Consider the following 54,334-nt stretch of genomic DNA (forward strand, 5'->3'; position numbering starts at 1 on the left):
GGTGACGACGGTCTCGTCGTCCTCGTTGCGAATGACGGATTCGAAGCCGACGAGGGTCAGCAGCTTGTCCGCGGCCTGGTGGGCGAGGTCGCGCGGCTGGTGCTCCTCGTGCGGCTTCTGGCCGTAGTGGGTCTCCAGCGTGTCGATGGCTTCCAGCCGGATGCTGACGCGGCCGTCGGCCTTCGGCACGATCGGTTCGCAACCCGGTACGAGCTTCCAGTCGGCCACGTTGTCCGCGACGAACGGGAGCGTGTCGCCATCGGGCCTGGCGCGGTCCGTCATCTTGAACGAACCTCTGATCAGCAGCATGGACACGGCGGCTCCCACAGGCGAAGGGCGAGGTCGGTGTGCGATCGCTACTGTACGTGATTATCCGTCACTGTGGGTACGTGGGGGAGGGGTCAAGCAACAGACCGCCGTGCATCCGCAGTCGGAGGGGCGGTATCGACAACGCCCCCTCGTCCCGAGGCCCGCATTGGGCGTCGTGCCCCGCGGAGGCAACGGCGCCCGGCGCGTCCGCTGGTCAGGCCCTACTGGCAGAGGGAACTGCGGTCGGTTGAAGGATGACCCTTTGAATGCGCAACTTGCTGGTCCCCGGTAGGGGGAGGCGGTTGCTGGGCCTCGCCCGTCACCCCGGACAGCACGCCCCGCCCCTGCGCTCCCATGCACGTTCGCATTGCGTTTGCCCCTCGCTACGGGCGGTCGGAGACTGGTGATATGAGCGTGGCGCCCGCCGCTGGAAACGACTGGCCGGCGCCGACGTTCTCCCGCTACGGCCACGGCCACACTTAAAGGCCCTGCCGTTCGTCCCCGAGACCCTCGCGGAGGGCCGTGGCAACGCCGCGTCCTGCCGCGTCGAACGTCGCGAACCTCAGCGCGTCGACGCATGCTTGCCCGTGCTCCACTTTTCCAGGAGGTGTCCTATGAACAGGACCTCCCGACTCAACTGCATCATCCCCCCGCACCTTCTCAAGAAGCTTCTGGAGAGCGACGACAGCGAGGTGCGCCAAGCCGCCCTGGACACCATGCTGACCACCGCACGCCTGCGGGGCGAACGAGCGGTCCGGGCGTCCTTCGCCGGCCCGGCCGCAACCGCGACCGGTAACGGCCGGCGCACCGTCTTCGACTGCGACCAGGGAAGCTTCCTCGCATCCGCTGTCCTGGCCAGGTCGGAGGACGGACCGGAGTCCGCGGACGAGTCCGCAAACCGGGCATTCGGCGGACTCGGCCTGACTCGCGACTTCTACAAGGAGGTGTTCCAGCGTGACTCGATCGACGGTCACGGGATGCGCCTGGACGGGTACGTTCACTTCAGTGTGAAGTTCAACAACGCTTTCTGGGACGGACGGCAGATGGTCTTCGGCGACGGAGACGGAAAGATGCTGGGCGACCTCACCAGATCCCTCGACGTGATTGCCCACGAGCTGACGCACGGAGTCACCGAACACACCGCCGGACTGGCGTACCACAATCAGTCGGGGGCCCTGAACGAGTCGATCTCGGACGTCTTCGGGTCGCTGGTCAAGCAGTGGTCGCTGAAACAGTCGGCCGAGGAGGCGGACTGGCTGATCGGGGCTGACGTGTGGACCCCGGGAGTAGACGCCGACGCCCTGCGATCGATGAAGGCCCCGGGGCATGCCTACGACAACCCACTGTTCGGGAAGGACCCCCAGCCCGACCGTATGAGCAAATTCATTCACCTTCCCGACACCGAGGAAGGGGATTCCGGCGGGGTGCACTTCAACTCCGGCATTCCGAACAAGGCGTTCTTCCTGGCCGCGGTGGGCATCGGCGGATTCGCCTGGGAGGGTGCCGGGCCCATCTGGTACGAATCGCTCAAAGCATCCACTGCCGAGACCCAGTTCCAGGACTTCGCGGACACCACCTTCCAGAAGGCCGGTGAACTCTTCGGCGTCGGCAGCGCCGAGCAGTCGGCTGTGCTGGCGGCGTGGCACGGAGTGGAAATCCCCATCAGCGGCGTCCCGACCGGAGTCGCCCGGGCGCGCAGCCTCGCGGCCAACGGGAACGGCAGCATGAGCCGACAGGACGGCCTCGCAGCCCTGACCAGGCAGGTCGGTGAACTGAGCGCCAAGATGACGAGACTGGCGAAGGACGTGGCCGCACTGAGGGGGAACGGCTGACCCCAGAAATCGCCGCCGCCCGAACCCCGCCCTTGTAACGAGGTTGCGCGCAATGAAGCTGACCCTTGCGACACACGGTGGCCTGGCGGCGCCGGTCAACCTCCGCCTCCCGCCCAAGGTGCTGGACACGGACATGCTGCCCGAGGACGCCGCCGCGGAGTTGGCCCGGCTGGTGGCGGCGGCCGCCGCCGAGCCCGAGGCGGACCGGCCCAGCCGGGCCAGAGATGCGATGAGCTACACGATAACGGTGGAGGACGGGGGCCGTTCGACGGTCCTCAAGGGGTCGGACGCCGCCATGACCCCCGCGTTCGCGGCCTTGCTCACTCGGCTGCAGGGATACCTGGCGCAGCAGTGACGCGCGCCGGCCGGGGGCTCTCACTCCCGGCCGGGGGCTCTCACTCCCAGGGGTCGAACCGCCACTTCTGCGGGCTCGCGTGGCAGTTCTGCTGCACCACGGGTGCGCCGTTGCGACGGCTGCCGTCCGTCACCCCGAGACAATGCTCGCTCGCGATCAGGAAGAGGTTCCCGCTGCCGTACAGCATCCACTCCGTGCTCGCCTCCGGGTCCGAGCAGTCGGCCTGCACGACGTCCGTGTCCAGCTCGAACCGGTCCCCGGCCAGGGCGAGGCACCTGTCGCTGTGTTGGGCCCGGAGCTTGACGAAGAGCACGTGGTCGCCCTGCTTCCCGGCCGGCCGGTCCTCCAGCTTGCCGAAGGGCTGGTCCGCCACGTCGGTGACCCGCCAGCGCTGATCTGTGATCCCGAGACAATTCCACTGGACGATGTCCGCGCCGTTGCGCAGGGAGGAACCCGCGACGCTGAGGCACATGCCGACCGGGGAGCGGATTTCGTAATATTGCACGGCGGCATGGGCCGGTCCCGCCCCCAGGGCCAGGGGCTGGGCCACGAGAGTGGCCAGAACCGCGGCCGCGCGACCCACGGGACGCCAAGGTATGCCGGTCATACGTCCTCCTCTCCGGCGCACTGCACGGCCCGCACTCAGTCCGTGATGGGTTCGCCGTCGTACTTGCCGCCTATGCAAGTCCACAGTCCGGTGCCGGAGTCGTACACCACCTTCCCCTTGCCCGCCACGCAGGCCGGCCCGGTGGCCGTCGGTACGGCAGCCTGCGCAGCGGGAACCGTGGCCCCGAGAGCAGCCAGTACGAGGGCGCTGACGAATCCGAGAAGTCGTGTACGCATGGGAGCTCCTGCAAGGACGAGCGACATCAACACATCAACTCCAGACTCACCCTGCGCCGCGTCGAGCGCACCCTGGCGCGGAGGTGGCTCACGGAGCGCCCTCCGGGGGCGCCCCCTGCGGACAAGCCGCAGGCTGGAGTTATGGAGAACACCCCTGAGGTGACCGTCGGAGCCCCTGACGGCCTCGGTTTGCGGAAGGTCCTGATCGATGGCAAGCCCGTCGGCAGGGCTCGGTCCACGAGGGAGCTCCGAAGACTCCTGCGTCGTGCTGGTCTGCCGGTTGGGCACGATGTCCGTTGGCTCGGCGCAGGTGGCACTGTCTGGCCGGATCGAGCGTGGCGGCGACGAGCAAGTGGCGTCTTCATGGTCCTCGGCCTCCTGGTGACTGCATGCCCCCTCTTTCGGATCGGACTGTCGGACAGCGGTGACGCCCTGACCTACGGCGGGAGGATCGCAGGATTCACCGTCCTGGTTGCCGCCCTGGTGGAATTGATTGCGGCCGCGGCCGCTGTCGACTACTGGCGGAAGAGGCGATGGAGGTACTCGGGGGTGGCCGTTCTGGCGGGAGTCTTGATCGCTCTCCTCTGCAGCATTTCATTCCTCTTTTTGCAGATCGGCGAGAGTTTCACCGGCTACACCCTGATCGGGGCAGTCCTCGCGGTGTGGTCCTCGGTGGCCCTGTTCAGGCTCATCAAATGTCGGGCGTGGCAAGGGCTTCACAATCCTAAGAAGATCGCGATCGGGGTGGTCGTCTCCACCCTTCTCGCCGGTACCAACCTGGCATACACGCAACTCTATGTTCCCTACGTAATGCCCCCGGTGATACAGAGCGGGGCCGAGTTCAAGGAATCGATCCTGGCAAAGGGAGGGGCGCAGATGTACGTGACGGTCCACCTGTACGTGAAGAACGCCGGCCAGGTCCCCGTTTATATCCTCGACAGCATCTACTGGATCCACGGCGGTCCCGCGAGCCGCGTCTCCGATGTCAAGGCTGCCAGAGACGATCTGATCTACGACGGCGCGTTCGTCTCGCCGGTGGGTCGTGTGTTGAACCCGGGGGAGGAAGTCGCGCAGGATGCGGTGGTCGAGATCAACAACCCGCAGACACGCGATTATGAAGCGATCAAGGCTCAGACCGACGTGTATGTGATCAGGAAGGACAGAATGACGATGCCTTCTGATTATGAGCGTTCCAAGGTGGTGGGTGCGAGGATTAGCAGCGAGGCCGGGGGCGGGGATCCGCCTGATGCAGAATACAGATACCGATCCGAGATCTCGAACAGCAGTGAGATCCTCAACTTGACCCGCCGTCGGCAGCGCATATCAGTGTGGAGGGTGAACACTGGGGAGTGGCCTGCCATCGTGGTGGATGTCTCACCACCGGGTGACCGCATAGCCTTTGACCCCATAAGGCCCCTCAAGAACCAGAAGGTCATTGATCGGTACGGCCTCACGCGAGTCCGTGGCTCCACGGCGCAGATGCCCTATGCGGAGCTCCTGGAGAAGGCCCGCTCCCACTAGTCTTCTGAGTCTTTAGTTCTGTTCAGATGTGTAGGCTTGGTCTACGGCCCGGATGGGGCGGCCGAGGGGTGGGTGCGGCGTCGTTCCACGCCGCAGGCGTGGGCTTTGCGATGCCGCATCATCCTGGCCCGTGCCGAGGGCACCGCGAACAAGGACGGCGCTGCCCGTCTGGGATGGACGCCTCAGGCAGCCGGTCGGTGGCGGGCCCGTTTCGTGCAGTACCGGCTTGCCGTCCTGGGCGACATGCCTCGGTCCGGCGGACCCAGATTGGTGACGGACGAGCAGGTGGCCGCGGTGGTCACGAGGACGCCGGAGTCCACACCGAAGAACGCGACGCACGGTCGACGTGGTCGACGGCGAAGGAAATGGGCCTCTCCCGGTCCTCCCTCCCACGGATCTGGAGGGCATTCGGCCAGCAGCCGCACCGCTCGGAGACCTTCAAACTGTCGACCGATCCCTACTTCGTCGACAAGGTCCACGATGTCGTCGGCCTCTACCTCCACCCGCCCGAGCGGGCCCTGATGTTCTGCGTGGACGAGAAGTCCCGGATCCACCCCCTGGACCGGTCCTAGCCGGTGAGACGCTGAACATCCGTCCTGGCGCAAGGAGTGGGTGCCGATCTCCGCAGAGAGCGACGGCTTCTACGGGAAGTTCCTGAACACGCGCACCGGAGCCGTAGGATCCTGGACCGAGGGCTCACCCCCCGAAGACGGCGAATACCCGTCGTTGTCCGCCTTCTTCCAGGATGTAGCGGACCAGCTGGAAGGAGTTTCCCCAGGCGGCTGCAGGGGACCTGGCGGGGCTCGTCGGCTCGATCCTCGTCCGGAAGATGAGCCCGTACGCCTCTGGGCGCGTGCGAACGGCTACCTCGTTAGCGACCGCGGGCGTATCCCTGCAACCATCCGCGAGGCGTACGAAGAGTCCCTCTGAGCACAGGCTCTGGCCAAGCGGGCAATGATGCTCAGCTGCTGCTTCCCCGTGGTCACAGCCATTCCACAGCGGTCATTCCGGGGCTTGCACCGGGCTGATTTCAAAGGCCCCGCACAGCCGCAGGTGGGAGGGGATCTGCACGGCCTGGAAGCTGTTCGGCGGGTAGACCTTTACGTAGGTCGACATCGGCCGGCAACTGGGTACAACGGCCCGGCTATTGGTGCGGAAGGCGGCGGTCACGGTGTCGCCCGGGGGAATGGACACCGTGTTCACCGGCTCGCCGGTGCGGATCGCCGAGGTGCCGATCTGGTGATGCCGGACATCGACGACGCTGACGCCCGGGTATCCGCGCAACGTACACGTGTGGGTCGAGGTGTTGGTGAACAGGATCGGGTAGTAGAGCGACCCCGCGGCGCCCTCCGGCTCACCGAGGCGCAGGTTCAGGTCGGCCACATGGCAGGTGGGGGTACTTGGCAGGGCCGATGCCTGGGTGACGCCGACCGAGGTGCCGGCGGTTGCCAGGAGGGCTGCGGCAGCGATGGTCGTTGCCCGGGTCACGACGTGGCTCATGGCGCCAACTCCTCCATTGGTGAAGGGACTGCCCGCTTCCGGCGCGACGAAGGGGATGTGTCCAGCAGTCTGGTGGACGACCGACCGAGCGGTGAAATCCGCTGCTGCACACTGCGGGCCTGGTGGCATCATTCTACCGGTCCGGGGTCCTCGCGGCTTCTCCGGCGGGCTCCCGCCGGGCACCACGGCGATGCTTTGCAGAACAGGCACGTCGGTCACACGGACGCGGCATCGGGCACCGCACCGCCCGCAAGGGCATCGAGTCCTCTCAGTGGCTTGGCCGCCACCGCTGGACCATCGAACGCACCATGGCCTGGCTCGCCGGCTGCCGCCGTCCCCGCCGCCGCTACGAACGCAGAGCCGCGCACTACCTCGCTTTCACCATCACCGCCGCACCCTCATCTGGTAACCGCAGACTCCCCGGGCGAGATGACTTCTGAGGGGCTGTCCCGGCCTTGGTGTGGAGCCCGGGTGCCGGAAGAAGCTCGCTCGACTCATCATTCGGGACACGGTCCTGTTGACTCACTCATCGCAGTGACGAGGGTGGAGGAAATGTGGGCCAGGGCGGGGTCTGCAGCGATGAAGAACGTCTCGACTCCGGCCAGTTCGTGGTTCATGCGGGCCATCGGTATTTCGTAGTCCAGGTCGGGAACGCCGCGGATTCCGCGGATGACGACGTCGATTCCGCCTCGGCGGCAGTAGTCGACCAGCAGGCCGCCGGTGTGGGAGTCGACCCTGACGTTGCCCAGACCAGTTGCTGCCGCGCGCAGCCGGTCCAGCCGTTCGGTGAGGGGGAAGCGGCCGGTCTTGTTCGAATTGAACATCACGCAGACGACGACCTCGTCGAACAACAGGGCGGCGCGGCGGAGAACGTCCTGGTGCCCCTGAGTGACCGGGTCGAAGGATCCTGGGAAGAGGGCTCGCATGATCGAAAAGACTAACAAGCGGCCGACCCGGTGGTGAAGTGGCGGTTTGGCCGCCTGGCACCGGCACCTCACCTCGCAGCGTCGTCGGCGCCGGACTGCTCCAGGGGCCGGGCGTGCCTGCGCCTTGCGGTGCGCGGCACCAGACACCGCGGGCCCAACCGGGCCGCCCCGAAAGAGCCGACCTGGCCACCTCGGTCCACGAGTGAGCAGCGGCCCGGGACATTTGTACTGCCGGGGTCCGTACATGCGGATCTGCCGGGAGGGCCGCCCCGGCCCCTAGCGTGGTGATCATGACGCAGACGACGCAGACGACACTGACGAGCCGCACGACGCAGGCCACGAGGCCACCGAACAGCGAGTCCGCCGAGCCCGCCATCCGGTTCCGGCACGCCGCCAAGTCCTTCGGCCCCGTCCGCGCCGTCGGCGGCATCGACCTCGACATCCGGCGCGGCGAAACGGTCGCCCTGCTCGGCCGCAACGGCGCCGGCAAGTCCACCACCATCAGCCTGCTGCTCGGCCTGAACGAGCCCGACGCGGGCAGCGTGCGGCTCTTCGGCCAGGAGCCCGCGCAGGCCGTCCGGGCCGGCCGGGTGGGCGCCATGCTCCAGGAGGGGCGCGCCGTCCCGCGGATCACCGTCCGTGAGCTCATCGCCTTCGTGGCCCGGACCTACCCGGAGCCCATGCCCGTCGCCGAGGCGCTGGAACTCGCCGGGCTGACCGACCTGGCCGGCCGCCGCATCGACCGGCTCTCCGGGGGTCAGGCCCAGCGCGTCCGTTTCGCCGTCGCCCTCGCCGGCAACCCGGAGCTCATCGTGCTCGACGAGCCGACGGCCGCCCTCGACGTGGAGGCCCGCCGTGCGTTCTGGGAGTCCATGCGCGCCTTCGCCCGGCGCGGCAACACCGTCCTGTTCTCCACGCACTACCTTGAGGAGGCGGATGCCCACGCCGACCGGATCGTGGTCGTCGATGCCGGCCGGATCGTCGCCGACGGCACGGGGGAGCAGCTGCGCCGCGCCGCCGGCGGGTCGCTGGTCTCCGTCGACCTGGCCGGGCGTCCCACCGAGGGTCTCACGGACCTGCCGGGGGTGGTCTGCGTAGAGGTACGCGGAGACCGCGCGCGGCTGCGTACGGAGGACCCGGACGCGACGGTCGTCGCCCTCGCCGGGCTCGGCGCCGTCCGCGGGATCGAGGTCACGGCGCCCTCGCTCGACGACGCCTTCCTCGCCCTCACCGAGAACCACACCCACACCGCCGCCGGGAGCGCCCGATGATCACCGCCTACGTCGGCCTGGAAGTCCGCCGGACCCTGCGCGACACCTCCTTCGTCGTCTTCGGCATCGGCATGCCGGTGCTGATGTACCTGCTCTTCACCAACCTCGGCACCGACGCCGACGCCGGCGAGTGGAAGACGGCCTCCATGGTGGCCATGGCGGCCTACGGGGCTCTCGGCGCGGCCCTGTCGACCGGGAGCGGCGTCGCCGAGGACAAGGGCATCGGCTGGCTCCGCCAGCTGCGGGTCACCCCGATGACCCCGCGCCAGGTGGTGCTCGGCCGGGCCCTGACCGGTTCGGTGATCGTGCTGCCCGCCGTCCTCGCGGTGCTCGCGGCCGGCGCGTTCGTCAACGGTGTCCACTTGGCGGGCTGGGAGTGGGCCGCCGTGGCCCTCGTACTGTGGCTCGGCGCGCTCCCCTTCACCCTTCTCGGGATCGGCAACGGCTACCGGCTCACCGCCCAGACCACCGGCGTGGTCAACGTCGGGTGCAGCCTGGCGCTCTCCATCGTCGGCGGACTCTGGTTCCCGAGGGAGCTGTTCCCGGACTGGCTGCGCACCCTCTCCGGCTTCACCCCCACGCGCCGCTTCGCCGAGATCGGTGAGTCCCTCGCCGCCGGCGCCGCCCCCGCCCTGAGCGCGGTCGCCGTACTGGCCGCGTGGGCCCTGCTGTTCGGCTCGTACGCGGTGCTCTCGTACCGTCGTTCGGCGAGGACGGCATAGCGCATGGACCGGGCAACGGGAGCGAAGATGCACGACAAGCGGGGGACCGGGACCGGCGAGGACTGGAAGGGCGACTGGGCGGCCCGCAAGGCCGAATGGCTGGCGCGGCACAAGCGGCGCAAAGCGGGCGGCGAATCACCCGAGCGCGGCTGCGGCCCGATGGGCCCGAACAACCCCTTCGCGTTGCTGCCGTGGCTGCTGCTGGGCATGGGCGCCATCTCCAACGTCATCAAGGGGGAGACCCCCAACCCCTGGATCGGCGCCCTCGGCCTGCTCGTCTTCAACTCCCTCTACATCACCCTGGTGTTCCGCGCCTTCGACCGGCGGGCCCGGGAGGCCGCCAGCACCCGCTGGTGCCTCGTCGCCCTCGGTGCCGTCACCTGCGCCCTCGCCTTCGCCTACGGCGGCAACTGGCTGCTGTTCTTCCCGCTGTGGGGCCTGGCCACCGGCGCGGTGGTCCGGGGCCGGATGCTCGGCCCGGTGATGTTCGCCCTCACCGCCCTCGCCGCGGTGATCGCCGGCCGGGACGAAGGCTGGGACACCCTCGGCATCGCCTACGGGACGCTCCTGTCCGGCATGGTCACCGCCGCCATCCTCGCTCTGTCCGAGACCGTGAAGGAACTGCGCGAGACCCGGCAGGAACTGGCCCGGGCCGCCGTGGACCAGGAACGGCTGCGCTTCTCCCGCGATCTGCACGACCTGCTCGGCCACACCCTCTCGGTGATCGTGGTGAAGTCGGAGGCGGCCCGCCGGGTGGCTCCCCGGGACATGGACGCGGCGCTCGCCCAGGTCGCCGACATCGAGTCGGTCGGCCGCCAGGCGCTCATCGAGATCCGCGAGGCCGTCACCGGCTACCGTGAGGCCAGCCTCGCCACCGAGCTCGACCGGGCCCGCGGAGCACTGACCGCCGCGGGGATCGAGCCGGTCGTACGGCAGTCCGGGCCCCCGCTGCCCCCGCAGGCGGCGGCTCTGCTGGGCTGGGTGGTGCGCGAGGCCGCCACCAACGCCATCCGGCACAGTGACGCGACCACCTGCGAGATCGAGGTGAGGAGCTCCGCGGAACGGGTCCGCCTGGTGATCACCGACAACGGGAACGGCGTAGGCTCGACCCCGCCGGGCAGCGGACTGACCGGCCTGACCGAACGGCTCGCGGCGGCCGGTGGCACCCTGGTCGGCGGGCCGGCCCCGGGCCCGGGAGGCGGCTTCCGGGTCACTGCCGAACTCCCGGTGGAGCCAGCCGGACCGGAGGACCTGGCCGCACCGGTGCGCCCGGAGGACGAGGAGAATCGATGATCAAGGTCCTGCTCGCGGAGGACCAGGGCATGATGCGCGGCGCGCTGGCCCTGCTGCTCGGGCTGGAGGAGGACATCGAGGTCGTGGCACAGGTCGGTGCCGGGGACGAGATCGTGCCCGCCGCGATCGAGTCCCAGCCGGACGTGGCCCTGCTCGACATCGAACTCCCGGGCCGCAGCGGCCTGGACGCGGCCGCCGAGCTCCGCACGCGCTGCCCCGGCTGCCGGGTGCTGATCCTGACCACCTTCGGCCGCCCAGGCTACCTGCGCCGGGCGATGGAGGCGGGGGCCGCGGGCTTCCTGGTCAAGGACGGACCGGTGGAGGAACTGGCCGCAGCGGTACGCCGGGTGCTCGCCGGGGAGACCGTGATCGACCCCGCGCTCGCGGCCGCCGCGCTCAGTGCCGGCCCCAACCCGCTGACCGCGCGCGAGGCCGACGTACTGAACGCCGCGGTCGACGGGGCGACCGTGGCCGACATCGCGGCCCGGGTCCACCTGTCGGAGTCGACGGTACGGAACTACCTGTCCTCGGCCATCGGCAAGACGGGCACCCGCAACCGCATGGAGGCCGTCCGCGCGGCCCGCCGCCAGGGCTGGCTGTAGCCGCCGGTCCTGCGGGTCACACGTGGGTCACCGGCGAAGCCGGATCCGGAGACGGCTCGCCGGTCGCGTTCTACGCACGGGTTGTTCTTGCCCGGCAGCTGCCGCAGGACTGCCCACCGAGGGAGACGGTGTACCGGCACCCCACCGGGCGACACGACAACGGCACCGTGGCTTCGCCCCGCCAGGACGGCCCCGGCGTGGTCGTCCGGTAGAAGCGACTGGGGCGGGGTGGGAAACGCAGATGCTGCCGATACCCGCCGGATGGGAGCGCCGACGCCGTGGCTTCGTGTCCGGCGCCGGCAGCCGGCGCTCACCTACGCGGCAATGGCCCAGCGCATGAACCGCACTTCACCGCTTCCCTGCTGTCCTGTGCGGCCGACGGGAAGACCGTGCCCACTTGGTCGGTCGCGGGGGCTTTCACCCGCCTGTGCGAGGCGGACCCGGCCGATGGGCGACGCCTGTGGAAGGCTGCCCGCGCCGCCTCACACACCGCCGAAGGGCAGCACGGCGCCGAGCGTCACCGGGCCCGGTGACAGCCCTCAACGCGGCCCGCTCCCCCTACGGAGCGGGCCCGAACCACGTACGGCTTTGCCGGGCACGCCCGCGGCCTGACGTAGGGTGATCGGCGCGGCAGCACCGCACGACGAACAGCGCCAAGGAACGGACCACGACGATGAAGCTCGGCGAAGCACTGGCGGAGCGCGCGGAAGCGGCTCGCCGCGTCGAACAGCTGCGGGCCCGCATCGTGGCCAACGCCCGCCACCAAGAGGGCGAGACCCCCTCCGAGGACCCGACAGTGCTGCTCGCCGAGGCCGCCGAGACCCTCGACACTCTGGAAACCCTGATCCGGCGCATCAACCGGACCAACGCCGCCGTAGACATGGGCGCCGACGGCACCCTCACCGACGCCCTCGCCCGCCGCGACACCCTGCGCCTGCGCCACTCCGTGCTCACCTCCGCTGCCGACGCCGCCGCCGGCAGCGGGGAGCGGGGCCACGGCCGCCAGCTGCGTTCCGAGCTGATGGTGCTGCCCGCGCTGCCCGTCGCCGAGCTGCGTGCCCGCGCCGACGACACCGCCCGCGAGCTCCGCGAGATCGACGTACGCATCCAGCGCACCAACTGGGAGGCCGACCTCCTGGACTGAGACCGGCGATGTGGAGCAGGTAGTCGCTCCGGAGGCGTGCACAACCGAGGGCCGGCGGTTACCGGCCCGGCCGGCGCGCGGAGAGCAGCGCATCGGGTTCGACTCCCGAGACGACAGTGCAGCTCAGCAGCGTGACGAGTCACAGCGCATCGCGCACATCTCATCACCACGTGCAGATCCGGGCCGTGACGAGGGCGGGTTCGGGGCATCCACATCGCAGGACGGCGCCCGGTCCGGGAGTTCCCACTCCGGGGCCGGGCGCCGCGTCACGCGCGGGCAGCGCGAGCCACCTGCTCGCAGGGTGGCGCGACGCCTTACGGGTCGGCCAGTGCTGCGACCGCGAACCCTTGCCGGGTCGCCCGTTGTCCAGGTCGGAGTGACGACTACGACCAGCCGGAAAGGGCTGCGCCCGGCCCCGGTTCTGGCTGCTGCGCAACCGTTCGGAGAACGACATCTCGCCCGGCGGCGCGGGGATGACCCTGTCCGAGCTGCGGGAGGCCATGGCCTCCCGCATCCGGCCCGAGGACGATCTGGCGGCGGAGGCCGAGGTGCTCCTGAACGCGGATGGCTGACCCGGGATGCCGAGGCCCGGCTGTGGCATCGCCGCAGCGGGCCGGCTCGCGCGCCTCAAGGAGGCCTGGCGGGAGCACGAACCCGACGCGCCGGTCATCCCCGCATGGTGACCAGATCGGCTGACCAGGTCTCCATTCGTACGTGGACGTCCAGGCGGCCTGAATGTGACGTCAGAACGAACGGATGCCTCCGGTGTGCCGGCGCTGCCGAGATCGCGCTGCAGTGCCGAGCCGGTCCCGGGCATCCTGTTGGTCTCGCGGTATCTATTGCTCAGCAGGGCCTGCGCCCCGCCCAGACGGCCGACGCCCACTGAGGAAGGACCTCGTCAAGGCCGAAGGTGACAACGACCGGGGAAGTTCTCCGTATCGGGCTCGCACGGGTCGCAGGGCGGGCATCGATACGGTTAGCGGTCACAGACCTGCGCGCACTCCGCGCCCGGCTCGTACCCAACGGAAACGGACGCACTGTGAGCCTTCGCCAGATCGACCCGAAGCAGCGCGGCTTCCTGATCGTGAACTCCCACCCGCACGGGGCCGCCGAGACCGTGCACCGGATGTGGGAGCAGATCCCTGCCCGCACCGACGGCAGCAGCCCGGTCGTACTCCTTCTCGGTCACAGCGCAGGGTACGGGCTCGCCACGCTGCTGACCGGGCTGCGCCGGCACGGCATCCGGGGCGTGGGTGTCGCCTTCGAAGGCGCGGAGACCGAGCGGCGCACGGCCACCGCCGGCTGGTACCGCACCGTCGCCGCCGATGCCCTCGCGCGGGAGGCCGGCAGCGACTTCGTGTTCGTCAACGCGGACGCGTTCTCCGCGGCGGGCAAGGAGCAGGTGCTGGCTCTGGTGGAGGAGCGGTACGGCAAGGTCGACTACCTCATCTACAGCCTGGCGGCCCCACGCCGCACCGACCCGGCGACCGGCACCGTCTACCACTCGGTGATCAAACCTCTCGGCGCGCCCTACGAGGCCCCGGCGCTGGACTTCTCCGGTGACACTCCCAAGGTCGCTCACGTCTCCCTCCAACCGGCCGGCGACGAGGAGCGGCACGCGACCGAGCAGGTCATGGGCGGCGCGGACTGGCAGCTGTGGGTGCAGGCCCTGTCCGCACGCGGCCTGGTGGGCGACGGGTTCACCACCGTGGCGCTGACCTACATCGGCTCCGAACTGACGGCGCCGATCTACCGCCAGGGCACCATCGGCGCCGCCAAGGAACATTTGGAGCGTACCGCCGGACACCTGAACGCCGAACTGGGTGACACCGGCCGGGCGTTCACCGCGGTCGCGGGCGCGGCCGTCACCCAAGCGTCCAGCGCCATCCCGTCCATCGCCCTCTACACGACGTTCCTGCGCACCGTCCTCGGCGACGGATTCCGCACGACGGCCGAGCAGGCCGGTGACCTGTGGGAGCAGCTCACCGGGGCGACACCGCTGCTCCTCGACGAGCAGGGCCGCATCCGGCTGGACGGCTGGGAACTCGACGACGAGGTCCAGGAGCAGGTGCGGCACCTGTGGGCAGACCCGGAGAGCGGACTGGAACGCGCGAGGGACGGCGCGGACTGGTTCATGGGGCAGATCCGCGAGTTGTACGGGTGGGGCGTCGACGGTATCGACTACGGGCAGCCCGTAGAGACGACGGTGGGGTGGCCGGCTGCGAGTGCCGGCGCATGAGATGAGTCGGGGAGCCGAGCACCGGGTGCTCCGGCGATACCGCGCACACCCCGCCGGACTCGGCCCTAGCTGCGCATGCGGCGGCAGCCTTACCCGGTGCTGCCTCGTGGAGGGGGCGCGGTTCGGCCCACTGCGCTCGCCGCCGGCTCCGTGTCATGGAGTGTCGGCGTGGAGCACTAAGGTTGCGGTCTTCTGAAGCAGCGGCGGAAGGGCACTTCTGTGAGCAGTGGCGCATCGCGTCCGACGGTCGGCGCCGTCGTCCTGACGATGAACGACCGCCCCGAGGACTTCCCCCGGGCGATGGCCTCCCTCCTCGCGCAGGAGGGCATCGAGCTGGACGTCGTCGTGGTCGGCAACGGCTGCGTCCCCGGACAGGTACCCGCAGGTGTCCGCACCATCGACCTTGCGCGGAACGTCGGCATCCCCGCGGGTCGCAACATCGGCGCTGCCGAGGTCAAGGGCGACTACCTGTTCTTCTTCGACAATGACGCACAGCTCCCCGCCGCCGACACGCTCGCGCGCCTCGTCGCAGAGTTCCCCCGCGACCCTCAGCTCGCCTACGTCCAGCCGCGCATCTGCGACCCCGTCACCGGCGTGACCCTGCGGCGCTGGGTACCGCGCCTTCGCGCCTCCGACCCGACCCGCTCCGGCGTCGTCACCGTCATGGCCGAAGGCGTCGTCGTGGTCCGTCGCGACGCCTACGACCGCGCCGGCGGCTGGCCTGGGCGCTTCTTCCTCTTCCACGAGGGAGTGGAGCTGGCCTGGAGGCTCTGGGACCTCGGCTGCCACGGTCGGTACGCGCCCGATGTCGTCGTCCACCATCCTGCGACCGATCCGGCCCGGCATGACACGTTCTACCGGCTCAACGCCCGCAACCGCGTCTGGGTCGCCCTGCGCAACCTCCCCCGTCCCCTCATCCCGCTCAACCTCGCCACGTGGGCCTTGATCACCGTGTGGCGCACGCGCGACCGGGAGGCGCTGCGCGTCACCCTCGCCGGATTCCGCGAAGGCTTCGCCGGGGGGCAGGGCCCCCGACGCCCCATGTCCTGGAAGACGGTAGCCCGACTCACATGTGCGGGCCGGCCGCCGAGCTTCTGACGGACGGGACCGGCAATGGTCACGGGAAAGGCACTCGATGAGGCCTGTGGCGCAGGCCCGTGAATCGTCGGGTTGCCCGGTTCGACGCGATACCGCCGTCGAACCGGGCAGGCACAGCTGCCGGACCGTTGTCGACTTGCAGCCGAAACCCCAGCAGGGTTGTTGCGGCTGCGGGCCGCCCCTAGAAGGGTTCAGCGGCCCGCAGGAGCCCCTGGGGAAGGTAGGGGGATTCGACGCGGATGGCCCAGCCACGGCGGCGGGCGTGGCAGGCCAGAGCGAGGACGTCGAGGTTGACGGAAGCATCCGGATCGTCTGCGCGGTCGGCGACCTGGTAGTAGTCGCGGTGGGCTTCGAGCGCGTCGGCCAGGGCCAGGTTGAAGCTCTCCTCGTCGCCCTCCACGAGCTGCGACAGCAGCACGGCCGGCGGCATGGCGAAGCCCCAGTCCTTTGCCTTCTCGGCCTGCTGCAAGGCCCGCTGCGCAGCCGGTTCGGGATCGGTGCCCTTCAGGTAGGCGTGCAGGGCTTCGCGGTACGCGGCGAAGGCGGAGCCGTCCGGGCAGGCGAAGGTGGGGCCGGTGAGGACCAGGGGGGCGAGGTCCTCGGGTACGCCGGTGATGAGGGCGAGGGCAGTGGCCTTCTGCCAGTTGCCGGCTCCGGCCTGCGCGTCCCGCTGGGCCGGGTAGCGCAGGGTGCGGCCGTCGATGGTCACCTCAACCTCGGTGCCCGGCTCCGCCAGTGCGATGCGGAACAGGGCCGCCCCCATCTGGGAGGCCGGCCGGAGGTTCGCGAGCTGGGCGTCCGTGACATCGCCGGCGTTCCCCGCGCGCCACTTGAAGAGGCGCTCCTGGTCGCTCATGACGCTGTCGAGCCGCCGGACAGCGAGGGTTTCTCCGTCGACGGGGGTGAACGCCTCCCGGGCGTGTTCCTCGTAGACGGCCTCGGTTCGCGGGGCCACCGTCCAGTGGACGGCCGGCCGCTCCACCACCAGCGGGCCTGCGGCGAGCGCGGCCACCGCGTCCGGCCGCCGGTCCCGGCCGAACCCCGCGACCCGCGGGCCCCGGCTCTCGAAGCCTGTGATCAGCGCGTGCGGGAGGTAGTCGGTGCGGACGGCGGGCGCCCAGCCCAAGGTCCGGTACGCGAGCGCGGCGAGGGCCATGGGGACAAGCGGGAGAAGGGTGCGTGGGGAGGCCGCGGGGCCGTGCAGGGTGGCGTGCCTGCCCAGAAGGTCGGCCAGCGCGGCATCGAAGGCCTCCCGGTCCCCGGCGGCCAGGGCGCGCAGCGTGTGCAGCGCTACGCTGTCCGGCCGGTCCGGGAAGGGCTCGCCCGTCTCCCCGGCCCGGATGCGGATGCGGTCCCATGCCGCGTCAATGGCGGCGAGCTTGGCCTGCGCGCTCGGCGGGTACTCCTCGTCGTCGCCGGTGTCGTCCAGGACCACGGCCATCAAGCCGGTGGCGAGCTCGCCGGCAGGCGTTCCCTGCGCCCGCGCGGCGAACTTGTCGCGGGCGAAGTGGAAGGCCTCACCGTGCCACGTTGCTCTGTCCCTGAGGACCGCCAGGCAGAGCGCGTCGATCCACTCCCCGGGCGTGACGCTCTCCTCGGGGGCATCCTCGCCCGGGTCGTAACTCATGCCGAAGTTCACGTAGTCCAGGAAGACCTGGAAGCTGCAGTGCGGGTGGTACGCCGCGTAGGCGACCGCGCCGGCCGCGGCCTCGGAGGCGTCCTTGAGGGCAGCCTTGGCCTCCGAGGTGTCGAGGTCAGGTGTCTCGACGGAGAGGGCGCCGAGGTAGTCGAGGAACTCGTCGGCGATCGACTGCCATTCGTAGGTGGCCATCCGGCCGGCCCGCGACATGGAACGCACCTGACCCCCGATGCGGTTCGTGAAGTCCTCGCGTGCTGCCGACACGACGGGACCGGCCACCTGGTGACGCTCTATTCGCACTGCCCTGCTCCTTGATCGAATCTCTGCGGACAGCCTAGGCGGGGGATCTGACAGGGCCGGCTCCTGCCGGGCACGGGGATCCGGCCGGCCCGCGCCGACCGCGGGTGTGGGACGGGGTACGGGAGGGTAGGGAGGCGAACGGGCTTCCACCCGGAGGCCGGGACGATCCTCGGATCGTCGGATGGGCTGTACAAGGGAACGATCATGGCGCGTGGCACGGTGAAGTGGTTCAACTCCGAAAAGGGTTTCGGGTTCATCGCTCAGGACGGAGGCGGCCCGGACGTCTTCGCCCACTACTCCAACATCGCCGGGAACGGCTACCGGGAGCTGCAAGAGGGCGAGACCGTGACTTTTGACGTCACCCAGGGGCAGAAGGGCCCGCAGGCGGAGAACATCGTCCGCGCCGCCTGACCCTTCCGGGCGGAAGTCGCTGTGCAGGGCGCCCGCCGTCCCAGGCGGGCGCTCCGTTGTGCTGGCTGCCCGGCGTCACGGTTCACCGGAGCATCCCCATGCCTCCTCCGCCCTGTGGTGCTTCGCGCGCCCGGGGTCATTGCCCGGCCACCACGGTCGGGGGCGTAACGAGGTGCTGGCGAAGAATTCCGTGATCAGCGGCAACCTTTCCGCAGGCGGCGGCAACTGAGGGGGGAACAGTGCACCTCACCCCTAGGAGCGACCGCGCATGTCCCCCGCTTCTACCCGCCGCCGCGCCGCCGGTCGTCAAAGGGCCGCCCTCTTCACGGCGGCCATTGTGGCCGCCGCCCGTCCCGGCACCCGGACCGCCGAGCACGTCGATGCCGGCCCCGGCCCCGGCGCCGGTGGGGGAGGGAACCACCCCCGGCTGACAGCGTCCCGGGCGACCACCCACACCGCCCGCGCCTACCTGGCCGGGACCGATGGCGGGAAACCGGCGCTCTGATGGGGACGACCACGCAGAACCGCCCCCGGCCGGCCGAGGCCGCCGAACGACCGCCGAACGGGCTGCTACGCTCCCGCACCGGCCCGGAAACGCCCCCCGTCGCACCGAGAGGCCGCACCGAGGCCATGACCACCGATGAGGCGTCCGATGACTTCCACGACTTCTTCGAACGCCACCACGCCCAGCTCTCCCGCCTCGCCTACCTGCTGACCGGCGAGGCGGACGCCGCCGACGACCTCGCCGCCGACGCGATGGTCGCGCTCTGGCACCGCTGGGACCGGGTCCGCCGCGCCGACTCCCCGGCCGCCTACGCCCGCGGGGTCGTCGCCAACCTCGCCCGCAGCCGGATCCGGAGCATCGTGCGCGAGAGACGGCGCGTACTACTGTTCTGGTCGCACCGCCCGGAGGGTACGGACGGGCCGGACGTGGCCGCCGTCATGGACGTCCGAGCCGCACTGGACCGGCTGCCGTTCCGCAAGCGCGCCTGCGTCGTCCTGCGATACGCGTTCGACCTGTCGGAGAAGGAAACCGCGCAAGTGCTCGGCATATCAGTGGGTACGGTGAAGAGCCAGACCTCCAAGGGAACGGCGGAACTGCAGCGGCTGCTCGGTGCCGGGGCCGCAGGCGAACTGGTGGGGAGCAGGAACCGATGACGGACGAACTTCGCCACCTGCTGCGCCAGAGCGCCGAAGCCCACCGGCCCGACCGGGCCCGCATGCTGGCCCGGGTGGAGCGCGGCACGGCCCGTCCGCAGCGACCCGGCCGCCTGCCCCACCGCGAGCGTGGCGGGGCCCTGTCCTGGCCGAAGGTCGTCCTCGCGACCCTCGCCACCACCGGCGCTCTGGCGGTGGGCGGCTTCGCGGTGGTAGCCGTCGTCCGCGCCCCCGATCCGACGCAGACCTCGATCGCCACCGACTCAGGCACCCCCGCCCCCGCACCGCCCTCCCCGGCCGGGACGCCCTCCGCCGCGCCGCCGTCCTCCCCTGCCGAGCCCGAGCCCAGCCGGACCCCCACAGGGCCCGCCACCGGCGGCCCGTCCGGTTCCGGTTCGGCGTCGACCGGCCCACGCCCGACGCCACCCACAGCCGGCGCCCGCACCTCTGACGGTCCGCTGTGGGCCGACGGCTCCGTCGACCCCCACAGCAACGCCTACTGGGCGCAGAGCAACGTCACCCTCAAGACGCGCAGCGCGCTTTCGGCGCTCACGGTCGAACTGCGGATCGCCCTGGGAGGAGGGGTGAAGACCACCGGCAGCTGGCTGACCCGCCCCGCCGCCGACTTCGACGTCTCCGTCCGCGAGGAGGGCCGCTTCCTCGTCTACCGGTGGACCCTCAAGCCCGGGAAGACGGTCCCGGCCGGCCGGCACGTCTTCGCCGGTCAGTACGACCACGCCACCGGCGGACGCGACGCCAAGGACGACAGCTACCGCGCCGAGGCCACCACCCTTGCCGGCAAGGCCGCGGTATGGGGTGATTTCGCCCGGACCGACCCGGGAGGCGAGTAGGACCGAACGCCGCTGCTCGCGGCCGGCCCCGGCCCCCATCCCGGGCGCCACCGCGCATCACCGCTGACCGCGGCCGGGTCAGTTCGGAGTCGGACCCCAGGAGGGGACGGGGGTCCAGTCGCCCAGCCATCCGCCGACCTCCTGGCCGGCGGCCTGGATGTCGTGCAGTTGCGGGCGGTTGCTGCTCGCCGGGCCCGCGCCCGGGCCGGTGTTCCCGTACTCCGCGAAGCGGTCGTCCTTCCAGGAGAAGCCGCCCATGTCGGACCACGGAGCGGAGCCGATGCCGCTGCCGAGCGTGGAGTCGCGCACGATGGTCTGCGGGTCGAGCGCCGCGTCGCCGCCTGCGTGCCACGGTCGGCCGAGAGCGAAACTCCCGGCAGCCACATCACCGGCGAACGTGCTCTTGGTGATCAGGAATCCCTTGCGGCCGGCAGGGGTGCTGGGCGCCGTGACGCAGCCTCCCGAGGTTCCGTCCCAGCGCTTATTGAGAGTGATCACCGAATGGTCCATCACGGCAGAGGCGCTGCCGAAGATGAAGTCGACGGTACCGGCTACGTAGGAGTTCGTGACGTAGACCCGGCCGGGCTTCGTACGGGCGGCGGTGTCCAGCTCAAGGGTGTCCTGGTCGCCCGTGATGATCACGCCGTCGAGGAGGACCTTGTCCGCGGCGGTGCGCAGTGCGACGGCCTGTGCGCTGACATTGCGGTTGGACTTTTCGTCGAAGTCGTTGGAGACGGTGAGGTCGTGGGCCTGGAAGTCGTCGGCTTCGACCGCGACCGTGGCGCTGCCGGAGGTGCCGTAGGTTCCGGAGCCGCCCGGTTTCGGGGTCCCGGAGGCGTTGCCGTAGACGATGACCGTGTCCTTGCGGCTGCCGCCGGTCCCCTGGAGGGTGACGTGCGGTTTGTCCGACGGGATCCTGACCGTTTCGCGGTAGGTGCCGGGCTTGAGGGAAATGACGACCCGTGAGGCGTTGTTCGCCGGTACGGCGTCGACGGCGGCCTGGACGGTCTTGTACCGGCCGGAGCCGTCCTTGGCCACGGTGAGGGTGGTCGTGGCCGGAGCGGCAGCGGCCACCGTGCCGATGGCCGGCCGGGGGCCGGCACCGGACTTCACCTTCGCGGGGACCTCGGTGGCCGGGTCGAGGGTGTAGCGGTAGTACGTATGGGGGTCGAAGGCGGTGCCGCCGCTCTCGTTCCGGCCGGTGGTGTTCACGAAGACGTTGCCGCGTTGGACGAGGGCGGCCGTGCTGTCCTTGGTGACCGGGTTGCCGAACCCGTCGAAGTAGCTGTTCTCCAGCACCATCTTCGTCCGGCCGCGGGCGTAGTTGCCGTAGGAGGAGCTGATGGACGAGTCCGGGTCGTCCTGCAGGAAGTTGTTGTACAGGTGGGCGTGCGCCGCATTGTCGGTGGACGGATTGCGCTGCTCGGTCTCGTGGAACCAGTTGTGGTGGATCGTGATGTCGGCGGTGACGCGGTCGGTCCAGCCGATGCCGAAGGCTTTGTTGTCGTTCTTCAGCCGGTTCCAGGACACCGTCAGGTACGTGGTGTCCTTGCGGCTGTCGATCAGTCCGTCCGCCATGTTCCGCAGATCGTCGTGGTCGATCCACACGTGGTGGGCGCCGTCCATCTGGATGGCGTCCCAGTCGTGGTCCTTGTCGTTCCACGTGCCGGCGTACGAATCACGGATCGTCAGGTTCCTGATGATCACGTTGTGTACGCCCTGTCCGAGGTAGAACCCTCCGCCGACGATCTGCCCCGAGGTGCCTGCGCCCACGATGGTCTTGTTCGAGGCGACCTTGATCTCCCTGCCCTTGGGGGTCATGGTGATCGTCGCGGCCACGACGATGACGTACGGCTTCGAGGCGGTCGCGTACTTCTCCAGGTCCACGAGGGACTTCACGGTGACGAGCGCACCGTCCCGGCCGCCGTAGGTGCCGTGTTGCCCCAGTGCGTCGACTGAGGCGAAGCCGTCCGCACTCTCACGGGCCCATGCCGGGGCGGTGGTGGCCGCCGCGGCCGTCGGTCGGGCTTCCTCCCCGAACGCCCCGCCATACGCGACGCCCACAGCGGCGGCCGTTGCCAACGGGATGCCGAGTGCAAGGCCGAGTCCGTGCCTGCGGTGCCGTGCCTTGTGCTGAGTGGTTTCCATTGCTCACTGTCCTGGGAGGGATCGCTGGTGGAGGTACGCCGTCCAGTCGCCACCGCCGGCAAAAAGGTTGCCGCGTGCCCGGGCGTGCGCACGACCTGCGGTCTCATCAACGACGCCCCCGGCTGCGTCCGGCTCCTCCACCCCGGCGTCCGCCATGACCACCACGGCAGCAGAGCCAGCGCCCGTGGACACCCCGCAGCTCCCGGGATCGTCCCCCACGAAGTCGACGGGGTCCCGCGCCGGGGGCGAGTGGCGGCAACCTAAGCGGTAGCGGCGGCAACTGAAGGACCGACAGTCCGACTCACCGAAGGAACGACATCACGTGTCCGCTTCATCGCACCGCCGCTCGCCCGCCCGCAAACGTCTGGCCCTGGTCGGCGCCGCCTCCCTCGTGGCCGCCGGTCTCGCGGCCGTGCCGCTGACCGTGCGCGCGGGCGCCGCCACGGTCGACCTCGCGCACGCGGTGCTGCCCGCCAATGACGGATGGGCTGCCGCCGGCTCGGGCACCACTGGCGGACGCGCCGCCGACGCGGCGCACACATCCGCCGTCTCGACCCGCGCCGAGCTGGCCAGAGCCCTCAAGGCCGGCCCTGAGAGCACCCCGAAGATCATCCAGATCAAGGGGGCGATCAACATGAACACCGACGATTCCGGCGAGCCCCTCGACTGCGCCGACTACGCAGCCGGCACGGGCTACTCGCTGAACTCGTACCTCAAGGCCTACGATCCGGCCACTTGGGGGCGCTCCAAGCTGCCCTCCGGCGCACAGGAGTCGGCGCGTGCCGCCGCACAAGCGCGGCAAGCCGCGCGCGTCGTCCTGAGGGTTCCCTCCAAGACCACGATCGTCGGCGTGCCCGGCTCCGGCGCGGCGATCGTCGGCGGCAGCCTCCAGGTGAGTAACGCGGACAACGTCATCATCCGCAATCTCACCTTCAGTGACACCCGTGACTGCTTTCCCCAGTGGGATCCGACGGACGGTTCCACGGGCAACTGGAACTCCCAGTACGACGCGGTCTCAGTGCGCCGCTCCACCCACGTCTGGGCCGACCACAACACGTTCGGCGACGGCCCGCACTACGACGGGTCGAACCCGTCCTACTTCGGCCGCGAGTACCAGGTCCACGACGGAGCCCTGGACATCACCAACGCCTCCGACCTCGTGACCGTCGAGTACAACCGGTTCACCAACCATGACAAGACCATGCTCATCGGCAGCAGTGACAAGGACACCAAACTGCGGGTGACCCTCCATCACAACGTCTTCCAGGGGATCGTCCAGCGCGCCCCGCTCGCCCGGGTCGGGCAGGTCCACCTGTACGACAACTACTACGACACGGAGCCGGTGAACGGCTACGCCCACAGTTACAGCATCAACTCGCGGGCCGGCGCCCAGGTCGTCGCCCAGAACAATTACTGGCATCTTTCCGGCGGCCGGAAGTCCTCGCAACTGCTCAGCGGAGACGGCACCGGTGCGGTGGCGGGCAGCGGCAACCTGGTCAACGGCACCCTGACCGACCTCGTCGGCGCGTACAACGCAGAGCACTCCGGCAAGAAGATCACAACGGCCGTGAACTGGACGCCGAAGCTGAACGCGGGCCTGGAACCGGCGAGCGGTCTGCCCGCCAAGCTCACCAAGACGGCCGGCGCGGGCGTACTGACCGCGAAGGGCGGCACCGCGACCGCCGGATAGCGGCGTGTCGGTCGCTCGCTCCGCGGACAAGGGCGACTGGGTGCCAACGGCACCGCCGGGCAGGTACGGGACTCCGACGGCGGCGCAAACCGGCAGTGGAGCTCCGAGCAGAGCAGACCCGCGCCGCAGCGCGGGCTGCCCCGCTGCTCATCACCGGATCACTCGGCAAGGTGTTCCATCCGTGCACCTTCCCGGAGCCGGTTCCTCCTGGAAGGCCTGGCCGAGGGGGCGACTGGTCCTGCCCCGCCCCGACCGCCGGCCCCGCTCCCGCGCACCGTCCGCTCCACCAACCCTGCAGCGGAGCCGGCCGGTCGCGGTCGATGTGCCCTCGCGCCATAGTCGTGGTCGTACCCGGTCACTTGTGGGCGTATTCCGGTCAACCTCCGGGAGGGCGCGTGACTGCATGGTCGGATGTGGGCAGCGGTGGTATTCGGCGAGTGCGAGGCGCGAGATGACGACGACGACCGAGGAACCCTTCCGCGCCCTTCTGGAGGCGGCGCCCGACGCGATGGTGATCGTGGACGACGCGGGTGTGATCCGCCTGGTGAACGCGCAGACGGAAGCCCTGTTCGGCTATCCCCGAGAGGAACTGCTGGGCCGGTCCATCGACGTCCTGGTGCCCGAGCGGTTCCGGGGGCAACATCCACGACATCGGCTCGGTTACGCGGCCAGTCGCCAGGTACGGCCCATGGGGGCGGGACTGGAGCTGTACGGACTGCGCCGGGACGGCCGTGAGTTCCCCGTGGAAATCAGCCTCAGCCCGTTGCAGACCGCTGACGGCCTGCTCATTTCGGCAGCCGTGCGTGACGTGAGCGAGCGCAGGGCAGCCGACGAACGGTTCCGGGCCCTCCTCGAGGCGGCGCCGGACGCGATGGTGATCGTCGATGACCGCGGGACGATCCAGCTCGTCAACGCCCAGACCGAGGCGCTCTTCGGCCACACCAGGGCGGACCTCCTGGGGCGGCCCGTCGAGGTGCTCGTACCGGAAAGGTTCCGGGGGCACCATTCCGACTTCCGGCAGGGCTACTTCATCAATCGCAGGGTCAGACCGATGGGCGCCGGTCTGGAACTGCACGGCCTCTGCCGCGACGGGCGTGAGTTCCCCGTCGAGATCAGCCTCAGCCCCCTGGAGACCCCGAACGGAACCCTGGTCTCGGCCGCCATCCGCGACGTCAGTGAGCGCAAGGCGGCCGAGGAGAAGCTCGCCGAACTCTACGAAGAACAGCGCCATGTGGCGCTCACCCTGCAGCGCAGCCTCATGGGCTCGCCCGCGCAGGTGCCGGGCATGCCGACGGCGAGCCGGTACTTCCCGGCCCGGCAGGGCGCGGGCGTCGGGGGTGACTGGTTCGACCTCATCCCCCTGGGCGGCGGCCGGGTAGGCGTCATGATCGGCGATGTGATGGGGCGCGGGCTGGAGGCCGCGGCCGTCATGGGCCAGCTCCGTTCCGCGTCACACGCACTGGCAAAAACCGGAATGCCACCCTGGCAACTGATGCGCGCCCTCGACGCGGTGGTCAGCGAACTGCCGGACCAGTTCGTGACCTGCTGCTACCTGGTGGTCGACGCGGACGCCGCCGAACTGACCGTGTGCTCGGCCGGACACCTGCCGGTGCTGCTGGCCGCACCGGACGGCAACGTGAGCCGGCTCGCCGTGGACGTCAGCGTGCCGCTCGGCGTCGGCGAGGTCCCGCACCACGAGAGCCGCCACACCGTGGAACCGGGCTCGGTGCTCGCCCTCTACACCGACGGGCTGGTGGAGACACCGGGAAGCGACATCGAGGTCCAACTCGATGCTCTCGCCGCGGCATTCGAGAAGGCGTACAGGAAGGCCGACGGCCTCGAAACGGTCGCCGACTCCCTCCTCGAGGAGATGCTGCCGGACGCGGACGAGAACGCGGATGACGTCACCCTGCTCCTCGTACGCGTCCCGGACTCCCCGGTGACCTCACGAACCGTGGTGCTCCCCGCCCAGCCGAACAGCGTCGGCGAAGGCCGCCGCTTCCTGCGCTCCACCCTCGCCTCCTGGGGCAGCGCCGACGACCAGCTGTGCGATATCGCGTGCCTGCTCGCCTCCGAACTCCTCTCCAACGCGGTGAACCACAGCTGTGGCCCGGTCCGCCTCAGACTGCGCCAAGCAGGCCGTGAACTGAGCGTTGAGGTCTGCGACGGCAGCCCCGTACTGCCCCAGGCGCGGTTCGCGTCCCTCGACGCGGAATCCGGCCGGGGCCTGCTCCTCGTCGACTCCCTGGCCGAGGCCTGGGGCACGTTGCCGACGGCCGAGGGGAAGGCCGTCTGGTTCTCCCTGCCGTTCCCCACCCCGCGTCGGTAGACGTGAGGTGGCGAAACGCCAGGTGGTCCGATTCGGGGCACGGCCTGCCGAAGTCGACGGCGGTGACCTGCCGATGCGTCACCGCCGTCGACTTCGGGGTCCGGAACCGTCTGCTAATCGGGGAAGGAGAAGTAGAGCGCGTCGCCGTAGAAGGACGCGAAGTGTTCCTGCCAATCGGCGCGGACCGAGGCGAGCCAGTCGTCGTTCTGACCGGCGATCGCCGCCTCGGCGTGGGCGACGGCGGCGGGGATGTCGGCGGAGACCAGGCGCTGAACGCCCGCCACCGGATCCTCGTCCGTGATGGAGACCATCTCCCCGGTCTCCAGGATGAAGTACCTCGCCCGTTGCCTCTCCAGGTGGGCGGTGGTCTTGTCCACGCACTTGGCGAAGTCGTCGTCCTCGAGCCCCTGTCCGACCGCTTTCAGGAGGTCGCGGAGCAAGGCGGCACCTCTGTCGTAGTCCGCGGCGATACCGATCCGCGGATTCCAGATCATGGAGGGGACGATCGTCGCGTCATACCCGGCCATGAGCTTGTGGGCGAGCGGGATCGCCCAGTTGTGTTCGGATATGCACCGGATCGCCTTGGGGTTCTCGTCCTCCGTCGGCAGCGAATCGGCAGAGTAGAGATAAGAACGGTTTGCCATGGCGGCGACCCTAACACCGCGGCCGTACCGGGCCCCGTGTCCCGGCCGGCCGGCCCCGATGCCTCCGCTCGGGGATCCGGCGGCGTGCATGACGCGCGACGCCCAGCCAACTGGGATGAGGGGTTTCATCGTGCCCGCACGCACCCGCTTGTTAACGTGGTTGCGTGACGACTTGTGCGGAATGCGGCTTCGCGTACGACCTGGCGCTGGTTCCCTCGATGTCGGCGCTCGTCAGGACGACTGCGGATGCGTACGCGGACCTGCTGCGAGCCGAGCCGCGGGCGCTGTTGCGGCGCTCGGCCCCGCACGTGTGGACGCCTCTTGAGTACGCCTGCCATATGCGCGATGTGCTGCTCGTCCAGCGGGAACGAGTACTGGCGGCTCGACGTTGTGATACGCCGGTTGCCGAGCCCATGGGACGCGACGAGCGGGTCGAGTACGACGGATACGCCCACCAAGAGCCCGTCGATGTCGCCCGACAACTCCACGACGCGGCCCTGCTGTTCGCGAACGTCCTCGACCGGCTCGCGCCCGCCGATTGGGAGCGCGCACTGATCTACACCTATCCCGAGCGGAAGGAGCGGTCTCTGCGCTGGGTCGCCGTACACACTCTGCACGAGCTGCGCCACCACCTGCTGGACATTCATCGTCAGCTGGAACAGCGTGGCTCGGAGGGGTGAGGTTCCGCCGGTGCCTCATCCCTCGGGTAACGCCTGCCCCAAACGAAACAGCCTTTTGACTACACGATTAGACGGAAAGTAATCAGTAGGGGTTGCATTGGTGCAAGGCCCCTATGACTTCGACATGCTGCGCTGTCATATTCGTGCCAGGTTGCCCCGCTCATCTCGTTGCACCCGTCCAGGGGAAGGCAGAACATGGGCAAATTCAGGTACGGAACCGCGTCGTCGGCCATCGTGCTGGCGGTCTTGGGATCGCTCGCGGCCGCGGGGGGAACGGCTCACGCGGAAGCGGGTCAGGACACCATCAGCATGCTGAAACAGGAGAAGACCCAGTGGTGCTGGGTCGCCTCCGGGCTGACCATTGCCAAGTTCCAGGGCTTCGGCTCCACACAGACGGACTTCTGCAACCGGGCCCAGCCCTACTACGGCTGCAACAACCAGCCCGCCACGCTCGACGACATGGCCAGGGGCTGGAGCAGCCTCGGCATGGCCCACACCGGCTCGGGCCTGAGCAGCGCGGCCACGTTCAACCAGGTGTACACCGACGTCAAAGCGGCCCGGCCGATCGGTGCCCGCATCGGGTGGACGTCCGGTGGCGGTCACATGAACGTGGTCTACGGCTTCGACACTGCGAACAGCACGATCGCCGTCGCCGACCCGTGGCCGGACACGACCACGTACACGTGGTGGAACTACAACGACTACGTGAGCAACAGCTCGTCCAAGTGGACCCACTCCCGTATCGGCATCTCCCGCTAAGGCAGGCGATATGCGCGACACCGAAATGTCCGGCAAGCGGGCGGGCTCCCGCTTCTCCCGCCTGTCCATCGTCATCGCAGTCAGTGCATCCGCGCTGCTGTCCGTCGTCGGTCCGGCCCACGCGGCCCCGGCCAGGGATCCTCTCCCTGCCGACATCCCCGACTACCAGGCCGCTCTCGACGCAGTGAAGTCCACCGACGTCCGGAACACCGTCTGCCGCTTCCTGCGCGCCCCGGTGCCGGCAGGCGGCGCCGGCGAGCCGGTGCAGACGATCCCCGAAACGCCCGAACCGTGCCAGGGTCTTCCGTCCTTCACCATCAAGGACCCGGTGGCACGGAACGAGATCACCCCCGGGTTCGTCGCCGGCACCGCCAAGCCACTGCCCACCGAGGCGATCAAGCTGACGCAGCTGGTCTCCTCGCTGAGCACCACCGTCAACGGCCGCAACGCAACCGTCATGCTCGCCCCCACCCAGGGCGGCGGCTGGCACCTGGCCGCCATCCGCGACGGCGACAGCGACGCCACATACGCGGGCAAGGCCACCCTGGGCACGCTGGTCTTCACGGAGCCGCAGATCCGCGGCTGGTACCAGCTCAAGCTCACCACCGTCGAGCCGCTCAACGACGAAGCCCGGCAAGGCCTGGGAGGTCAGGCGTCGCTGTCGCTCAGCGCCTACCAGAAACTGGTCAATGCCCGCTACGCCGACAAGCTGCCCGGCTCGGAGTACGACACCAACGGCTACTCCAGCGGCTACGGCACCCAACGCAAGGCGGACGAAGGCCCGTCCTCCACCCTGCTCCTTGCCAGCGGTTCCAGCGCCGCACTCGCCCTTGCGGGCGGGGCCGCCGTCCTGCGCCGACGCCGGCGCGCAAGCACCGGCTGAACCCGTCCCCGTACGTCCGGTACGACCCGTCGACGCAATCCAGCTCAGGCCGGTCATGCCCTGCGGCGTCCGGGAAGTGCCGATCCCGTTGACCCGGCCCTGACGGCCGCCGCAAACGAACGTGCCCGGAGCCTTGGAGGCTCCGGGCACCTGTGGTTCATGAGAAGTCGGCTGCTCAGAAGGTGAGCTTGAAGTCCGTGATCGTGCCGACGTCCGCGGCGCCCTTGTCCTGGACCTTCAGCTTCCAAGTGCCGTTGGCAGCCACAGCCGAAGCGTTGACGGTGTACGTCTTGTCGAGGTTCGCCGTGGAGTCCGAGGAGGAGTTCTGCAGACGGTACGAGGTCCCGTTGGGGGCCACGAGGTCGATCTGGAGGTCACCGATGTAGGTGTGGGTGATCTTCACGCCGACCTTCAGGGTGCTCGGCGCGTTGCCGGTGATTCCGGTGACGCTCACCGAAGAGGTGACCGCCGGGCCCGGGGAGTCCGGGATGGCAACCCGGGCAGTGCTTTCGAAGACCTTGCCCGGGGTGGGAGTGCCGCCGTTCGAGCGGGCACCCACGTTGACGGCGGCCCAGGCGTCGATGATGTTGTTGACCTCGGGGCTGCCGGCCCCGTACAGCTCGGTGGCTGCGGCGACCGTGCCGTCGCGGGCCCCCTTGTAGTCGGTGCTGGAGTTGAACTTGCTGGTGAGCGCCTTGTACCAGATGAGCTGGGCCTTGTCCCGGCCGATGCCGGTGACGGGCAGCCCGTCGGCGGTCGGCGAGTTGTAGCTGACACCGTTGATCGTCTTGGCGCCCGAGCCCTCGGAGGCGAGGTAGAACCAGTGGTTCGCCGGTCCCGAGGAGTAGTGGACGTCGAGGCCGCCGACGCCGGAGTACCAGCTGTCCGCGGAGCCGCCGTCCTTGCTCGGCTTGTCCATGTAGCGCAGCGGGGTGCCGTCGCCGTTGATGTTGATCTGCTCGCCGATGAGGTAGTTGCCCGGCGCGCTGGGGTTGTTGGCGTAGAACTCGACCGAGGTGCCCATGATGTCGGAGGTCGCCTCGTTCAGGCCACCCGACTCGTCGCTGTAGTTGAGGCCGGCGGTGGCGGCGGTGACGCCGTGCGTCATCTCGTGGCCGGCGACGTCCAGCGAGGTCAGCGGGTCGTTGTTGGCCGTTCCGTCGCCGTACGTCATGCAGAAGCAGCCGTCGTCCCAGAACGCGTTGACGTACGCGTTTCCGTAGTGGACCCGGGAGTAGGCGGCGACGCCGTCGCCGCGGATGCCGGAGCGGCCGAGGACGTTCTTGTAGAAGTCCCAGGTGACCCCGGCGCCGTAGGCGGCGTCGGCTCCCGCGGTGGCGGCGTTGGAGTTGGCGCCGGTGCCCCACGTGTCGGTGGACTGGGCGAAGAGCGAGCCGGTGCCGGACGTACCGTGGTTCAGGTTGTACGTCTTGTGGCTGCCGCGGCCCGTGTCGTTCAGCGTGAAGCTCGAACCCGACTGCGAGGTGCCGAGGGTGACCTGGCCGCTGTAGTGGGTGTTGCCGACACCGGTCTCGATGCCCTGCCACTGGTGGAGCTTCGCACCGGTCTTGGCATCGGTGATGACGTGGAGCTGGTTGGGTGTGCCGTCGTCCTGGAGCCCGCCGACGACGGTCTCGTAGGCGAGGGTCGGCACGCCCTTCGCCATCCACACGACCTTGCGCGGCGCGGCGTCGGCCTTGGCGGCCTTGGAACCCACGGCCTTCGCGGCGTCCAGGGCCTGTGTGGAGGCGGCCGCCGGAGCGTCGGCCGGGGCAGTCGTGGAGATCCCCTGCAGCTGAGCGGCGGAGGCCTTGCTCACGCTCCGCGTCCGGTCGTCCGTCGAACGGCTGACGACCAAGTCGCCGCCGAGAACCGGGAGTCCTTCGTAAGTGCGCTCGTACCGGGTGTGGGTGGTACCGTCCTGGTCCTTGACCACATCGTGGACGAGCAGCTTCTCCTGGGAGCCGAGGCCGAGCTCCTTGGCCGTGGCGGCCGTGGTGCTCTGGGCCTTGGCTATGAGCTCGGCGCGCTGGGACGGGGAGAGCTGTGCGGGCAGCGCGCCCGGGTTGCGTACCGGCTGGCCCTTGGGGGCGGCGGCGTTCGCGGATCCGTCGGGCTGCGCGCTGGCGCTGCCTGCCTGGACGCCTACGGTGAGCAGGGCGGCTGCGGCGAGCAGGGCGCCGGTGGCGGTGGCATGACGACGAGCCGTGGACTTCACTGGACTCCTTGTGGGTGTGGGGGGTTACCGGACGGCTGCGATGAGGCCGGCCGGGCAGAGCGTGCGGAGCTGGTCCGCGCTGGGGATGGGGAGAGAGTGCCAGTGCTGTCGATCTTTGTCAGGAGCGCGTCATGAATCAGCCGAATCGAGTCCGAATTCCAATGTTCGGAGTCCGCTGAGCGGACACATCGGGTTGGTGTCGGCCGGCGTGCCGGGCTACCAGGCCTATGGGGGCAGGCGCCTGCTCCGGATGCCCCGGCCGGAACTGCCGGCGCGCGGATGGTGGCGCCGTACTGCGCATTCAGGTAAAGCGTTCGGCATCAAGCGTTAAACAGCCTTGCGGGGCGAGCGACTTGGCCGGTTTGATCGCAGGAACCGCGCCGAGCGGCGCCACGCCGAAGAGTCCGCAATGCATCGAGTCCGTCGTACGTGGCCTGTCTCAGCCGCAACGGCCGCTGCCGCCGGGCTCTTTTTACTCACCGCTCTGGCGGCCGCCCCGCTGAGCGCGACCCTGACCGATTCCGCGCACACCACGATTCCGCGCACCACGGCCCGCCCGGCCGTTGCGGGACAACACCAGTTGGTGCGCGCCGTGGGCAGCCCGCTGTCCATGGAGTAGTGCCGGACCATGTGGAGGGTCGCCTGCTACACCCCGCTGCAGTACCGCGGGGCGTACTGGGCGTCTACAGCAAGCAGCTCGGGAGTCCCGGCACCAAGGCGCAGATGGTCAAGTGGGGCAACGTCCCGGCATCGGACCCGAAGAACGCCGACATGTCGGGGCTGGGCCGGTGAGACGGTCCTCGGAGTGGAGATGGCGCATGCGGTGGCGCCGGTCGCGAAGATCGTGGTCGCGACGGCCGCGGCGGAGACCGAAGCCGCCACCGGCCTGCCGGACATGATGGACGCCGGGAAGGCTCTGATCGAGCGCGGCATCGGCGATGTGATCTCGCAGTGCTTCGGCGCGTCACCGTGCTTGGCTCCGCCGGTGACGGCGGAGCCGCCGACTGCAACGCCGGCGGCGGCTACCACGACCAGCCCTCGACTCCTGGCTACGGCCCTGGCGGCCACCGGCTGCGTCTCCCGCCCCCGACCGTTCCACCGGCGTCGTCGACGTCGACTACGGTGCGGACAACGCTGCACCTGCCCACCTGCAGTCACACAGCTCTGTACGTGACCCGGCTGCGGAAAGCCTCAAGGGCTACACCGTTGCCCGGGGGCCTCGGGGCGGCCGGCACCGCAGACCCAACGGCCCCCGGGGCAGCTCTGCGCGCCCCGGCCTCGGCCGGGGCGCGCAGAGTTCCGCTTACGGGTGGTCGGGCCGTTGTTCGGGAGGGACGGCGCCGCCTTTGCCGCCACCCTTGTGGCCCTTGTCCGTTCCGTGTGGCCGTCCCTTCTGTGGCCGGGCCTCCTCGGCCTTCATTTCCCCGCTCTCCTGCGGTGTGGCCCCTCCCCGGCCGCTACGTCGGGCTTCGGGCTGCTGGGGATTGGACATGTTCGACCTCCGGCGTCAACTGCGTTTGATTTTGGTCTACTTCTGCTGTTGCGCGGCCTCCCAGGCGCCGGCCAATGGGAGGGAACGCACGGTCAAGAGCCGCTGCCGAATACGGCCTTCTGCACGTCGTCCGGGCCGTCGTACCGCTTGGTGCCGGAGCTCTGGAGCTTCTCGACAACGGTGTCTTCTGCTCCGTTGCTCTTGGCCAGCGAGGCGAGGTCGTCAGCGCTGGCGGGGTACTGGGCACCCTTGAGGGCCTTCTGCACATCGATGGGGCTGACCTCGGCCATGGTGGTCTCCTTCGCTGATCAGTGCGTCTCTTTCTTGCTTTTGTGCGGTTTCCGCCCTTTGCCGCTTCCCCGGATCAGACGTCCGATTCAGGGACAGGGCGGTCATTTCTCAGACACGGCCACCGGAACAGGAAGGACGAACGGGGCGGACGCATGGTCGCGGCAGCGCACGTCACAGCCCCGCGGCACGCGCACGGCGGACGGTCAGACGACCGGTGCTTCGTGCCCGGCCTCTTCCAACTCGGCTCGCTCGAGGCACGACCGGGCGGACTGCATCCGGTGCGCGCCGGCGGCCCGCAGGGAGGTGGCGGCGGTGGACCGGCCGGGGCGCCTGCCGCCTCGGCGGCGGTGCAGCAGGAGGGCGGGGACGAGCCAGCACACGGCGCACCACAGAGCCAGGCCGGCGTCCAGCGCCAGGGCGGTGGCGGGGCTGGTGATCTGGCGGAGCACCACCAGGAGGCCGAGGGAGGTCATGGCCAGGAGCAGGGTCATGCCGACTGCGACGAGGCGTGCTGCCCAGGCGACCGTCTCGGGCTTGAGCCTCAGCCCGGTGACGAGCCGGTGCAGGGCCACGGGGCCCGTCAGCGCGACCATCGCACCGGCCCCGCACAGCACGCACACCAGGTAGACCAGTCGGTCAGTGCGGTTCAGCTGCCCGTACGCGGGCGTGAACGCCATCGCGAGGAGGAAGGCCAAGAGCAGCTGAACGGCGGTCAGGACCACGCGCACTTCCTGCATGAGTTCCAACCAGAGGCGGTCGGCCCGTTCGTCGCAGGTCTCATGGCGTTGTCCCACGTTCGCGGCCCGGGCGATCACGAGGCACCGCCGCGCACAGACGTCATCGCGTGTGTGACCATGATCGGCAACCTCCTGGGACCTGCGGCGTCCGCGATCCTCTTTGCGATCCCTCTCCCCATGGCGGCTACCCGCATCGTCCGCCCCATAACGTCTCCGGGCCGGGCGGACGACCGTCAGCCGTCAGCTCGCTTCGACACGGCCGAGTTCCCCTGGGCCCTCTCACGGGGGAAACCGTCCCGGTCGTCCTGCGGTGGGGGCTCGCCCGGCTCCGGCGCCGTTGCGTGTATGGCCGCCCGCCCCACACCGGTCTGCCGCGCTGCGTCCGGCGGACTCGTCCCCCGGACGTCAGCCGCGGCCCGGGCGTGCGCGGGCCGTGCCGTTGGACCTACTGCTCTTCGTAGCCGTCCAGGTGGTCCTCCTCGTCCGGCACGCCCCCCGCACGGCGGCGCAGCGCCTCCGGGTCCGTACCTCGTCTGCCGGCGGGTTCCCCGGGATGGACCGGATCCTGCCCAGCAGGGATCTGCGATGCCGGCTCTGCCCCGCCGGGTCCCCTGCCGGACGAGGGCTGCCTGTCCTGCGTACCGCCCATGAGGTGGCTCCTGGAAGTCGTAGGCCTTGCCTCCACGCTGACACGCGCAGGGGCATTCGGCAGCGCCTGCGCACTTCGGCCCAGCGCCGGACGGTGAAACCGGCGCCGGACGGTGAAGGAGGCATTCCTCGGCGTGTCCGGGCGTCCGTCGGGGTACCGACGGCTGGAAGATGGCCCGCGGACGATCAGCCCCGGCCGCCAGGAGTTTCCGTGCTGGAACGCAAACAGCTCAAGGACCGCACCCACGTCACGTTCGTCCTGCCCGCCGATAGTCCTCCCGGCCCGGTCAGCGTGGTGGGGGACTTCAACGACTGGCAGCCCGGCACCCACACCCTGGCGCCGCGCGAGGACGGGACACGGGCGGTCACCGTGGCGCTGCCCGGCAGGAGCGTGCACTCCTTCCGTTACCTCGCCGCGGGCGACTACTGGTTCGACGACGACCACGCCGACAGCCACGACGGCAGCAACGGCCGCCTGCACACCTGAGTCCGAGCGGCCGCGGAGGGTGACCGCGCGGTGGCGCCCACCGCTTTCCCGCGTCCAAGAGTGCTGCCACCGATGACACCTACGGAAAGGAGCGGCCGGATGACCACGGCTCGCGAGATCATGACGGAGGGCGCCGAGTGCATCGGCGCCGAGGAAACGGTCCTTGAGGCCGCCAAGAAGATGACGCAGATGGGCGTCGGAGCACTGCCGATCTGCGGCACCGACGACAAGCTCAAGGGCATGCTCACCGATCGCGACATCGTCGTGAAGGTGCTGGGAGCGGGCAAGGACCCCGCCCAGTGCAAGGCCGGAGAGCTCGCCCAAGGCGAAGCGGTCACCATCGGCGCCGACGACGACGCCGCCGAGATCCTGCGCACCATGGCCGAGCACCAGGTACGGCGCCTGCCTGTTATCGACGGCCACCGCCTGGTCGGCATCGTCGCCCAGGCCGACGTCGCCCGCGCCCTGCCCGATCCCCAGGTCGGTGACCTCCTGGAGGCCCTCTCCGTCGACTGACGGAACGCCGCGCCGTGCGCTCGGTACGCATGCCGGCCGCGCGGCCCCGTGCCGTGCGCCGGTACGGGAGCGCGCCGTCTGCGCCGGTCCGGCCGCCGTGACGGGGAGCCGGACCGGCAGTGGACCCTCCGCCGCCCCGATCGGGCGGGGAAGTCATCCGCCAGCGACCTCGGCGCCGAACGGGCCGGCGGCGCCGGTGACCTTTGCCGTCCTGATCGTCCGCGTCCCACCGGCTGCTGCGGTTCGGGATCACGCGCGGTGGAACAGGTCGTCGGTGTGCATGCTGTGCTGGCTACCGGATGCCAGGCCCCGGCAGCGGGGCACTTCGCGGCCTTCGGCCAGCCACTGGTGTTCGAGCGCATCGTAGATCGGCACATCGGACACGTGCCGGAGCCTCCACTCCGGCGGGGGAAAGCCGGTCCAGGCCGGGGGCGAAACGGTTTTCTGCTCCATGCCGCGTCCAACGAAGCCGCCCGGCTGATGTGGCGGCGCGTGACCGTTCCGTCATGAACTCGCGGCAGTTCGGACACGCGCGGCCGGTCGCGGATTCCCTGGCCGTAGGCCACCGAAGGCGGCTGCCGCCCAGGTGGTCCGCGCGATCCGGGACCATTTCACGCCCCGGCCGGCCGGGAGGGAGCGGGTGGCGGACCCACGCGACTGCTGCGCCGCGCCCTGCGGGACTCCGCGGCAGCTGCCCGCGCTGCGGGGGCGGCGCTGGCCCGGGACGCCCTCGCGCGCGGTGCGAAGGCCGCGCCGCCGCACCGCTAGAACCCGTGGCGGTTGCGCCGAGTGGCGGGACGCGGCGTGCGTGCGCGCCGACAGGGTTCCCGAGCACTTCTCACGTCCCCACCGCAGGCGCCAGCGCCTTTGCGTCTGGGCGCCGTGACCCGCGGCGCCCAGCGCCCGCCGGCCTCGGGACCTGCGGCCCAAGAACGGGAGGATCCCCTGCGCGCGGTGTCGCCCGTGCGCTTTGCGCGCTCATCTCTCGGACTGCGGGACCGTGCCGGGGGAGAGGAGGAAGGAGGCCCTCTCCCTGACCGGCTGGCGCTTGGTGTTGTGGAAGGCGGTGATGCGCCACTGCCCGTCGCCCTCGCGGACGAGGACGTATGTCTGGACCTTGCCGAGCTTCTTCGGCCGTTTTCCTTTGTACGTGTCGCCTCGACCGGTGACGACGGCCAGGCCGGGGCCGTGGAAACGGGTGCTGACCATCTCGTCGGCCAGCCGTGTGCCCTTGAGGAAGCCGGCGAAGAGCGTGCGGTGGCTCTCCACGATGTCGCGTCGTCCTTGGTAAACGGTGCCGATGTACGTGGTGTACGACGCGTCTTCGGTGAAGAGCGCGCCGTACGCCTCCGCGTCGTGGCGCTCCCAGGCGCCGACGAGTCGGGTCAGGACGGCTCGAACCGCGGCGTGCTCCGTGGTGGCTGCGGGACGGAAGCTGCTCGTATCTGAATCGGACGTCGGCATGACACAACCCCTCCGGTTGACTAGACTAAGGCAGATGCTGCACAGAAGCAGTATCTGCATCTGTGCAGATATATGAATGTAGGAGGGTTTCCCCACGATGGCAACACCCGATCGCCCGGATGCGCGCACCGTTTTCCGGCAGTACCTGGATGCGGTGGGTCTCCAGGGCCTCGCCAGTGCAGGGGCGGCAGGTCTGCACACCTCGGAGTGGTACGCCCTCAGCCTCATCACCCTGGAGGGAGCCCTGTCCTCCGGTGAGCTCGCCCTGCGCACCGGGCTCAGCACCGGCGCGACCACCCGCCTCATCGACCGCCTTGAACGCTCCGGATACGTCCGTCGAGCCGCCGATGCCAAAGACCGCCGCCGCGTGATCGTCGAACCCGTCCCGGACTCGCTGGAACGCATCGAGGAGGTGGTCGGACCCGCCCGCCGTCACATTGCGGACGTGATCAACAGCTACACGCCCGCAGAGCAAGCCGTGCTGTTCGACTACTTCGCTCGTGCCGCGCCCGCGTTCCGTGCCGCGACTGAAGAGATCCGGCAGAACACCGCATCCAGGCAGACGAAGGCGGCGGCCCGCTCCAAGCCGTCCGACTGAGAAGTCGCCGTCGTAGGGGGTGAACGACGGTCGGCATGGCAGCCTCGCCCCAGCGGAAGCGCCGCAAGTGGAGAAGAAGGAAGACCAGGCCCGGTGACCCCGTCCCGTGAGGGCCGGTCCGCGCAACATCCACGGCGACGGCGCTTGGGGGAGGGGAGACGCGAGGTGGTGCGGCCGGGTGCTGGCTCGTCCCCGCCTTCGTGCTGCACCGAACGCGCGCAGGTGCATGACGCCTTCCGTGCCGGCGACCTCGACGTGGTCGCGGAGGTGACGGCCCGGCTGCACGCGCACGAAGAGTCCGTGCGCTGGAAGACCTCCGCGAGAATGGGCCTCTCCCGCAACCGCGTAACCGCGGCCGCCCGCCCTCGGCACTGGTGATTCCGTGCCGTTGCGCCCTTCCCCACCGCCGGCCGTGCGCTACGCCCGGTTCCCGCTGCGCGGGCTGCGGTCCAAGGGGCCCCACCGGCCGTGCTGCCGCGTGATCTCCTCCGTGGATTCCTCGATCACCGCCGGGTCGACCCACCCGATCGGCCGGACGTCGGTGACGAGCGGCTCGTTGTCCGGGCCACGTCCGTTCTCCGTGCCCTGGAGCAACCAGGGGCGAACGCGCGGGTCCTTCACCCGTGGGAGGTGGGCGTAGTCGTAGAGGCGGCGCGCGGCCCACACCCGAAGTGGTCGCTCACCCCACCAGGTTTCCACGTCGAGCGGGTTCGCGGACAGCCCGGGCAGGGGGATGCCCGTCAGTTCGTCCCGGCTGACAGGGGCGGGGAGGTCGACTTCCGGCCCCATCGACCAGCGAACGTACAGCCCTGGCCGCCGGTCGATGAGATCGGCCAGTTCGTCGAGCGATCCGATCGCCGGCATCTGCGTCGGATGGTGGTCGCCATGCACTCTGGGCGGCTACCCGGACTCGTGGCCGGCATGCGGCGAGGGGGCTGTCACGGCCGGGTTCCCGCCCGGTCCAGGCATCGGGCGGCGGCCTCGACCGCGGCCGGGAGCGGTCGCCGCTCGCGCAGTGCGGCCGGCAGCCGCCGGACCATCCCGTGCAGCGCGGTGCGGGCCTCCGGGTCCCACCGGGACGCCAGCACGAGTTCGCGGGTATGCCGCAGGGCGACCGGCAGTGGCCGGCGCAGCCAGGCCGTCAGCGCGGCGTTGCGGCGCTGTACGGCGGGGCGCCCCGGCCTCGCCCCACCGGTCGGGCAGTGGACGGCGACGACGTCGGGGCAGTGGCAGACGCCCCAACCGTGCGCGGCCAGATCGTAGGCGAGCAGGGTCTCCTCCCCGCCCAGGAACAGGATCGGGTGGTAGCCGCCCGCCTGGAGGAAGGCATCCCGCCGGGCGACGGCGGCGCAGGCCAGGAAGCCGAGCACCTGAGGCCCGGGCAGGTCGGCCGCGAGTCCCAGGGGGGAGGCGGCGAGCCTGCCGTTCAACGGATCGGGTTCGCCCCGCGGGCCGACGTGGACGCCCGCCGCGAGCAAACCCAGCCGTTCGTGCCGGTCCAAGACGTCAGCGGCCCGTCGCAGCGACCCCGGTTCCCACCAGGAGTCGTCGTCGCTGAAGGCAACGTAGGGCGTGGTGGCACGGCGTACGCCGAGGGTGCGGCCCGGTGCGCCGAGGTTGCGGCCCGGTGTGAGGACGGTGGCACGCGGGTGGTGCTCGGCCACGGCACCGGGGGTGCCGTCCGTCGAGGCGTTGTCGACGACGATGACGGGTGGCGCCTCGGGAAGCGCGGCCAGCCGGTCGAGCGTGTGCAGGAGTTGGACACGCCGGTTGTGGGTGATGACGACCACAGTGACGCGTGCGTCGGGAGTCACGGCCGGGGCACCTCCGGGTCGTCGGACGCCATCGTTCGACCACAACGCAGCTTCGCCCCGCCCCCGACGGCGAAGGCGGGACGGGCCGACAGCCTAGGCAGTCCGTGCGGGCGTGTCCCCCTTCAGGGCGTGTATGGGTGTGTCGGGTGGCTCCGCTTGCGCCGATCGGGCCCGACCCGGCGGACGCGTTGGGCCCCGCCATTGACGGGCAGGGGCCAGATGCGGTCATTGCCGTTCATGCGGCGAACCCCGCTCGGCGTGTCCCTTGGGTGACGTACGCGCTGATCTGCGTATTCCCGGTGTCGTCGAGTCGGTGACGGGCGACAGCGGGTCGGGGAAGGCGCGCCGGCTGGACGCCTCAGCCCTCTGTCTCTTCGTCGCCGGTGCGGGCCCGGGCGCCCGAGCGGGTGCGGCCGGGACTTTGGGCGCGCTGCGGCTGCCGGCGCAGGTACTCCTCTTCCAGCTCCCGCATCCGCTTCGTATGGGTTGCCAGCGCGTCGTCGGACCCGTGCAGCAGGGTCTCGTGCCGCGTGCGGTGGATGGATTCCAGCTCCTTGAGCAGTTGCCTTTCCTCCAAGTCGCGGGCGGACATTCCCACCTCGTCGTCTGTCATGACGGTAGGTCTCCCTCTGCTGGTCCACGGATCTGATGATGCGTGCGGGCGGCGCGAGCACCCCGGCCGCCCGGTGGCAGGCCTTCTCCGCGGCAGCCCGCTCCTCCACGGCCTACCCGGAGGGGCGCAGCGGGATGCCCCCGATGCCGGCTGAGGTTCCGGATGGCCCACCGGCAGGGGCGGCGGGCGTCGGCGTGGACGGGACGCGGCCACGGTTCACCGGGCCGACGGACGCCGGTCCGGGCCCGAGGTGAAACTCCGTTTCGCCACGTTGCCGGAGCGGGTCCGTGTGACGGCGCGCTCGCCAACGCCAGTCGATCTCGGCGAGTGGATCGCGGGCGGGGCCGGCCGCCCACGGGCCCGCTGACAGGTGGCCTGGCGGCGCGTCCCGTGCGGCTGTGCCGGGGCGTCGGCCAGGATGAGGCGGGGGTTGGGGGCCGATCGTCGAAACCGAGAGGATGAACGAGGGTGACCGGGGCCTTTCATACACAGGTGCGACAGGGCGGGACTTCCGTGCTCGTCAGCTGCGGTGGTGATCTCGACGCCGCCGCCGGACCCGCCCTGCGCGCGGCCCTGGCGGCGCTGCCCGCCGGCGCGACGACCATCTTGCTGGACATGCACGGGGTGGACTTCGCGGACTCCGCCGGACTGCTCCTCGTCCTCGACTTCCACCGCGGCGCGCAGGCCCTCGGACTGCGGGTCCTGCCGGTGGGCTGGCAGCGCCAGCCGCAGCGCGTGATGGCCGCATTGGCGAATCTGCCCCCGGACGTCGGTGACGCTCCACCCCCGCCGGAATGGGACCGGGTACTGGCTCTGGCCGGGTTCCGCCGAATGGTCGCCCAACGCGCCGAGGCGGCCCGCGGCCGGACCGTCGACAGGAAAGCCGGAGCCCGAGCGGCGTCCCGTTAGCGCTGCCGCCACAGGGGCTCGCGGCGCCGGCGCACAAAAACGCACCCGTGGGCGGGCCCGAGGCCGTGCCGATTCGTCCGCCGCGCGGTTGACCGGCCCACGACGACCCCGACGCAAGCACACACGCGTGCTTAAAGCCGTCGAGGCGGGAAAGGCGCAGACCGCAAGGCAGGAAGACAGCCGTACAGGCCGACGTGACGGGGAAGTGCCATGAGCGAAGACCAGATGGCGGATGACGTGTACCAGCCCACCGGAACGAACGAGGAGCAGGAGGACGCGGCCCCGCTGGACCTCCAGAACGCCATGGACGAGCGTTCGTACGACGACATGCTGGACGAGGGCTACTCGCCTCCCGAGAAGCCGCTCGGCGTGACGAAGTTCGGTACGACCGCCGCGGAACAGCACGAAGGCGAGTCCCTGGAGGAGCGGCTGAGGCAAGAGGTCCCCGAGGTCGGCCAGGACCCAGTTGATGGACCCGGGGACGGGGCGGAACTGCCGGACCCCGAGACCGGTACTGCTCGCGCGGGCCGTCTGACTGCTCCGGACGAGGGCGCGCACCCGGACACGACGAAGGAGCTCATCGCCGAGGACCACGGTATCGATGCGGGTGCCGCGAGCGCCGAGGAAGCCGCCGTCCACGTCGTGGAGGACGAGCCGGACGAGGCCTGACAGCCTGGTCCACCTGGCGGGACTGCTGCCCGGGGCCACCGCGCAATGATGCCCCCGGGTGGGTCACGTCCGGCGAGCCTGTGAGGCGATGGCGCTTTCGAAGGCTTTTCCGGTCAGCAGGGGGTCCGTTCGAGGGGTAGTGCCTTTCACCGGTGTGGCTGCGGGGGTGCGGCGGTGGGCATTCGGCTATGACTTGACCGATGCGCACGGCCGGCGTGGAAGCGGGGCTCGTCGCCTTCCGGCGTGCGCGCCGCCCGACCAAATGGAGCATGCGTGACCGACCTCCCTGCTGGCACGGCTGGCGGTCGGGGTGCCGCCGCCGTGCTGACTGGCCTGGGCGCGTGGCTGCCGCCGCGTCGCGTGCCCAACAGCGAGTTGTGCACGCGCATCGACACCTCGGACCAGTGGATCCGCGAACGCATCGGCATCGCCGAGCGCCGGATCGCGGAACCGCACATCGCCACGGGTGACATGGCGGCGGAGGCGGGCGCACGGGCCATGGCCTCCGCCGGCACCGATACCGTGGACGCGCTGGTGTTGGCGTCGAGCACTCCCGACCACCCGTGCCCGGCCACGGCGCCGTGGGTCGCCCACCGCCTGGGTCTGCCGCCCGTGGCCGCGTTCGACGTCATGGCGGGCTGCTCGGGCTTCGTGTACGCCTGTGCGGTCGCTGCAGGCCTGATCGCTTCGGGTACGGCGTACCGCGTCCTGGTGGTGGGGTCCGAGGCGATGACCTCCATCGTCAACCCGGACGACCGTACGACCGCCCCGATCTTCGGTGAGGGGGCCGGAGCCGTCGTCCTGGAGGCCGGCCCGCCACACGCCGAAGGGGCGTTGGGGCCCGTGGCGTGGGGCAGCGACGGCTCGCTAGCCGATGCCATCGTGGTCCCCGCGGGTGGCGCCCGCGGGCGTTACGGTCGGCGCCTGGCGGCGCCCGACGACCATTTCGTCCACATGCGCGGCAACGAGGTCTTCCGGCACGCCGTACGAAGGATGACCGCTGCCGCTCGGGAAGCGACCGCCGCGGCCGGCTGGGAGATCTCCGACGTCGACCGGCTGATTGCCCACCAGGCGAATCAGCGCATCACGGCCACGGTCGCCGACAGCCTGGACATTCCCGTGGCGCGTGTCCCGTCCAATATCGAGGCGGTGGGCAATACGGCGGCTGCCTCCGTTCCGCTGCTGCTGGCGCGTGCCGCCGACCAGGGAGAGCTGAAGCCGGGCCACAAGGTGCTGCTCGTCGCATTCGGCAGCGGTCTCGCCTGGGCAGCCACCACGCTGGTGTGGCCGGCCGGTCTCAGCGCCCGTCTCTAGCGTCCACCGGCCGCCCGGGATCCAGGCGGTCGCCTTCCCCATCCGGAGGCAACACCGATGGAATTCGACCAAGTCAAAGAGATCCTGACCGGCAAGTGCGGCCTGCCCTCCGGGCCCGTCACCCCTGACGCCTCCCTCGCAGGCGCCGGTATCGATTCCATGGCCCTGGTCGTCTTGTCCCTCCACCTCGAGGACCATTTCGGCTTGGAGATCAGCGAGGACACGCTGTCCACGGCGCCCTGCGTCGACGACATGGCCAAACTCATCAGCCGACACGCGGCATGCGGCTGATGGCCCGCAACGATGTACTGTCCGCGCCCGCCGCGGGAGCCGCGTCGTACGTCGAGGAACTCCATCACCTGAGTTGGCGCGGGATGAGGTACGCCTGCCGGATCGTGCACAGCGGTCCGGCGGACGAGGAAGCGGGGCAGCGGCCACCACCGATCGCGGAACCCCTTCTGCTGTTGGGCGGCGCGTTGCAGGACATGTACGCCTGGCCCCGGCTGGAACGACGCATCGCACCGCACACCCCGGTGATCCTCGCGGACCTTCCCGGTACGGGCGACGCGGACGACCTGCCCGAGGAGGACGGCTTCGACACGCTGGCCACCGTCGCCCTGCACTTGCTGGACGAGCTGGACCTGCCGCGCGTCAACGTCCTGGGAGCCTCATACGGAGCGCCGATCGCCTACAGGCTCGCCCAGCGTTGCCCCGACCGGGTGAGACGCCTCCTGCTGGCCGGTGCCACCCACCGGGTCACGGGTGCGATGCGGGCCTTCCTGCTGGAAGCCGTCGGTTACATCGAAGGGGCGGCTCCCGGGCATGGCGAGCCGCTCGACGGCACGTGCCCGGAGAACGCCGAGTACGCGGACCGGCTGGTGCGGTACCTGGTCAACACCGACGAGCCCGACCGCGTCAGGCAGTCGGCAGCAGTCCAACGCCTGCTGCGCCGACAGGCACTGCGCACCACGTGGAGCCAGGCACGACGGCATGCGGCATGTCACCGCCGAGTCCTGGATCCCGCTCTGATCCCGCCGGGCGGCATCACCGGCGTCCGCACACTGGTCTTCACCGGAGAGCACGACCTCACCACGTCCCTGCGGGAGAACCAGGACGTCGCCCGCACCATCGCCGGCTCCACCCTCGTACTGCTCAAGGAGGCCGACCACATGGCCCATCTGGAGCGGGAGGCGGAATACGCGCATCTCGTGCTGCGCTTCCTGCGCGACGAGCCGATCGACGGCCTGGAGTATCTGCACACGGTCCGGGCCTGATGTCCTTCGGCGGGAAGATTTCAGCGGACCCCCTTGATGTCGAAGGGCCGCCGAGCCGGCAGCCGAGGGCGGAGCGTCTGCAGAGGGGCTTCCGGGCCAGTGCGCCGCTGTTCTCGCGAGGGCGAACGGTCTGTCCCGGCTGCTGTTCGACACCCTCGTACTGCCCGGCGATGAGGCCGGCCAGCTGGTCGGTGTCTCTCTCCCCTTGTTCACGAGGGAGCGGTGTCCTTGGGCGCGGGCAGCCGGGCCGCTGCCGCGTGGAGCGAGCGCAGGGCCAGCAGCAGGACGCCGATGTCGTCCAGGTAGACCGGATCCGGGATCAGGTCCACCGGCGAGACCGTGTAGAGCACGGCGATCCAGAACAGGGCCTTGTCCCGCAGCGGAATCCCGGCATCGAGGAGTAGGCGCCGTGCCTTGAAGACCCGTACGAGCAGTACGGCCGCATAGAGCGCGAGCCCGGCCGCGACGACAGCGGCCAGCGTGAGCCAGACCTTTCCATCCATTTCCGCCGTATACCCGGATCGAGCGCGCATGACCTCCGACTCCGGGCTGCACGCCGGCACGAGGACCGGGGCCGGCCGGACGAGACGCGGCAGGCGGAGATGGCGTCGACGCCCGCAGCCGCGAAGTCGCCCTGGCGCGCAGCCCCCGGGGGTGCGGGCCGCGCAAGCCACCGGCGCCGGCTCCGGAGACCGCTGCCCTGCGCCCGGTCCTATTGGCCAGGCCGCGCACCAGCCACGGCAGCACCGGCCACAGCACGAACAGCCCGGCCAGCGCGAAGAGCCTGCCTTGGCCGGCCCGCCACCGCCCCAACCGCCCCTGGCTCCCGGTCATGAGGACCACACACCCGGGTCGGGCGCCGTCTGCGCCGTGGGCATCGCGGACCCGAACGGCACCCGGCACGCCGCTTACGTGAGAGCGCTGGAGAGCGGGGCTGGTGAGGCCAGGCGTGGGTCGAGCCGACAGCGGAGTCCGGCTGCTGCCCTGCTGATTTCCTCCGGCTGTTCGCCGTCTTCCGGCACTCCGGGGAAGACCATCACGGCCGGGGGCCTCGTACCGGCTGATCAGCTGCCACCGCCGTTCACCACCCCGGCGATCAGGACGTCCAAGATGTCGTCGTCCAGTGCCAGACCAACGCTCTACGGCGTTCGCCGTCACGGAATGCGGGCAGCTCGGGCGCTGGGGGCAGCCCAACACCGCCTGGAAGAGCGGGAGAAGCGCGGGCATCGGCCACTACGGACGGTCGCCAGCCGCCATGATGGGGACTTGTCACGTCACCTCATCTCACCCGACCGGAGCGGAGCCAGGTATGCGTCATCCGTTAAGAGGGTTCGCCGTCGCCACCCCCACCATGGCGCTGCTTCTCGCCGTGGCAGGCTGTTCGGATGGGGCCGCGGCGACTGCGTCCCCCGTGCCCTCGCGCACCGTGGGCACGGCGTCCGCGCCACCCGGCACGACCACCCCGCCGATCCCGACCCCGGCCCCGGCTACCCGTGCGGCTTCGCCGGCTTCGGCAGCGGAGTGCGTGGACACCGGCGCCATGGACCAGGACAAGCTCACCAGCTACCTCGGCCGGCTGAAGAGCAGCAGCGGCTCCTACGGCAGCAAGGCCTTGAAGATCGACGGCGCGGGGCTGGATTTCGCTCCCGACCCGACAGAGCGCCCTTGCTCGGCGGTCAAGGTGACCCTCAGCCGGTTCTGGGTGGACCTCACCCCCGGCGGAACCACCTCGGGCCTACCCGCCCGGCCCTCCCCTGACCAGAAGTTCCGGTACGTGCTCATGGACCGGCCCGTCCTCACGGTCGGCCCGGCGGACGGGATCGTCCCCGGCAGCGTGCCGCCGCAGTCATCGGCCTGCAGGGGCTCGCTGTCGATCGTTCACACGGGCCCCGACATCACGGAGGCCGACTTGCCTGCCGACCTCCAGATGCCGACGTCATACACGGAGGCCGGCCGCGGCGCCATGGACGTGAAGGTCAAGTCCGACCGCGCGCTCGCGGCGACGTTCGTACCTCCGTCCGCCCCGCGGGGCTGCTGACTCCGGCACGGCGGTGTGAGGCCGCCTCCTCGCCCGGGATCCGCGGTGGCCGGACCGCGGGACGCGGCGAGGCGGGTGACCCCGGGGGCACCTCAAGTGGCTCGAGCCGAAGGTGCCGCGAAGCGAGAGCCGAGCCCGGCAGTCGTCACCACCGGGGGCATGTGGCGTGCACCTGCCCTGAGCGCAGCAAGTACGGGGTCGTCACCGCGCGAGTGGCCGGCGGACGGCCGGCTTCCTCCTGCTGTGCGCCGGAGCACTGGCCGCAGCCAACGCCGACTCCTCCGACTGCGGGGCCATCGCCCACTCCGCGTGTACCGCCGGAGTGTGCCACGAGGCCTGACCGCCAGGCGTCACGGCGGAGGTGGCGGTGGGGGGGATTGGACAGGCACGCGGTTCACCCGCCTACGGTTGGTCGCCGCGACAGCGCCGCGTTCCCAGACGGGCAGCTCAGACATCACTCAGCCGCCCTCCGCCTGCCGCAGTGCCCTACACACCCGGCACCGGGAGTTCCCGCGTCCCTTGTCTGCATGTCGGTGTACGGCAACCGGGCGCAGGGACCGGTCCAGCTCGGCGCCCAGGTGACGGGCACGGCCGGTGCGGAGCGGCTCTACACCGCTCGCCCGCCACCCGGCGGGGGCCGACCAGCAGGGATGGGTGCACAAAACCCCGGACAGGGCGATCAGCCGGCGTCGCAGCGCGGTCGAACCGCATCCGGAGGCCGCGAGCAGGGCGGCGAGGAGCAGGGCAGGGAGCAGCGGCGCATGACTGTCACCTTGCCGTACCCGAACCTGGAACGGCCTCGCGGCGTCCCTCAGATGGATGGCGGCCGGTAGCCCGCCGGGCCATCGCGGGCAGGGATCCCCACGCTGGCGCGGGGTCCCCGCCCGCTTGAGCGCGAGGAAGGCCCGGGGGAGACGCCGAGACCGCTGGTTGAGTCGATGCCGGGACAGGCTGCGGAGTCGGTGCAGGGCGCTGCTGTTCACCCTGACCGGCCCGGGTGGGCGGGTGCTGGTGCAGACCCGCCGCCCCTGGTCCAGGACCGGTTCCCCGATCTGGTGGCCGCTGCCGGGCAGCAGCGGCCGCACGGCCCCTCTTCCGGTCATTTGCTGGATCGTCCATGGTGCGAACCCCTTGATCACAACCGAGCGCCTCGCGGTGTCGGTGATCTGTAGACGATGTGTCGGTGGCCGTTGGAACCATGGCTGCCGGGTTGCCCAACAGGGCGGCCGTACCAGCCTCGCCAGCAGGGGAGCCCCTCGCCATGTGGTCCACGCCTTCCACTCCGCCCTGGGATGCTCAACGGCTGCCGCGTGCCGACGGCAGCGTCTTCCTGGTCACTGGCGGCAACGCCGGCATCGGGTACTTCGTCGCGGAGCAGTTGTCGGCAACAGGGGCTGCCGTGGTACTGGGCAGCCGGAACCCCACGAGGGCCGGGGCTGCCATGGCTTCGATCCGAGCGCGGGTCCCCGGAGCCCGGATTCGTGCCGTGCAGCTGGACCTCGCCGACCTGTCCTCGCTCGAAACGACGGTGGAAGCACTGGAAGTGGAACGCCTCGACGCGGTGGTCCTCAACGCCGGCGTCGCGCTCGACGACCCGCCGCGAAGGGCGACCGCGGACGGTCATGAGCTCATGTTCGGTACGAACCACCTGGGGCACTTCGCGTTGACCCAACGGCTCATGCCGCTGCTGTCGGCTGCGCCGACAGCCCGCATTGTGACCATGGGCAGCTTCGCGGCCAAGTCCGAGCGGCTCGATCTGGACGACCTGCAGTCCCGGAAGGGCTACCGGCCCAAACGCACCTATGGACGCTCCAAGCTGGCGCAGATGTACTTCGGCTTGGAACTCGACCGTCGGCTGCGCGTCGCGGGCAGCAGCACGGTGGCCAGCGTGGTGGTCCATCCGGGCGGTGCGCTGGACTCTCTCACCCCGTCACGACCGCCACTCCATGCGCGAACTCTTGGCGCACGGCTGAACTCGGCACCAGCGGCCCTCGTCGTCCAAGGCAAGGACGCCGGCGCATGGCCCGCGGTGCGGGCCGTGCTCGACCCGGCTGTGCGCGGAGGCCAGCTGTGGGGACCGCGCGTCTTCGGTCTGCGCGGCCGGCCCCGACGCGAACCGGTGTGGAACCACCTAGCCGACACCTCGATCGCGGCGCGGTTGTGGACGGCAAGCTGTGATCTGACCGGCCTCGACCCCGATGCCGTTCCTGCGTAGTACCCGCCGCGAGCCGCGTTGACCAACATGTGCTCAGCGGCCGATCACCGCGCCCAGCGACAGCTCCGACCGCGCGCGCTGCCTGGCGCCCGATCGCCCGTCCTTGAGTGCGCGGTGGGCTCTCCCGTGGCCCCGGGCCGGTCCTTTGGTGCCCCGGGTGCGGATCGGCGGCTGCCCCGGTCGTTGGCCGGTGGTCCGCGGCGCCGGAAGGGGCCCGATCGTCGGATGTGAGGCCTCCTGGGGCCGAAACGGTGATCAGCGAGAACGATCCGCCCTGCGGGTCGGCGCGGACGCCATCCGCCCGGCCGCCATACCGAAGGCCGGCCCGAGGAGGCTGCCGCCGGCGCGGACGGCCACGGCCTGTCCAGGTGGGTCCCGGCCACCCGGACACGGCAAGGATCCCCGCGCGGGAAGAAGGGCAAGGGAGCCGAACGGGTGACAATGCCCGGCCCCATGGCGCGAGACGTGCGGCCATACGTCCCCGCAGCGATCATCGGAAACCATGGAAACGCCCTACGCCTGCTACCTGCGGCTCCCCGATCTGCTCACACTCCAGCAGCCCCGAACCGCCGACGAGCACTCCGCGCAGTGGGTCGACGAGCACTTCTTCATCGTCGTGCACCAGTCGGCCGAGGTACTCGCCGGCCAGGCACTGGTGGAGCTCACAGGCGCGTCCCGGCACGCCCAGCGTGGCGAGGAGCGGGCGGCTGCCGCCTCCCTGCGCCGGGTCGCGGCGCTGATGGACGTGCTGGAGGCACACCTCGGGCTCCTCGAGCATCTGAGCCCGGAGAGTTTCGCGTCGTTCCGTCCGCTCCTCGACAACGCCAGCGGCGGGCAATCCCGTCAGTTCACCGAACTCTTCCGACGCATCGCCGACCCCAACCTCCTCGGCCCTACACCCGACGGTGAGCGAACAGGACGGCGGGAGACGGCCGACGCGCTGTGGACGCTGCGTGCGGCGGTCACCCGTTGGCGGACGAGGCACCTCCTCCTCGTCGAAAGGATGATCGGAGACGAGCCGGGAACCGGTGGCACTTCAGGGTTGGCCCATCTTCGCGCCCGGATCTACCTGTCGTCCCGCAGTGTGGGAGGCCCGGATTGATCTCGCCGTGGGCGGGTGCCCGTGGTATGAGGCCGATCGAGATCGGATCGCGTGAGGACGCGGGTGCGAACCCGCACTCTGCCCCCAGGGGCAAGCAGAGGTCGCAGGCGCGACTCCGAGCGGGGCCCGGAGCTGTGCTGCAAGGGTCAGGCCGGGGCCGGCGAGGTGGCCGCCGATCGCATCAGGCCAGTACTGCCGTTGCTCGAGCCCGGTGCTTGTCCGCGCGGGTGCCCCCGTCGACTTCTGTGGCGGCAAGGTCCCCGCTGTCGCGATCGACCAGTGACCAGGCGCCCTCGGCCAGGGTGGCTCCTCGACCCCACGGCGTCTGCGACTACTACTGGGACCGTCCCGTCGTCTGGCTGGTCGAGGAACACCTCGTCGTAGGCGGCCTGGGTGACGACGAGGACGAACTGCTCCCCGGCGCACGCGTCTTCCTCCTCGGCCGCGACCACGGCGGGAGCGTACTCGAAGAAGTCGCGACCTTCGCGGACCGGACGGCCACTTCTTCGCCGCGGACGGCCTGCTGTTCTGGCCTGAGCGAACTCCAGGGCTGCTACGACTCCTTCCGTCGAGGCGACGACGACGTGGAGAGCGAACTCGCCGATACCTGGAACAGCCGTCGTGGCACCAGTCTGCGCCGGCGAGTCGGTCGCGCAGTCGTCGTTGCGGACTCGTCGCGGCTGTGGCGGTCATAGGCGTACGGGCCCGTACGCCTGCCTAGCCGTGGCGTTCGCCGTTGGCGGTCGCGGCCGTCGTGATCAGGTAGTCGGCGAAGTGTTCGGTCAGCGGCTCGCCGGTGAGCGGTTCCAGGAAGAGGAACTGCCCCTGCGGGTTGACCTCCAACCAGACGGGTTCACCTCCCGGCGTGAGCTTGATGTCGATCACACCCATGGGCAGCCCCAGCCGGTCGAGCACCGTACGGACCAGTCGGGCCAGGTCCGGGGGGACCGGCCACCGTGTGATCGGGACGTTGAGGTCGGGGCGCCAGTCCAGTTCCTCCGTCTCGATGAGCGCCGCGAACATGCGCTCGCCGAAGCAGTTGAGCCGGATGTGGTGCCGGCCCGGAACGTACTCCTGGTACGTCGCCGGGCACACCGCGAAGGACTCCGCGGGCAGCGCCCGTGGGTCCTCGATCCACCGCGTGTAAAGGGACGGACCCCGCGCGCCCACGACGGGCTTGACGATGACCGGCCCGATCTCCCGGGTGAATTCCACTACCTCGTCGCGTGATTGCGTGATCAGCGTCCGCGGCACGCGGAAGCCGGCCTGCCGGGCCACCCACAGCTGGTAGACCTTGTCCGACGCCCGGTCGGTCGCCTCAGGCGGCGAGATCCACTCCCCGTGGAACGAGGCGGCGAGGATGCCCCCGAGCGCTCCACGGCAGTCGTTGTTGACCAGGCTGACCTGCTGTGCGCCGAGACCCGCGCCGTCCGAGCCGGCGGCGGACATGGTGAGCTGCTGCTCCGCCCGCGCGCGGCGCCACCACAGCAGCTCCGCCTGCGCGGGGGGAACCGTCCGGCCCTCCGACGTCGGCACCGCCGCCGAGGCGCCGGAGCCGTCCGACGTCCCGGACAGGTGCCAGGTCAGGCCGGGTTTGCCGCTCACCCCGTCGCATTCCAGGATGTGGAACTCCTCACCGCGGGCGCGCACCGCGTGCTGCACCGCGATCGCGTGGAGGTCGTCGTGGAAAGACAGGGCCAAGATCATGCCGCGTCGCACATGTCGGAGCAGCAATGGGGCCCGCACCCCGTCTCACAGGCGTGGCCGGCCAGGTTTTCGGCGGAGATCTCAAGACCGGTGGTGGTCCGGAGGGCTTCCTCCCAGGCCTGCAGCTCCTGGGGTGAATTCAGCTCTACGAATCCGGTTGCCTGGGTGCTGAACACCACCGGCGGGGCGGTGCTGGTGAAATCGTCATGCTTCTGGTCCAGGGGCTCGCCAAGCTTGAAGCCGTTCATGACAGCCTCCCTCGGTTCTCTCGCCCCCCGAGTCTCGTTTCTGGATTCCTTCTCCTTCCACTGAACCACCGTTGTACCGAGGGCGCATCCAGCCGGCCGTCCCTGGTAGATGCTTCAACCAATGCTGGAAACCAGCGTGTTCGCGGCGCGAGAGGCGACGGCCGAAGCGTCTTCTGTCATCGTGAGCATGGGGCGAGTGCCCGCGCCGGCACAGGCGGTTCCGCCTGGGAACCGGGGTCGGCGGGTTCGTCGGCCGGGGACTCCGTTGCCCTCTTCGCGGCCTCGCAATGGGGTTCCCGGTCTCCGGAGCCGGCGTGACTTGAGCCCCTTGTCGATCGGGGCCGGAGAAATGGTGCCCGCGCTCAGGAGGCATTGACGTCCTCGACCCCGCCTCCCCCACGGCGGTCCTGCTGAAGCCGCCGACACGCTGGGACCTGTCGAGATGTTCCAGTTCAGCCCGGTGCCCCGCGGCGATGAAGCCGGTCCTGGACACCATCGGCACCGGCCTGCAAGATCCGTCATGGGGGTACTCGCTGTCGATCATCCGCGGTGACGTTGCCGAGATCGGCTGATCGTGTCGCCCCGATTCCCGTCGGACTGTGTCAGCTTCCTGTTCGCGGCGGCGCCGGTGCTCGCGTTGCGCTTGGGCTCATTCGCGGGGGCGCAGTACTTGTCGGCTGCATGGTCGGGTTTCGCCTTCTCAGCGCAGTTGCTCGGCCAGTCCGACGATGATGCCCTCCGGGCCGCGCAGGTAGCAGAGCAGATAGCTGTCCTCGAAGCGGGCGATCTCGCCGACGAGTTCGGCGCCGTGAGGGCGCAGGCGGGCAACGGTGTCCTCGATGTCGTCGACGGCGAACATGACGCGGTGCGTGCCCAGAACGTTGTGCGGCCGGTCGCGCGGCCCGGCGCTCGTCGCCGCGGGGCTGCGGTACTTCGCCAGCTCGAGCCGGCTGTGACCGTCCGGGGTCCGGACCATCGCGATGTCACAGCGGACGCCGTCGAGTCCCGTGCACTGGTCGGCGAAGAGGCCCTCGACCTCCGCCCTGCCCTCCAGCTCCATACCGAGTTCCACGAAGAACGCGATGGCGGCATCCATGTCCTCGACGACGATGCCGACGTTGTCCATCCGCTGAATCGCCATGCTGGCTTCTCCTTCTTCCTCGTGCGGCCGGTGCTGGCCGCTGATGTCCCTGGGACGGAGCCGGTGGCACGTTCTCGACATCCTCGGACCGTCGAACTCCGAAATACCCGGATCGCGCCTCAGACCGTTCCGGCTTCAGGGTCACCGGGGCTCCGTCGTGTCCGGTCAGTCCTGCGGTTGCGGCCGGTTTCCGCCGGACCCGGGCACGTCGGGGACTCGCTCCGCGACCTGCGTCCCGCCCCTGCTAGGCGGCCTGCTGATGCTAGCGGCCTTCGCCCGCAGCGCCCACGACACGTACGACGCGACATACGGAAGCACCTCCTTCCACGGCATCGGCGGCGTCTTCCTCCTCGGTGCCGGCTCCCTCACCACCACCGGCCCTGGCCCTGCTCATCGCCCGCACCCGCTACCACCGCTTCTTCCGCGACGGCCGCACCGCGGTCGCCGAGCTCCCCATCACCGAGGACTGACTCTCATGCGCACGCTCGCCATCGCCGCCACGCGGACCGACCCCGTACCCCACGACCTCGAAGCGAGCTGGCAGCGCTTCGCCCGACAGGTCCGCACGACCCGCGACCTGTTCCCCCAGGTCCAGCTCGTCGTCCCCGAACTCCTGCTCGCCGCCGAAGGCGCCCCGCTCCAGCCGGCGTCGGAGAACTGGACGGAACGGGCCGCCGTCTCGATTCCGGCCCGCTCACCGACCGACTGTGCACCCTCGCCGTCGAGACCGGTCTGTGGCTCGTCCCGGGAAGCCTCTACGAGCACGCCACGGACGGGAACCCCTACAACACCGCCCTCGCGATCTCGCCCGAGGGCGAGATCGTCGCCCGCTACCGCAAGGTCTTCCCCTGCCCCCCACCCGCGACCGTGAGATGGAACTCGTCTGTGCGCCAACGCCTGGACCAACCAGGTCCGATGTACGTCGGCGGCGGGGTTCCGCACACCGGACTGGATGAAGGGCGGTCCCGCGTACCCCGACGTGAACAGTGGCGCACGCCTTTCAGCCGGCGCGGTAGCGCCTCCTGGCCCGAGGAACCCGCGCATTTCCCGGCGGCGCGGTGTTGCACCCCGCTAACGTGGCGTAACTCACTGCCGTTGGGGGGCAGGCGGCCGGTAGCGACCGCCGGGGCGTGGTTCCACGTGGCCGAGCCCTGCCGTGCGGCGGTGTATCCGGTGGATGGCAGGCTTCGCCGCCTGGCGCCCTGATGCGCAGAGGAGCAGCGTGCAACGGCCGCTTCCCCAGGGGATCGAGTACCTCATCGAGCAGTTCGACACGTTCGCGGGAAACCGGGGTGCGAGCCGCCGGTTACCCGTGATGCTGCTGAAACGGGATGCCGCTTTCCCCGGGGCCGCACAGGCATCCACCGGGCGCACGGTCATCTCGGGGTACAGGGAGCGCCTCTGCGAGGAGGACCTCGACCGTGCGGTCGACCTCGTCCCCCATGCCCTGATCCAGGACGGTGACACCACCCCGCGGGACGCCGTTCCCGGCGAGGTAGCCGGCGGCGTGATCGAGCAGCACGTCGCCCTGCTGGACTCCATCGTCGAGCAGCTGGAGAGCACGATGCCCCCCGGCGCCGGGGAGCTGCGGCTGCCGCGGTTCCACACCTGCCGCGCCGCCCTGAACGTGTCGGTCGGCGCCGGGTCCACGGCAGCCAAACGGCGCCGGCTGCGCGACGAGCTCTACCTGCA

Annotated in this window: 57 protein-coding genes and 3 pseudogenes (2 of these 60 only partly in view); 40 read left to right on the forward strand and 20 right to left on the reverse strand. The window is 70.3% G+C overall.

Annotated features, from left to right (window positions below; genetic code table 11):
- Positions 1-309, reverse strand: partial view of a thermonuclease family protein gene (locus ACWGH1_RS11855; RefSeq protein WP_453351952.1) — the start only. 576 nt of this gene lie to the left of the window's left edge; only the first 309 of its 885 coding nucleotides appear in the window; its start codon is at positions 307-309; the stop codon falls past the left edge of the window.
- A gap of 614 nt (positions 310-923) precedes the next feature.
- Between ACWGH1_RS11855 and ACWGH1_RS11860 the strand changes: the two genes are divergently transcribed.
- A complete protein-coding gene (locus tag ACWGH1_RS11860; RefSeq protein WP_453351951.1) occupies positions 924-2,141 on the forward strand; it encodes a M4 family metallopeptidase in 1,218 nt (405 codons plus the stop codon).
- Positions 2,142-2,193: 52 nt separating this feature from the next.
- A complete protein-coding gene (locus tag ACWGH1_RS11865; RefSeq protein ID WP_453351950.1) occupies positions 2,194-2,496 on the forward strand; it encodes a protealysin inhibitor emfourin in 303 nt (100 codons plus the stop codon).
- 40 nt (positions 2,497-2,536) lie between these two features.
- Here ACWGH1_RS11865 and ACWGH1_RS11870 read toward each other — a convergent pair whose 3' ends face one another.
- A complete protein-coding gene (locus tag ACWGH1_RS11870; protein ID WP_453351949.1) occupies positions 2,537-3,001 on the reverse strand; it encodes an RICIN domain-containing protein in 465 nt (154 codons plus the stop codon).
- Positions 3,002-3,138: 137 nt separating this feature from the next.
- A complete protein-coding gene (locus tag ACWGH1_RS11875; protein WP_453351948.1) occupies positions 3,139-3,339 on the reverse strand; it encodes a hypothetical protein in 201 nt (66 codons plus the stop codon).
- A 141-nt stretch (positions 3,340-3,480) separates the two neighbouring features.
- On the opposite strand from ACWGH1_RS11875, the gene ACWGH1_RS11880 reads away from it, so the two are divergent.
- From ACWGH1_RS11880 to ACWGH1_RS11890, 3 genes are all read left to right on the forward strand, one after another.
- Positions 3,481-4,860: a hypothetical protein gene (locus ACWGH1_RS11880; RefSeq protein ID WP_453408650.1), complete on the forward strand. Its 1,380-nt coding sequence runs from the start codon at positions 3,481-3,483 to the stop codon at positions 4,858-4,860.
- A gap of 365 nt (positions 4,861-5,225) precedes the next feature.
- Entirely contained in the window at positions 5,226-5,432 is a 207-nt protein-coding gene (locus ACWGH1_RS11885) for a hypothetical protein (protein ID WP_453408651.1), read from the forward strand.
- A 40-nt stretch (positions 5,433-5,472) separates the two neighbouring features.
- Positions 5,473-5,790 (forward strand): Lsr2 family DNA-binding protein, encoded by a 318-nt coding sequence (locus tag ACWGH1_RS11890; protein ID WP_453351946.1) that lies wholly within the window; start codon positions 5,473-5,475, stop codon positions 5,788-5,790.
- 72 nt (positions 5,791-5,862) lie between these two features.
- On the opposite strand, the gene ACWGH1_RS11895 is transcribed toward ACWGH1_RS11890, so the two are convergent.
- Positions 5,863-6,360: a DUF4232 domain-containing protein gene (locus ACWGH1_RS11895; RefSeq protein WP_453351945.1), complete on the reverse strand. Its 498-nt coding sequence runs from the start codon at positions 6,358-6,360 to the stop codon at positions 5,863-5,865.
- A 230-nt stretch (positions 6,361-6,590) separates the two neighbouring features.
- On the opposite strand from ACWGH1_RS11895, the pseudogene ACWGH1_RS11900 reads away from it, so the two are divergent.
- A pseudogene (locus tag ACWGH1_RS11900) lies at positions 6,591-6,800 on the forward strand (transposase); the annotation flags it as partial.
- Between the two features lie 57 nt (positions 6,801-6,857).
- On the opposite strand, the gene coaD reads toward ACWGH1_RS11900, so the two are convergent.
- Positions 6,858-7,286, reverse strand: coding sequence for a pantetheine-phosphate adenylyltransferase (coaD, locus tag ACWGH1_RS11905; RefSeq protein WP_453351944.1), 429 nt, complete (start codon positions 7,284-7,286; stop codon positions 6,858-6,860).
- Positions 7,287-7,576: 290 nt separating this feature from the next.
- On the opposite strand from coaD, the gene ACWGH1_RS11910 reads away from it, so the two are divergent.
- The 8 genes and pseudogenes from ACWGH1_RS11910 (at position 7,577) to ACWGH1_RS11945 (ending at position 15,655) form a co-directional block, all read left to right on the forward strand.
- Positions 7,577-8,557, forward strand: coding sequence for an ABC transporter ATP-binding protein (locus ACWGH1_RS11910; protein WP_453351943.1), 981 nt, complete (start codon positions 7,577-7,579; stop codon positions 8,555-8,557).
- Complete coding sequence (locus ACWGH1_RS11915; RefSeq protein ID WP_453351942.1) at positions 8,554-9,279, forward strand: ABC transporter permease; 726 nt, start codon at positions 8,554-8,556, stop codon at positions 9,277-9,279. Before ACWGH1_RS11910 ends, ACWGH1_RS11915 begins: the two co-directional genes overlap by 4 nt.
- A 3-nt stretch (positions 9,280-9,282) precedes the next feature.
- Positions 9,283-10,572 (forward strand): sensor histidine kinase, encoded by a 1,290-nt coding sequence (locus tag ACWGH1_RS11920; RefSeq protein WP_453351941.1) that lies wholly within the window; start codon positions 9,283-9,285, stop codon positions 10,570-10,572.
- Complete coding sequence (locus ACWGH1_RS11925; RefSeq protein ID WP_453351940.1) at positions 10,569-11,174, forward strand: response regulator; 606 nt, start codon at positions 10,569-10,571, stop codon at positions 11,172-11,174. Before ACWGH1_RS11920 ends, ACWGH1_RS11925 begins: the two co-directional genes overlap by 4 nt.
- 673 nt (positions 11,175-11,847) lie before the next feature.
- Positions 11,848-12,318, forward strand: coding sequence for a DIP1984 family protein (locus ACWGH1_RS11930; RefSeq protein WP_453408652.1), 471 nt, complete (start codon positions 11,848-11,850; stop codon positions 12,316-12,318).
- A gap of 380 nt (positions 12,319-12,698) precedes the next feature.
- Positions 12,699-12,931, forward strand: a pseudogene (locus tag ACWGH1_RS11935) (MarR family transcriptional regulator); the annotation flags it as partial.
- A 426-nt stretch (positions 12,932-13,357) separates the two neighbouring features.
- Positions 13,358-14,557, forward strand: coding sequence for an enoyl-[acyl-carrier-protein] reductase FabV (locus ACWGH1_RS11940; protein ID WP_453356944.1), 1,200 nt, complete (start codon positions 13,358-13,360; stop codon positions 14,555-14,557).
- 219 nt (positions 14,558-14,776) lie between these two features.
- Complete coding sequence (locus ACWGH1_RS11945; protein ID WP_453356943.1) at positions 14,777-15,655, forward strand: glycosyltransferase family 2 protein; 879 nt, start codon at positions 14,777-14,779, stop codon at positions 15,653-15,655.
- A gap of 181 nt (positions 15,656-15,836) precedes the next feature.
- Here the strand turns inward: ACWGH1_RS11945 and ACWGH1_RS11950 are convergent, their stop codons facing one another.
- On the reverse strand, positions 15,837-17,594 hold the full coding sequence (locus tag ACWGH1_RS11950; RefSeq protein ID WP_453357310.1) for an immunity 49 family protein: 1,758 nt from the start codon (positions 17,592-17,594) through the stop codon (positions 15,837-15,839).
- A 204-nt stretch (positions 17,595-17,798) separates the two neighbouring features.
- Here ACWGH1_RS11950 and ACWGH1_RS11955 point away from each other — a divergent pair, with 204 nt between their 5' ends.
- The 4 genes from ACWGH1_RS11955 to ACWGH1_RS11970 all read left to right on the forward strand — a co-directional run bounded on the left by ACWGH1_RS11955 (position 17,799) and on the right by ACWGH1_RS11970 (position 20,014).
- Complete coding sequence (locus ACWGH1_RS11955) at positions 17,799-18,005, forward strand: cold-shock protein (RefSeq protein WP_453357311.1); 207 nt, start codon at positions 17,799-17,801, stop codon at positions 18,003-18,005.
- A gap of 268 nt (positions 18,006-18,273) precedes the next feature.
- Entirely contained in the window at positions 18,274-18,510 is a 237-nt protein-coding gene (locus ACWGH1_RS11960) for a hypothetical protein (RefSeq protein ID WP_453408653.1), read from the forward strand.
- Between the two features lie 125 nt (positions 18,511-18,635).
- Positions 18,636-19,163: a SigE family RNA polymerase sigma factor gene (locus tag ACWGH1_RS11965; protein WP_453408654.1), complete on the forward strand. Its 528-nt coding sequence runs from the start codon at positions 18,636-18,638 to the stop codon at positions 19,161-19,163.
- Positions 19,160-20,014, forward strand: a complete 855-nt coding sequence (locus tag ACWGH1_RS11970; RefSeq protein WP_453353465.1) for a hypothetical protein — start codon at positions 19,160-19,162, stop codon at positions 20,012-20,014. The genes ACWGH1_RS11965 and ACWGH1_RS11970 overlap by 4 nt, the downstream gene beginning before the upstream one ends.
- A gap of 78 nt (positions 20,015-20,092) precedes the next feature.
- On the opposite strand, the gene ACWGH1_RS11975 is transcribed toward ACWGH1_RS11970, so the two are convergent.
- The gene (locus ACWGH1_RS11975; protein WP_453353466.1) at positions 20,093-22,162 is read right to left on the reverse strand and encodes a pectinesterase family protein; all 2,070 of its coding nucleotides are present in this window, start codon (positions 22,160-22,162) and stop codon (positions 20,093-20,095) included.
- A 322-nt stretch (positions 22,163-22,484) separates the two neighbouring features.
- On the opposite strand from ACWGH1_RS11975, the gene ACWGH1_RS11980 reads away from it, so the two are divergent.
- A complete protein-coding gene (locus ACWGH1_RS11980) occupies positions 22,485-23,852 on the forward strand; it encodes a pectate lyase family protein (protein ID WP_453353467.1) in 1,368 nt (455 codons plus the stop codon).
- A gap of 451 nt (positions 23,853-24,303) precedes the next feature.
- Positions 24,304-26,181 (forward strand): PAS domain S-box protein, encoded by a 1,878-nt coding sequence (locus tag ACWGH1_RS11985; RefSeq protein ID WP_453353468.1) that lies wholly within the window; start codon positions 24,304-24,306, stop codon positions 26,179-26,181.
- 113 nt (positions 26,182-26,294) lie between these two features.
- On the opposite strand, the gene ACWGH1_RS11990 is transcribed toward ACWGH1_RS11985, so the two are convergent.
- Positions 26,295-26,825, reverse strand: a complete 531-nt coding sequence (locus ACWGH1_RS11990; RefSeq protein ID WP_453353469.1) for a DUF7822 domain-containing protein — start codon at positions 26,823-26,825, stop codon at positions 26,295-26,297.
- A gap of 164 nt (positions 26,826-26,989) precedes the next feature.
- On the opposite strand from ACWGH1_RS11990, the gene ACWGH1_RS11995 reads away from it, so the two are divergent.
- The 3 genes from ACWGH1_RS11995 to ACWGH1_RS12005 all read left to right on the forward strand — a co-directional run bounded on the left by ACWGH1_RS11995 (position 26,990) and on the right by ACWGH1_RS12005 (position 29,147).
- On the forward strand, positions 26,990-27,505 hold the full coding sequence (locus tag ACWGH1_RS11995) for a DinB family protein (RefSeq protein WP_453353470.1): 516 nt from the start codon (positions 26,990-26,992) through the stop codon (positions 27,503-27,505).
- Positions 27,506-27,814: 309 nt separating this feature from the next.
- Complete coding sequence (locus tag ACWGH1_RS12000) at positions 27,815-28,264, forward strand: papain-like cysteine protease family protein (protein WP_390383998.1); 450 nt, start codon at positions 27,815-27,817, stop codon at positions 28,262-28,264.
- Positions 28,265-28,274: 10 nt separating this feature from the next.
- Positions 28,275-29,147 (forward strand): hypothetical protein, encoded by an 873-nt coding sequence (locus ACWGH1_RS12005; RefSeq protein ID WP_453353471.1) that lies wholly within the window; start codon positions 28,275-28,277, stop codon positions 29,145-29,147.
- Between the two features lie 175 nt (positions 29,148-29,322).
- On the opposite strand, the gene ACWGH1_RS12010 is transcribed toward ACWGH1_RS12005, so the two are convergent.
- On the reverse strand, positions 29,323-31,365 hold the full coding sequence (locus ACWGH1_RS12010) for a M4 family metallopeptidase (RefSeq protein WP_453408655.1): 2,043 nt from the start codon (positions 31,363-31,365) through the stop codon (positions 29,323-29,325).
- 618 nt (positions 31,366-31,983) lie between these two features.
- Between ACWGH1_RS12010 and ACWGH1_RS12015 the strand changes: the two genes are divergently transcribed.
- Positions 31,984-32,157 carry a hypothetical protein gene (locus ACWGH1_RS12015; RefSeq protein WP_453357464.1) on the forward strand — a complete coding sequence of 58 codons (174 nt, stop codon included), beginning with the start codon at positions 31,984-31,986 and terminating at the stop codon, positions 32,155-32,157.
- A gap of 792 nt (positions 32,158-32,949) precedes the next feature.
- On the opposite strand, the gene ACWGH1_RS12020 is transcribed toward ACWGH1_RS12015, so the two are convergent.
- Together ACWGH1_RS12020 and ACWGH1_RS12025 are read right to left on the reverse strand one after the other, a co-directional pair.
- Positions 32,950-33,147 (reverse strand): DUF2795 domain-containing protein, encoded by a 198-nt coding sequence (locus ACWGH1_RS12020; RefSeq protein WP_453351727.1) that lies wholly within the window; start codon positions 33,145-33,147, stop codon positions 32,950-32,952.
- Between the two features lie 204 nt (positions 33,148-33,351).
- A complete protein-coding gene (locus ACWGH1_RS12025) occupies positions 33,352-33,963 on the reverse strand; it encodes a DUF6328 family protein (protein ID WP_453408656.1) in 612 nt (203 codons plus the stop codon).
- A 781-nt stretch (positions 33,964-34,744) separates the two neighbouring features.
- On the opposite strand from ACWGH1_RS12025, the gene ACWGH1_RS12030 reads away from it, so the two are divergent.
- Together ACWGH1_RS12030 and ACWGH1_RS12035 are read left to right on the forward strand one after the other, a co-directional pair.
- Entirely contained in the window at positions 34,745-35,020 is a 276-nt protein-coding gene (locus ACWGH1_RS12030) for an isoamylase early set domain-containing protein (protein ID WP_453351724.1), read from the forward strand.
- 99 nt (positions 35,021-35,119) lie between these two features.
- The gene (locus tag ACWGH1_RS12035; RefSeq protein ID WP_453351723.1) at positions 35,120-35,536 is read left to right on the forward strand and encodes a CBS domain-containing protein; all 417 of its coding nucleotides are present in this window, start codon (positions 35,120-35,122) and stop codon (positions 35,534-35,536) included.
- Positions 35,537-35,785: 249 nt separating this feature from the next.
- On the opposite strand, the gene ACWGH1_RS12040 is transcribed toward ACWGH1_RS12035, so the two are convergent.
- A complete protein-coding gene (locus ACWGH1_RS12040) occupies positions 35,786-35,989 on the reverse strand; it encodes a hypothetical protein (protein WP_453408657.1) in 204 nt (67 codons plus the stop codon).
- 525 nt (positions 35,990-36,514) lie between these two features.
- The gene (locus ACWGH1_RS12045; RefSeq protein ID WP_453351721.1) at positions 36,515-37,000 is read right to left on the reverse strand and encodes an SgcJ/EcaC family oxidoreductase; all 486 of its coding nucleotides are present in this window, start codon (positions 36,998-37,000) and stop codon (positions 36,515-36,517) included.
- Positions 37,001-37,097: 97 nt separating this feature from the next.
- Here ACWGH1_RS12045 and ACWGH1_RS12050 point away from each other — a divergent pair, with 97 nt between their 5' ends.
- Positions 37,098-37,598, forward strand: a complete 501-nt coding sequence (locus tag ACWGH1_RS12050) for a MarR family winged helix-turn-helix transcriptional regulator (RefSeq protein ID WP_453351720.1) — start codon at positions 37,098-37,100, stop codon at positions 37,596-37,598.
- Between the two features lie 222 nt (positions 37,599-37,820).
- Positions 37,821-37,976, forward strand: a complete 156-nt coding sequence (locus ACWGH1_RS12055; protein ID WP_453351719.1) for a hypothetical protein — start codon at positions 37,821-37,823, stop codon at positions 37,974-37,976.
- A gap of 39 nt (positions 37,977-38,015) precedes the next feature.
- Here the strand turns inward: ACWGH1_RS12055 and ACWGH1_RS12060 are convergent, their stop codons facing one another.
- From ACWGH1_RS12060 to ACWGH1_RS12070, 3 genes are all read right to left on the reverse strand, one after another.
- Positions 38,016-38,462 (reverse strand): DUF6098 family protein, encoded by a 447-nt coding sequence (locus tag ACWGH1_RS12060; protein ID WP_453351718.1) that lies wholly within the window; start codon positions 38,460-38,462, stop codon positions 38,016-38,018.
- A 74-nt stretch (positions 38,463-38,536) separates the two neighbouring features.
- Positions 38,537-39,412, reverse strand: a complete 876-nt coding sequence (locus ACWGH1_RS12065) for a glycosyltransferase family 2 protein (RefSeq protein ID WP_453351717.1) — start codon at positions 39,410-39,412, stop codon at positions 38,537-38,539.
- A 358-nt stretch (positions 39,413-39,770) separates the two neighbouring features.
- Positions 39,771-40,025, reverse strand: coding sequence for a DUF6158 family protein (locus ACWGH1_RS12070; RefSeq protein ID WP_453351716.1), 255 nt, complete (start codon positions 40,023-40,025; stop codon positions 39,771-39,773).
- A 492-nt stretch (positions 40,026-40,517) separates the two neighbouring features.
- Here ACWGH1_RS12070 and ACWGH1_RS12075 point away from each other — a divergent pair, with 492 nt between their 5' ends.
- From ACWGH1_RS12075 to ACWGH1_RS12095, 5 genes are all read left to right on the forward strand, one after another.
- Positions 40,518-40,934, forward strand: a complete 417-nt coding sequence (locus ACWGH1_RS12075) for an STAS domain-containing protein (RefSeq protein ID WP_453351715.1) — start codon at positions 40,518-40,520, stop codon at positions 40,932-40,934.
- Between the two features lie 210 nt (positions 40,935-41,144).
- Positions 41,145-41,603 (forward strand): DUF5709 domain-containing protein, encoded by a 459-nt coding sequence (locus ACWGH1_RS12080; protein WP_453351714.1) that lies wholly within the window; start codon positions 41,145-41,147, stop codon positions 41,601-41,603.
- Positions 41,604-41,924: 321 nt separating this feature from the next.
- Positions 41,925-42,917 carry a beta-ketoacyl-ACP synthase III gene (locus ACWGH1_RS12085; RefSeq protein WP_453351713.1) on the forward strand — a complete coding sequence of 331 codons (993 nt, stop codon included), beginning with the start codon at positions 41,925-41,927 and terminating at the stop codon, positions 42,915-42,917.
- A 57-nt stretch (positions 42,918-42,974) separates the two neighbouring features.
- Positions 42,975-43,208 carry an acyl carrier protein gene (locus tag ACWGH1_RS12090; RefSeq protein WP_453351712.1) on the forward strand — a complete coding sequence of 78 codons (234 nt, stop codon included), beginning with the start codon at positions 42,975-42,977 and terminating at the stop codon, positions 43,206-43,208.
- Positions 43,208-44,191, forward strand: coding sequence for an alpha/beta fold hydrolase (locus ACWGH1_RS12095; protein ID WP_453351711.1), 984 nt, complete (start codon positions 43,208-43,210; stop codon positions 44,189-44,191). The genes ACWGH1_RS12090 and ACWGH1_RS12095 overlap by 1 nt, the downstream gene beginning before the upstream one ends.
- Positions 44,192-44,400: 209 nt before the next feature.
- Here the strand turns inward: ACWGH1_RS12095 and ACWGH1_RS12100 are convergent, their stop codons facing one another.
- Positions 44,401-44,694 (reverse strand): YkvA family protein, encoded by a 294-nt coding sequence (locus tag ACWGH1_RS12100; RefSeq protein ID WP_453351710.1) that lies wholly within the window; start codon positions 44,692-44,694, stop codon positions 44,401-44,403.
- Positions 44,695-45,731: 1,037 nt separating this feature from the next.
- Here ACWGH1_RS12100 and ACWGH1_RS12105 point away from each other — a divergent pair.
- From ACWGH1_RS12105 to ACWGH1_RS12125, 5 genes and pseudogenes are all read left to right on the forward strand, one after another.
- On the forward strand, positions 45,732-46,229 hold the full coding sequence (locus tag ACWGH1_RS12105; protein ID WP_453351709.1) for a hypothetical protein: 498 nt from the start codon (positions 45,732-45,734) through the stop codon (positions 46,227-46,229).
- A 1,261-nt stretch (positions 46,230-47,490) separates the two neighbouring features.
- A complete protein-coding gene (locus ACWGH1_RS12110; protein WP_453351708.1) occupies positions 47,491-48,444 on the forward strand; it encodes an SDR family NAD(P)-dependent oxidoreductase in 954 nt (317 codons plus the stop codon).
- Positions 48,445-48,934: 490 nt separating this feature from the next.
- A pseudogene (locus ACWGH1_RS12115) lies at positions 48,935-49,291 on the forward strand (tryptophan 2,3-dioxygenase family protein); the annotation flags it as partial.
- Positions 49,292-49,393: 102 nt separating this feature from the next.
- Positions 49,394-49,546, forward strand: coding sequence for a tryptophan 2,3-dioxygenase family protein (locus ACWGH1_RS12120; RefSeq protein ID WP_453408662.1), 153 nt, complete (start codon positions 49,394-49,396; stop codon positions 49,544-49,546).
- 302 nt (positions 49,547-49,848) lie between these two features.
- Positions 49,849-50,241, forward strand: a complete 393-nt coding sequence (locus ACWGH1_RS12125; RefSeq protein WP_453351707.1) for a hypothetical protein — start codon at positions 49,849-49,851, stop codon at positions 50,239-50,241.
- 22 nt (positions 50,242-50,263) lie between these two features.
- Here ACWGH1_RS12125 and ACWGH1_RS12130 read toward each other — a convergent pair whose 3' ends face one another.
- The 3 genes from ACWGH1_RS12130 to ACWGH1_RS12140 form a co-directional block, all read right to left on the reverse strand.
- Positions 50,264-51,253, reverse strand: coding sequence for an ATP-grasp domain-containing protein (locus ACWGH1_RS12130; protein ID WP_453351706.1), 990 nt, complete (start codon positions 51,251-51,253; stop codon positions 50,264-50,266).
- Positions 51,250-51,501: a hypothetical protein gene (locus tag ACWGH1_RS12135; protein WP_453351705.1), complete on the reverse strand. Its 252-nt coding sequence runs from the start codon at positions 51,499-51,501 to the stop codon at positions 51,250-51,252. The genes ACWGH1_RS12130 and ACWGH1_RS12135 overlap by 4 nt, the downstream gene beginning before the upstream one ends.
- A gap of 700 nt (positions 51,502-52,201) precedes the next feature.
- Positions 52,202-52,642 carry a VOC family protein gene (locus ACWGH1_RS12140; RefSeq protein WP_453351704.1) on the reverse strand — a complete coding sequence of 147 codons (441 nt, stop codon included), beginning with the start codon at positions 52,640-52,642 and terminating at the stop codon, positions 52,202-52,204.
- A 732-nt stretch (positions 52,643-53,374) separates the two neighbouring features.
- Here ACWGH1_RS12140 and ACWGH1_RS12145 point away from each other — a divergent pair.
- Both ACWGH1_RS12145 and ACWGH1_RS12150 read left to right on the forward strand, forming a co-directional pair.
- Positions 53,375-53,848 (forward strand): hypothetical protein, encoded by a 474-nt coding sequence (locus ACWGH1_RS12145; protein ID WP_453408663.1) that lies wholly within the window; start codon positions 53,375-53,377, stop codon positions 53,846-53,848.
- 16 nt (positions 53,849-53,864) lie between these two features.
- Positions 53,865-54,334: the 5' end (the start) of an ABC transporter substrate-binding protein gene (locus tag ACWGH1_RS12150; RefSeq protein WP_453351703.1), read on the forward strand. The gene runs 2,221 nt beyond the window's last position; the window shows 470 of its 2,691 coding nt (coding positions 1-470); the start codon lies at positions 53,865-53,867; the stop codon falls past the right edge of the window.

It is taken from the genome of Streptomyces sp. NPDC054883 (assembly GCF_053610645.1).

What these genes read in the sequence shown, in the direction of transcription:
- ACWGH1_RS12035 (WP_453351723.1), top strand. Translation starts at nt 35,120, where the DNA reads ATGACCACGGCTCGCGAGATCATGACGGAGGGCGCCGAGTGCATCGGC.
- ACWGH1_RS11880 (WP_453408650.1), top strand. Translation starts at nt 3,481, where the DNA reads ATGGAGAACACCCCTGAGGTGACCGTCGGAGCCCCTGACGGCCTCGGT.
- coaD (WP_453351944.1), bottom strand. Translation starts at nt 7,286, where the DNA reads ATGCGAGCCCTCTTCCCAGGATCCTTCGACCCGGTCACTCAGGGGCAC.
- ACWGH1_RS11990 (WP_453353469.1), bottom strand. Translation starts at nt 26,825, where the DNA reads ATGGCAAACCGTTCTTATCTCTACTCTGCCGATTCGCTGCCGACGGAG.
- ACWGH1_RS12105 (WP_453351709.1), top strand. Translation starts at nt 45,732, where the DNA reads ATGGACCAGGACAAGCTCACCAGCTACCTCGGCCGGCTGAAGAGCAGC.
- ACWGH1_RS12070 (WP_453351716.1), bottom strand. Translation starts at nt 40,025, where the DNA reads ATGACAGACGACGAGGTGGGAATGTCCGCCCGCGACTTGGAGGAAAGG.
- ACWGH1_RS12040 (WP_453408657.1), bottom strand. Translation starts at nt 35,989, where the DNA reads ATGGAGCAGAAAACCGTTTCGCCCCCGGCCTGGACCGGCTTTCCCCCG.
- ACWGH1_RS11875 (WP_453351948.1), bottom strand. Translation starts at nt 3,339, where the DNA reads ATGCGTACACGACTTCTCGGATTCGTCAGCGCCCTCGTACTGGCTGCT.
- ACWGH1_RS12045 (WP_453351721.1), bottom strand. Translation starts at nt 37,000, where the DNA reads ATGCCGACGTCCGATTCAGATACGAGCAGCTTCCGTCCCGCAGCCACC.
- ACWGH1_RS11930 (WP_453408652.1), top strand. Translation starts at nt 11,848, where the DNA reads ATGAAGCTCGGCGAAGCACTGGCGGAGCGCGCGGAAGCGGCTCGCCGC.
- ACWGH1_RS12000 (WP_390383998.1), top strand. Translation starts at nt 27,815, where the DNA reads ATGCTGAAACAGGAGAAGACCCAGTGGTGCTGGGTCGCCTCCGGGCTG.
- ACWGH1_RS12130 (WP_453351706.1), bottom strand. Translation starts at nt 51,253, where the DNA reads ATGATCTTGGCCCTGTCTTTCCACGACGACCTCCACGCGATCGCGGTG.
- ACWGH1_RS11920 (WP_453351941.1), top strand. Translation starts at nt 9,283, where the DNA reads ATGGACCGGGCAACGGGAGCGAAGATGCACGACAAGCGGGGGACCGGG.
- ACWGH1_RS11885 (WP_453408651.1), top strand. Translation starts at nt 5,226, where the DNA reads ATGGGCCTCTCCCGGTCCTCCCTCCCACGGATCTGGAGGGCATTCGGC.
- ACWGH1_RS12100 (WP_453351710.1), bottom strand. Translation starts at nt 44,694, where the DNA reads ATGGATGGAAAGGTCTGGCTCACGCTGGCCGCTGTCGTCGCGGCCGGG.
- ACWGH1_RS12080 (WP_453351714.1), top strand. Translation starts at nt 41,145, where the DNA reads ATGAGCGAAGACCAGATGGCGGATGACGTGTACCAGCCCACCGGAACG.
- ACWGH1_RS11965 (WP_453408654.1), top strand. Translation starts at nt 18,636, where the DNA reads ATGACCACCGATGAGGCGTCCGATGACTTCCACGACTTCTTCGAACGC.
- ACWGH1_RS12020 (WP_453351727.1), bottom strand. Translation starts at nt 33,147, where the DNA reads ATGGCCGAGGTCAGCCCCATCGATGTGCAGAAGGCCCTCAAGGGTGCC.
- ACWGH1_RS11985 (WP_453353468.1), top strand. Translation starts at nt 24,304, where the DNA reads ATGACGACGACGACCGAGGAACCCTTCCGCGCCCTTCTGGAGGCGGCG.
- ACWGH1_RS12110 (WP_453351708.1), top strand. Translation starts at nt 47,491, where the DNA reads ATGTGGTCCACGCCTTCCACTCCGCCCTGGGATGCTCAACGGCTGCCG.
- ACWGH1_RS12090 (WP_453351712.1), top strand. Translation starts at nt 42,975, where the DNA reads ATGGAATTCGACCAAGTCAAAGAGATCCTGACCGGCAAGTGCGGCCTG.
- ACWGH1_RS12095 (WP_453351711.1), top strand. Translation starts at nt 43,208, where the DNA reads ATGGCCCGCAACGATGTACTGTCCGCGCCCGCCGCGGGAGCCGCGTCG.
- ACWGH1_RS12060 (WP_453351718.1), bottom strand. Translation starts at nt 38,462, where the DNA reads ATGCCGGCGATCGGATCGCTCGACGAACTGGCCGATCTCATCGACCGG.
- ACWGH1_RS11910 (WP_453351943.1), top strand. Translation starts at nt 7,577, where the DNA reads ATGACGCAGACGACGCAGACGACACTGACGAGCCGCACGACGCAGGCC.
- ACWGH1_RS12140 (WP_453351704.1), bottom strand. Translation starts at nt 52,642, where the DNA reads ATGGCGATTCAGCGGATGGACAACGTCGGCATCGTCGTCGAGGACATG.
- ACWGH1_RS11865 (WP_453351950.1), top strand. Translation starts at nt 2,194, where the DNA reads ATGAAGCTGACCCTTGCGACACACGGTGGCCTGGCGGCGCCGGTCAAC.
- ACWGH1_RS11955 (WP_453357311.1), top strand. Translation starts at nt 17,799, where the DNA reads ATGGCGCGTGGCACGGTGAAGTGGTTCAACTCCGAAAAGGGTTTCGGG.
- ACWGH1_RS11975 (WP_453353466.1), bottom strand. Translation starts at nt 22,162, where the DNA reads ATGGAAACCACTCAGCACAAGGCACGGCACCGCAGGCACGGACTCGGC.
- ACWGH1_RS12050 (WP_453351720.1), top strand. Translation starts at nt 37,098, where the DNA reads ATGGCAACACCCGATCGCCCGGATGCGCGCACCGTTTTCCGGCAGTAC.
- ACWGH1_RS12005 (WP_453353471.1), top strand. Translation starts at nt 28,275, where the DNA reads ATGCGCGACACCGAAATGTCCGGCAAGCGGGCGGGCTCCCGCTTCTCC.
- ACWGH1_RS11960 (WP_453408653.1), top strand. Translation starts at nt 18,274, where the DNA reads ATGTCCCCCGCTTCTACCCGCCGCCGCGCCGCCGGTCGTCAAAGGGCC.
- ACWGH1_RS11970 (WP_453353465.1), top strand. Translation starts at nt 19,160, where the DNA reads ATGACGGACGAACTTCGCCACCTGCTGCGCCAGAGCGCCGAAGCCCAC.
- ACWGH1_RS11925 (WP_453351940.1), top strand. Translation starts at nt 10,569, where the DNA reads ATGATCAAGGTCCTGCTCGCGGAGGACCAGGGCATGATGCGCGGCGCG.
- ACWGH1_RS11915 (WP_453351942.1), top strand. Translation starts at nt 8,554, where the DNA reads ATGATCACCGCCTACGTCGGCCTGGAAGTCCGCCGGACCCTGCGCGAC.
- ACWGH1_RS11895 (WP_453351945.1), bottom strand. Translation starts at nt 6,360, where the DNA reads ATGAGCCACGTCGTGACCCGGGCAACGACCATCGCTGCCGCAGCCCTC.
- ACWGH1_RS12135 (WP_453351705.1), bottom strand. Translation starts at nt 51,501, where the DNA reads ATGAACGGCTTCAAGCTTGGCGAGCCCCTGGACCAGAAGCATGACGAT.
- ACWGH1_RS11860 (WP_453351951.1), top strand. Translation starts at nt 924, where the DNA reads ATGAACAGGACCTCCCGACTCAACTGCATCATCCCCCCGCACCTTCTC.